47 protein-coding genes and 2 pseudogenes (1 of these 49 cut by a window edge) are annotated in these 46,854 nt (G+C 72.3%); 23 read left to right on the top strand and 26 right to left on the bottom strand.

All coding sequences use genetic code 11. The annotated features are described in order from the left end of the window. From ABD944_RS11545 to rimP, 4 genes are all read right to left on the bottom strand, one after another. The coding region (locus tag ABD944_RS11545; protein WP_345175203.1) for a translation initiation factor IF-2 N-terminal domain-containing protein at positions 1 to 472 on the bottom strand (472 nt) is incomplete at its 3' end. A gap of 108 nt (positions 473 to 580) precedes the next feature. After that, complete coding sequence (locus tag ABD944_RS11540; protein ID WP_345175201.1) at positions 581 to 883, bottom strand: YlxR family protein; 303 nt, start codon at positions 881 to 883, stop codon at positions 581 to 583. Positions 884 to 887: 4 nt separating this feature from the next. After that, positions 888 to 1,937 (bottom strand): transcription termination factor NusA, encoded by a 1,050-nt coding sequence (gene nusA / locus ABD944_RS11535; RefSeq protein WP_345175199.1) that lies wholly within the window; start codon positions 1,935 to 1,937, stop codon positions 888 to 890. Between the two features lie 25 nt (positions 1,938 to 1,962). Continuing rightward, entirely contained in the window at positions 1,963 to 2,640 is a 678-nt protein-coding gene (rimP, locus tag ABD944_RS11530; protein WP_345175197.1) for a ribosome maturation factor RimP, read from the bottom strand. A gap of 267 nt (positions 2,641 to 2,907) precedes the next feature. On the opposite strand from rimP, the gene ABD944_RS11525 reads away from it, so the two are divergent. The 3 genes from ABD944_RS11525 to ABD944_RS11515 all read left to right on the top strand — a co-directional run bounded on the left by ABD944_RS11525 (position 2,908) and on the right by ABD944_RS11515 (position 5,486). Next, positions 2,908 to 3,885, top strand: coding sequence for a ferritin-like domain-containing protein (locus ABD944_RS11525; protein WP_345175195.1), 978 nt, complete (start codon positions 2,908 to 2,910; stop codon positions 3,883 to 3,885). A gap of 79 nt (positions 3,886 to 3,964) precedes the next feature. After that, complete coding sequence (locus ABD944_RS11520) at positions 3,965 to 4,327, top strand: hypothetical protein (protein WP_345175193.1); 363 nt, start codon at positions 3,965 to 3,967, stop codon at positions 4,325 to 4,327. Between the two features lie 94 nt (positions 4,328 to 4,421). After that, positions 4,422 to 5,486: a TRM11 family SAM-dependent methyltransferase gene (locus ABD944_RS11515; RefSeq protein WP_345175191.1), complete on the top strand. Its 1,065-nt coding sequence runs from the start codon at positions 4,422 to 4,424 to the stop codon at positions 5,484 to 5,486. Here the strand turns inward: ABD944_RS11515 and ABD944_RS11510 are convergent. Further along, positions 5,478 to 6,179 (bottom strand): HAD family hydrolase, encoded by a 702-nt coding sequence (locus ABD944_RS11510; RefSeq protein WP_345175189.1) that lies wholly within the window; start codon positions 6,177 to 6,179, stop codon positions 5,478 to 5,480. The two genes, ABD944_RS11515 and ABD944_RS11510, sit on opposite strands and share 9 nt — an antisense overlap. Before the next feature lie 108 nt (positions 6,180 to 6,287). Here ABD944_RS11510 and ABD944_RS11505 point away from each other — a divergent pair, with 108 nt between their 5' ends. From ABD944_RS11505 to ABD944_RS11490, 4 genes are all read left to right on the top strand, one after another. Next, positions 6,288 to 7,832 carry a hypothetical protein gene (locus ABD944_RS11505; protein WP_345175186.1) on the top strand — a complete coding sequence of 515 codons (1,545 nt, stop codon included), beginning with the start codon at positions 6,288 to 6,290 and terminating at the stop codon, positions 7,830 to 7,832. Positions 7,833 to 7,892: 60 nt separating this feature from the next. Beyond that, the gene (locus ABD944_RS11500) at positions 7,893 to 8,162 is read left to right on the top strand and encodes a hypothetical protein (protein ID WP_185023171.1); all 270 of its coding nucleotides are present in this window, start codon (positions 7,893 to 7,895) and stop codon (positions 8,160 to 8,162) included. A 350-nt stretch (positions 8,163 to 8,512) separates the two neighbouring features. Beyond that, a complete protein-coding gene (locus ABD944_RS11495; RefSeq protein WP_345175183.1) occupies positions 8,513 to 9,718 on the top strand; it encodes a lysylphosphatidylglycerol synthase transmembrane domain-containing protein in 1,206 nt (401 codons plus the stop codon). Between the two features lie 142 nt (positions 9,719 to 9,860). After that, a complete protein-coding gene (locus ABD944_RS11490) occupies positions 9,861 to 10,406 on the top strand; it encodes a flavin reductase family protein (RefSeq protein ID WP_345175180.1) in 546 nt (181 codons plus the stop codon). Here the strand turns inward: ABD944_RS11490 and ABD944_RS11485 are convergent. The 6 genes from ABD944_RS11485 to ABD944_RS11460 form a co-directional block, all read right to left on the bottom strand. Further along, complete coding sequence (locus tag ABD944_RS11485) at positions 10,384 to 11,604, bottom strand: ROK family transcriptional regulator (protein ID WP_345175217.1); 1,221 nt, start codon at positions 11,602 to 11,604, stop codon at positions 10,384 to 10,386. The two genes, ABD944_RS11490 and ABD944_RS11485, sit on opposite strands and share 23 nt — an antisense overlap. Continuing rightward, positions 11,604 to 12,362 (bottom strand): ATP-binding cassette domain-containing protein, encoded by a 759-nt coding sequence (locus ABD944_RS11480; protein ID WP_345175178.1) that lies wholly within the window; start codon positions 12,360 to 12,362, stop codon positions 11,604 to 11,606. The genes ABD944_RS11485 and ABD944_RS11480 overlap by 1 nt, the downstream gene beginning before the upstream one ends. 201 nt (positions 12,363 to 12,563) lie before the next feature. After that, positions 12,564 to 13,811 carry a sugar ABC transporter permease gene (locus ABD944_RS11475; protein ID WP_345175176.1) on the bottom strand — a complete coding sequence of 416 codons (1,248 nt, stop codon included), beginning with the start codon at positions 13,809 to 13,811 and terminating at the stop codon, positions 12,564 to 12,566. Between the two features lie 47 nt (positions 13,812 to 13,858). Then, positions 13,859 to 14,644, bottom strand: a complete 786-nt coding sequence (locus tag ABD944_RS11470) for an ATP-binding cassette domain-containing protein (RefSeq protein ID WP_345175174.1) — start codon at positions 14,642 to 14,644, stop codon at positions 13,859 to 13,861. Positions 14,645 to 14,764: 120 nt separating this feature from the next. Continuing rightward, a complete protein-coding gene (locus ABD944_RS11465) occupies positions 14,765 to 15,841 on the bottom strand; it encodes a sugar ABC transporter substrate-binding protein (RefSeq protein ID WP_345175172.1) in 1,077 nt (358 codons plus the stop codon). A gap of 678 nt (positions 15,842 to 16,519) precedes the next feature. Further along, on the bottom strand, positions 16,520 to 16,813 hold the full coding sequence (locus ABD944_RS11460) for a hypothetical protein (protein WP_345175169.1): 294 nt from the start codon (positions 16,811 to 16,813) through the stop codon (positions 16,520 to 16,522). Positions 16,814 to 17,012: 199 nt separating this feature from the next. Here ABD944_RS11460 and ABD944_RS11455 point away from each other — a divergent pair, with 199 nt between their 5' ends. Then, positions 17,013 to 17,591 (top strand): hypothetical protein, encoded by a 579-nt coding sequence (locus tag ABD944_RS11455; RefSeq protein ID WP_345175167.1) that lies wholly within the window; start codon positions 17,013 to 17,015, stop codon positions 17,589 to 17,591. A gap of 54 nt (positions 17,592 to 17,645) precedes the next feature. Beyond that, positions 17,646 to 20,168, top strand: a complete 2,523-nt coding sequence (locus tag ABD944_RS11450; RefSeq protein ID WP_345175165.1) for a M14 family zinc carboxypeptidase — start codon at positions 17,646 to 17,648, stop codon at positions 20,166 to 20,168. Between the two features lie 58 nt (positions 20,169 to 20,226). On the opposite strand, the gene ABD944_RS11445 is transcribed toward ABD944_RS11450, so the two are convergent. Then, positions 20,227 to 20,901, bottom strand: coding sequence for a hypothetical protein (locus tag ABD944_RS11445; protein WP_345175163.1), 675 nt, complete (start codon positions 20,899 to 20,901; stop codon positions 20,227 to 20,229). 100 nt (positions 20,902 to 21,001) lie between these two features. On the opposite strand from ABD944_RS11445, the gene ABD944_RS11440 reads away from it, so the two are divergent. Continuing rightward, a complete protein-coding gene (locus tag ABD944_RS11440) occupies positions 21,002 to 22,072 on the top strand; it encodes an Rv1352/Rv1906c domain-containing protein (RefSeq protein WP_345175160.1) in 1,071 nt (356 codons plus the stop codon). On the opposite strand, the gene ABD944_RS11435 is transcribed toward ABD944_RS11440, so the two are convergent. Beyond that, positions 22,073 to 22,660, bottom strand: a complete 588-nt coding sequence (locus ABD944_RS11435; RefSeq protein WP_345175159.1) for an HAD family hydrolase — start codon at positions 22,658 to 22,660, stop codon at positions 22,073 to 22,075. It abuts the gene before it with no gap. Positions 22,661 to 22,785: 125 nt separating this feature from the next. Here ABD944_RS11435 and ABD944_RS11430 point away from each other — a divergent pair, with 125 nt between their 5' ends. Next, positions 22,786 to 23,454, top strand: coding sequence for a TetR/AcrR family transcriptional regulator (locus tag ABD944_RS11430; protein WP_345175157.1), 669 nt, complete (start codon positions 22,786 to 22,788; stop codon positions 23,452 to 23,454). On the opposite strand, the gene ABD944_RS11425 is transcribed toward ABD944_RS11430, so the two are convergent. Beyond that, the gene (locus ABD944_RS11425; protein ID WP_345175155.1) at positions 23,441 to 25,588 is read right to left on the bottom strand and encodes an MMPL family transporter; all 2,148 of its coding nucleotides are present in this window, start codon (positions 25,586 to 25,588) and stop codon (positions 23,441 to 23,443) included. The two genes, ABD944_RS11430 and ABD944_RS11425, sit on opposite strands and share 14 nt — an antisense overlap. A gap of 261 nt (positions 25,589 to 25,849) precedes the next feature. Between ABD944_RS11425 and ABD944_RS11420 the strand changes: the two genes are divergently transcribed. Beyond that, positions 25,850 to 26,074, top strand: a complete 225-nt coding sequence (locus ABD944_RS11420) for a hypothetical protein (RefSeq protein WP_345175152.1) — start codon at positions 25,850 to 25,852, stop codon at positions 26,072 to 26,074. A gap of 256 nt (positions 26,075 to 26,330) precedes the next feature. On the opposite strand, the gene ABD944_RS11415 is transcribed toward ABD944_RS11420, so the two are convergent. Together ABD944_RS11415 and ABD944_RS11410 are read right to left on the bottom strand one after the other, a co-directional pair. Beyond that, the gene (locus ABD944_RS11415; RefSeq protein ID WP_345175150.1) at positions 26,331 to 26,630 is read right to left on the bottom strand and encodes a Dabb family protein; all 300 of its coding nucleotides are present in this window, start codon (positions 26,628 to 26,630) and stop codon (positions 26,331 to 26,333) included. Between the two features lie 29 nt (positions 26,631 to 26,659). Further along, a pseudogene (locus ABD944_RS11410) lies at positions 26,660 to 27,114 on the bottom strand (flavodoxin family protein). Positions 27,115 to 27,278: 164 nt separating this feature from the next. Between ABD944_RS11410 and ABD944_RS11405 the strand changes: the two are divergent. The 5 genes from ABD944_RS11405 (at position 27,279) to ABD944_RS11385 (ending at position 32,457) form a co-directional block, all read left to right on the top strand. Further along, the gene (locus ABD944_RS11405) at positions 27,279 to 28,976 is read left to right on the top strand and encodes a bifunctional lysylphosphatidylglycerol flippase/synthetase MprF (protein WP_345175148.1); all 1,698 of its coding nucleotides are present in this window, start codon (positions 27,279 to 27,281) and stop codon (positions 28,974 to 28,976) included. 68 nt (positions 28,977 to 29,044) lie between these two features. Further along, positions 29,045 to 30,232 carry a serine hydrolase domain-containing protein gene (locus ABD944_RS11400; RefSeq protein ID WP_345175147.1) on the top strand — a complete coding sequence of 396 codons (1,188 nt, stop codon included), beginning with the start codon at positions 29,045 to 29,047 and terminating at the stop codon, positions 30,230 to 30,232. Between the two features lie 41 nt (positions 30,233 to 30,273). Continuing rightward, positions 30,274 to 30,969 (top strand): endonuclease V, encoded by a 696-nt coding sequence (locus ABD944_RS11395; RefSeq protein WP_345175145.1) that lies wholly within the window; start codon positions 30,274 to 30,276, stop codon positions 30,967 to 30,969. Positions 30,970 to 31,056: 87 nt separating this feature from the next. Further along, positions 31,057 to 31,626 carry a TetR/AcrR family transcriptional regulator gene (locus ABD944_RS11390; protein WP_345175143.1) on the top strand — a complete coding sequence of 190 codons (570 nt, stop codon included), beginning with the start codon at positions 31,057 to 31,059 and terminating at the stop codon, positions 31,624 to 31,626. A 69-nt stretch (positions 31,627 to 31,695) separates the two neighbouring features. Further along, the gene (locus ABD944_RS11385; RefSeq protein WP_345175142.1) at positions 31,696 to 32,457 is read left to right on the top strand and encodes a glucose 1-dehydrogenase; all 762 of its coding nucleotides are present in this window, start codon (positions 31,696 to 31,698) and stop codon (positions 32,455 to 32,457) included. Between the two features lie 56 nt (positions 32,458 to 32,513). Here ABD944_RS11385 and ABD944_RS11380 read toward each other — a convergent pair whose 3' ends face one another. Further along, positions 32,514 to 33,890 (bottom strand): amidase, encoded by a 1,377-nt coding sequence (locus ABD944_RS11380; RefSeq protein ID WP_345175141.1) that lies wholly within the window; start codon positions 33,888 to 33,890, stop codon positions 32,514 to 32,516. A 71-nt stretch (positions 33,891 to 33,961) separates the two neighbouring features. Here ABD944_RS11380 and ABD944_RS11375 point away from each other — a divergent pair, with 71 nt between their 5' ends. After that, positions 33,962 to 34,522, top strand: coding sequence for a TetR/AcrR family transcriptional regulator (locus tag ABD944_RS11375; protein WP_345175138.1), 561 nt, complete (start codon positions 33,962 to 33,964; stop codon positions 34,520 to 34,522). A 630-nt stretch (positions 34,523 to 35,152) separates the two neighbouring features. On the opposite strand, the pseudogene ABD944_RS11370 reads toward ABD944_RS11375, so the two are convergent. From ABD944_RS11370 to ABD944_RS11355, 4 genes and pseudogenes are all read right to left on the bottom strand, one after another. Continuing rightward, positions 35,153 to 35,311: pseudogene (locus tag ABD944_RS11370) on the bottom strand (ClpX C4-type zinc finger protein); the annotation flags it as partial. A gap of 31 nt (positions 35,312 to 35,342) precedes the next feature. After that, positions 35,343 to 36,641 carry a caspase, EACC1-associated type gene (locus ABD944_RS11365; RefSeq protein WP_345175137.1) on the bottom strand — a complete coding sequence of 433 codons (1,299 nt, stop codon included), beginning with the start codon at positions 36,639 to 36,641 and terminating at the stop codon, positions 35,343 to 35,345. 1 nt (position 36,642) lies between these two features. Beyond that, on the bottom strand, positions 36,643 to 37,011 hold the full coding sequence (locus tag ABD944_RS11360; RefSeq protein WP_345175135.1) for an effector-associated constant component EACC1: 369 nt from the start codon (positions 37,009 to 37,011) through the stop codon (positions 36,643 to 36,645). 845 nt (positions 37,012 to 37,856) lie between these two features. Next, entirely contained in the window at positions 37,857 to 38,057 is a 201-nt protein-coding gene (locus tag ABD944_RS11355; protein ID WP_345175133.1) for a DUF5708 family protein, read from the bottom strand. A gap of 1,063 nt (positions 38,058 to 39,120) precedes the next feature. On the opposite strand from ABD944_RS11355, the gene ABD944_RS11350 reads away from it, so the two are divergent. Beyond that, positions 39,121 to 39,612 carry an SH3 domain-containing protein gene (locus ABD944_RS11350; protein ID WP_345175131.1) on the top strand — a complete coding sequence of 164 codons (492 nt, stop codon included), beginning with the start codon at positions 39,121 to 39,123 and terminating at the stop codon, positions 39,610 to 39,612. Positions 39,613 to 39,679: 67 nt separating this feature from the next. Further along, positions 39,680 to 40,183, top strand: a complete 504-nt coding sequence (locus ABD944_RS11345) for a DinB family protein (RefSeq protein WP_345175129.1) — start codon at positions 39,680 to 39,682, stop codon at positions 40,181 to 40,183. A gap of 4 nt (positions 40,184 to 40,187) precedes the next feature. Here ABD944_RS11345 and ABD944_RS11340 read toward each other — a convergent pair whose 3' ends face one another. After that, a complete protein-coding gene (locus ABD944_RS11340) occupies positions 40,188 to 41,543 on the bottom strand; it encodes a sensor histidine kinase (RefSeq protein ID WP_345175128.1) in 1,356 nt (451 codons plus the stop codon). Continuing rightward, positions 41,540 to 42,220, bottom strand: coding sequence for a response regulator transcription factor (locus ABD944_RS11335; protein ID WP_345175127.1), 681 nt, complete (start codon positions 42,218 to 42,220; stop codon positions 41,540 to 41,542). Before ABD944_RS11335 ends, ABD944_RS11340 begins: the two co-directional genes overlap by 4 nt. A 27-nt stretch (positions 42,221 to 42,247) precedes the next feature. Between ABD944_RS11335 and ABD944_RS11330 the strand changes: the two genes are divergently transcribed. Together ABD944_RS11330 and ABD944_RS11325 are read left to right on the top strand one after the other, a co-directional pair. Further along, complete coding sequence (locus ABD944_RS11330) at positions 42,248 to 42,772, top strand: hypothetical protein (protein ID WP_345175125.1); 525 nt, start codon at positions 42,248 to 42,250, stop codon at positions 42,770 to 42,772. Positions 42,773 to 42,894: 122 nt separating this feature from the next. After that, entirely contained in the window at positions 42,895 to 44,226 is a 1,332-nt protein-coding gene (locus ABD944_RS11325; RefSeq protein WP_345175124.1) for an MFS transporter, read from the top strand. Here ABD944_RS11325 and ABD944_RS11320 read toward each other — a convergent pair. Beyond that, positions 44,210 to 44,842 (bottom strand): PaaI family thioesterase, encoded by a 633-nt coding sequence (locus ABD944_RS11320; RefSeq protein ID WP_345175122.1) that lies wholly within the window; start codon positions 44,840 to 44,842, stop codon positions 44,210 to 44,212. The genes ABD944_RS11325 and ABD944_RS11320 overlap by 17 nt on opposite strands. A 181-nt stretch (positions 44,843 to 45,023) precedes the next feature. On the opposite strand from ABD944_RS11320, the gene ABD944_RS11315 reads away from it, so the two are divergent. Next, positions 45,024 to 45,599: a DUF4870 domain-containing protein gene (locus ABD944_RS11315; protein WP_345175120.1), complete on the top strand. Its 576-nt coding sequence runs from the start codon at positions 45,024 to 45,026 to the stop codon at positions 45,597 to 45,599. 19 nt (positions 45,600 to 45,618) lie between these two features. Here ABD944_RS11315 and ABD944_RS11310 read toward each other — a convergent pair whose 3' ends face one another. Then, positions 45,619 to 46,443 (bottom strand): LLM class F420-dependent oxidoreductase, encoded by an 825-nt coding sequence (locus tag ABD944_RS11310; protein ID WP_345175119.1) that lies wholly within the window; start codon positions 46,441 to 46,443, stop codon positions 45,619 to 45,621. Positions 46,444 to 46,507: 64 nt separating this feature from the next. Next, positions 46,508 to 46,854: the end of a hypothetical protein gene (locus tag ABD944_RS11305; RefSeq protein ID WP_345175118.1), read on the bottom strand. Its footprint extends 418 nt past the window's final position; the window shows 347 of its 765 coding nt (coding positions 419-765); its start codon lies off the right edge, out of view — the gene reads right to left on this strand; the stop codon is at positions 46,508 to 46,510.

The raw sequence follows: 46,854 nt of genomic DNA, 5'->3' as shown, positions 1-46,854 counted from the left end.
GCGTCCGGCAGCACCGGCCTGTCGCCCACGGCGGTGGGCCGGGCCTGGGCGCACCGCCCTGGCTGCCCTGGCCGCCGGGCCCGCCCGGCACGCCGGGGCCACCCTGGCCACCGGTGCCACCCTGGCCACCGGGACCGCCCTGGCCACCGGGACCCGGACGGGGCCCAGCGGGCCGCGGACCCGGACGGGGCCCGGGGCGGGCACCCTGAGAATCGGAACCGCCGCCGGACGAACCCGGACGCGGCGGTGCGGACGGGCGCGGCCCCGGCTTCTTGGGTGCGCTCCGTCGGTCGCCCTGCTTGGGGGCGGATGAAGAATTTGAGAAGGCTTCTGTCAGCCTGCGAACGACCGGCGCCTCAATCGTGGAGGACGCCGACCGTACGAACTCGCCCATTTCCTGGAGCTTGGCCATGACGACCTTGCTCTCTACTCCGAACTCCTTGGCGAGTTCATAAACCCGGACCTTCGCCACTGCACTCCCTACTCGGTCCGGGGGTGCGGCCTCCGGACCGTCGCTAACTTGCCGTACTCATCGCGGCGTGCTCATCGAGCGCTCATAGCAATCTCGACCTGCTTCCGACTAGACGTCGCTTACCATTCGGCCATCCTGCTGCTGCGCGGCAAGGGCCGCAAGTCGCTCCCGCAGCGGACCGGCGTCGAGCGGGCCCTGCAGGCGGAACGCCCGCGGGAACGCCCGGCGCCGCTCTGCGAGTGCGAGACACTCCGGATCGGGATGCAGATGCGCACCCCGTCCCGGCAGCCGCCCGCGAGGATCGGGGACGATGACGCCCTCGACCACCACCAGGCGCAGCAAGTCGGACTTGACCGTGCGAACCCGGCAACCCACGCACGTGCGAACAGCGGCCGCCGGGCCACGTCCCATGAGTCTACCGCGCCGAGGCGTCGGCGGGGCCTGTCGCATGTTCTCCTGACGCGGAAGATCCGGATTCGCCGGTTCCGGCGCTGTTCGGGGGCGTCTGTACGGGCTCGGTGTCGGACCGGATGTCGATCCGCCAGCCGGTGAGCCGGGCGGCGAGCCGGGCGTTCTGCCCTTCCTTGCCGATCGCGAGGGACAGCTGGTAGTCGGGCACCACCACCCGGGCGACCCGGGCGTCGGCGTCGACCACCTCGACACTCGAAACACGTGCCGGGGACAGGGCATTCCCGACGAACTCCGCCGGGTCCTCCGACCAGTCCACGATGTCGATCTTCTCGCCGTGCAGCTCGCCCATCACGTTGCGCACGCGGCTGCCGAGCGGGCCGATGCACGCTCCCTTGGCGTTCACCCCGGACTTGCGCGAGCGAACCGCGATCTTGGTGCGGTGGCCGGCCTCCCGGGCGATCGCCGCGATCTCCACGGTGCCGTCGGCGATCTCCGGGACCTCCAGCGCGAACAGCTTGCGGACGAGGTTCGGGTGGGTGCGCGACAGCTGCACCGACGGGCCGCGGTGGCCCTTGCGGACCTGCACCACGTAGGCGCGCAGCCGCTCGCCGTGCTCGTAGCGCTCGCCGGGCACCTGCTCCTGCGGCGGCAGGACCGCCTCGATCTTGCCGAGGTCGACCAGCACGCTGCGCGGGTCCTTGCCCTGCTGGATGATGCCGCTGACGATGTCGCCCTCGCGGCCCGCGTACTCGCCGAAGGTCAGCTCGTCCTCGGCGTCGCGCAGGCGCTGGAGGATCACCTGCTTGGCGGTGGTCGCGGCGATGCGGCCGAACCCCGTCGGGGTGTCGTCGTACTCGCCGACGGCGTTGCCCTCGTCGTCGGTCTCGGTCGCCCACACGGTCACGTGGCCGCTCTGCCGGTCGAGCTCGACGCGCGCCTTCGGCGCCGCGCCCTCCGTCCGGTGGTAGGCGATCAATAGGGCGTCTTCGATGGCCTTGACGGCCACGTCGAGCGAGATGTCCTTCTCGCTCTCCAGGCCCCGAAGGGCGGTCATGTCGATGTCCACGAGGTTCCCCCCTCTAGTCCGGCTGCGCCGGAGAACGCGATTCCTCGGCCGGCGACGAAGGCGCGAACTCCACCTGCACGCGGCCGCGCCCCAGCTCGCCGAAGCCGAACCGGCGCCGCACGGTCTCCGGCCCGGCGGTCTTCCCCTTCGGGGAGGACGGCTTCCCGGCCCCACCGGCGGCCTTCCCGCCGCCGGCTCCCTTGCCCCGGCGCTTCTGGACGACGTCGATCTCCACGGCCTCGTCGTCGGCCGCCACCACGCGGCCCTCGATCTGGCCTCCCTCGGTCAGGGGGGCGACGACCAGCCGGCCGACGGCGCGGCGCCAGTGCCGCGGTTCGGTGAGGGGGCGGTCGACGCCCGGCGAGGTCACCTCCAGCACGTAGGGCGAGGAGCCCATGACGTCGGACCCGTCGAGCAGCTCGGACGTCGTCTCGCTCAGGCGGGCGATGGCGTCGAGGCCGATCCCGCCGTCGGCGTCGACGACGACCCGGACGAGCCGGCGGCGGCCCGCGGGCCGCACGTCGACCTCCTCCAGGTCGTAGCCCGCCTCGGCGATCGCGGGCGCGAGCAGCCTGCTGAGGGCGGCGGCGGCCGCGTCGCGGCTCGGCCGGGCGGCGTCGCGCGGCGGGGCCGCCTCCTCCTGCCGGCCGCGCCTCCCCTGAGCGCGGCCGCCACGGGACTCGACGCTCATGGGGTCCTCCTCCTGTTGTGCGCCTGCGATGTCTGTCGTGCGCCTGGCGGCGGCGGGGCCGCCGCTCGTCCGCCGACACCTCAAGACTATCGACAGCCGGGGACCGCAGCGGTCTTTCCGGCGCCTCTCCGGCGCGGCGGATATGGAATGCTTGAGCTGGCCTGATGGGCGCGTCCGGAGACCGCCGCCGCAGCGGGCCGCCGCCACCTCCGCAACCGGGTGAGGAGACTCCCTTTGCCAGAGGCCGCACCGCCGCCGGGGCAGGCGATGTCACGCTCGACGCAGGCGCTGTCACGCCGTGCGCTGCTGGGCCGGGCCGCGCTGCTGGGCGGCGGTGCGCTGCCCGTACTGCCGTGGATCGCGTCCTGCACGGCGGAGGCCGCCCCCGCGCCCGAGGACGTGCCGGTGCTGGTGGGCGCGATCGCCGCCGAGCAGAACCTGATCGCCTCGTACGAGGCGGCGCGGTCGTCGAATGCTTCCCAGGCCACGCGGCTCGATCCCGTCCTCGCCCATCACCGCAGGCATCTGGCCGTCCTGAGGCGGCACTACGTCGCGGGCTCGGGGAACCGGGCGGGCGAGGGCGGCGCCGTCCCCTCCCCCGTCGCGGCGTCGGTCCCCGCGGGCGCCGCGGGCCTCGCGGCCCTCCGCGACATGGAGGACCGCGCCGCGCGGGGGCGCATGGCCGACGCCGCCAAGGCCGGTCCGGCGCTCGCGCAGCTGCTGGCCAGCATCGGGGCCTGCGAGGCCGGCCACGCCATGACCGTCAAGGGCGGTGCGCCGCCCGTCCGGTCGAGGTCGGACGCCGAGGCCCTGCAGACCGCGCTGGCCGCCGAGCACGCGGCCGTCTACGGGTACGGGGTGCTCGGGGCCCGCCTGCGGGGCACGCTCCAGCAGACCGCGAAGGACCTGTGGAACGTGCACCGCGCCCGGCGAGACCAGCTGGTCTCGGTCCTGTCGGTCGCGCCGGTCGCCGCGGCGTCCGCCTACAGGCTGCCGGTCCAGGTCACCTCCGCCCGCGCGGCCGCGCAGCTCGCGGCGGCCCTGGAGAGCGCCCTCGTGCCGGCCTACGTCGGTCTCGCGGGCGCCTCCTCCCCCGACCTGCGCGCGTTCGCGGCCGACAGCGCGCAGCGGGCCTCGGCGTGGGCGGCGCGCTGGCGGTCCAGGTCGGGTTCCGCGGCGCCGCCGGAGGCGTTCCCCGGGCTGCCGTCCGCGGCGCTGTCCCCTCGCCCCGAACCGGGTGAGTGATCTTCGGCACGACGGGAACGAAGGGCCCGATCAGCGACGTTGATCCCATCGCGGGATGACTTCGGGGGAGGGAGCCCACGTGACCACGAATCCGCAGGCGGGCAGGACGAGCGCCCTCGACGAGCTGCGGGCCGCCTACCACGAGCAGCTGACGCGGCTGGCGGCCGAGCGCGACGCCGCGCGGCGCCAGGCGCGCAGGGCGCAGGCGCAGGCGGACGTCGCGCGGGCCGATCTCGCCAGCCTCAAGAGCCGCGTCGGGGAGCTGCTGAACGCCGCCGCGCGGCACCTTCCGGATCTTCCTCCGGTGGAGGGTCCGGACGCGCCGGAGCTGCCCGCCGCCCAGGAGGCGCGGGCCCTGCCCGCCGCTCCGGCCGATCCCGATCCGGAGCCTCCGGCCGAGAGCGGCGAGACGCCCGCGGACCGCGCGGCGCGAGCGGCCTGACCGGGCTGGAACGCCCGTCCGGGGACCGCGCGGAGGCCGCCTGACGCGTCCGTCACGGCGGTCTTCGCCCCCGGGGTCCAGTAGGGTCCACCAAATGACCGCGTACGGCCTTCTCGTCTCCCCCTCGCACAACCGGGTCTATGCCCAGGCCGCCGCCGACCTGGTCAAGGCGGAACTGGCGGTGTTCAGCGAACGGGCTCTCGGCGGGCGCGTCCGCGACATCGAGGAGACCGCGATCGGCGGCGTCCCCTATGTGACGTTCTCCGCCGACGTGCTGACGGAGCAGGACGTGCGCCTCCTGTCGAACCTGTCGTCGCTCTACGCGCTCTTCCAGATCGAGGGCGACCTGCTCCGCCCGGTCGCGCTGCAGCCGCTGGACCTGTTCGGCAGCGACCTGCTCACCATCCAGAAGTACTCGGGCAAGACCAACGAGTACTTCACCAAGCTGCTGCTGAACGTCACGGCGATGGCGACCGACTCGCCCCTGGACCTGGTGACCGGGCGTCCCCGCGTCTTCGACCCGATGTGCGGGCGGGGGACGACCCTCAACCAGGCGATGATGTACGGGCTGGACGCCGCCGGGATGGACATCGACGGCAAGGACTTCGACGCCTACGCGGCCTTCATCAAGACCTGGCTGAAGAACAACCGGGTCAAGCACCAGGCCGAGATCACCAACGTGCGCCGCGAGAAGGCCGTCCTCGGGCGCCGCCTGCACGTGACGCTCGGCGCGTCCAAGGAGCGCTACAAGAGCGGCGAGACGATGGAGATCACCGTCGTGAACGCCGACTCGCTGGGCGCGGGCAGGTTCTTCCGCCCGGCGTCGTTCGACCTGATCGTGACCGACGCCCCCTACGGCGTCCAGCACGGCAGCCGGCCGAAGGGGGCGCAGCCCGGCCGCAGGGGCGGGCCCCAGCTGTCGCGCAGCCCCGTGGAGCTGCTGACGTCCGCCGTGCCCGAGTGGACGCGGCTGCTGCGTCCGGGCGGCGCCGTCGGCATCTCCTGGAACACCTTCGTCGGCCGCCGCGAGCAGCTCGCCGAGATCCTCGCGGCCAGCGGCCTGGACGTCCGGGACTCCGACGCCTACCGCGGCTTCCGCCATCGCGTCGACCAGGCCATCTCCCGCGACCTCATCGTGGCCGCCAAGCCGTCAGGCTGAGTGCCACCGCTCCACGTGCGGGAGCAGTTCCTCCAGCTCGTGGATGACGGCGTCGGCCGGCGTGAGGCCCGGGCGCTCGAAGGCGTGGGTGGTCTGGTGCCGGATCAGGACGGCCCGCAGGCCGGCCGCCTTGGCTCCGTGGATGTCGTCGAACGGGCGGTCGCCGACAAAGACGCAGGAGCCCGGGTCGGTGGCGCCGACGGCGTCCATGGCGGCGCGGAACGCCTCGGCGTGCGGCTTCGTCCAGGGGATCTCGCTGGAGTAGACGGCGCCGTCGAGCATGCCGAGGACGTCGTCGCGGGCGAAGACGCGCTCGTGCCACTCGCGGGTCCAGATGGTGTTGGACAGCACGCCGATCCTGATGCCGCGCTCGCGGAGGGCGGTGAACAGGCCGGGGACGGCGGGGTCGGTGTGGGTGTGCGGGGTCCACGTCTCGAAGTGGGTGTCCAGGAGGGCCTCGGTCGGCTCCACCCCGGCCATCGCGAACGCCTCGGCGAGCGTGGCGCTGCGGTGCTCCTCTGTGCCGCGGCGCCACAGCTCGTCCTCGGCGGCGACGAGGGCCGCGACGGTCTTCTCGACGGCGTCCGGCGGGAGGTGGGCGGCGCAGACGGTGCGCCAGATGTCGGCGAGTTCGAGGTCGTGCCAGGGGGTCAGCGTGCCGCCCCAGTCGAAGATCACAGCTTGTACGCCCATGCCCCGGATCGTAACCATCGGGGCGCGACCGACGATCACCTTTTCGACGCGGTGGTCGTCCGGAGGGCGCGACCGGGGCCACCCGATGTCCGGTCAAGGGAGCCCTCCATGCGCAGACCCCTGCTCGCCGCCCTGTTGTCCGCCGTGCTCGTGGGCACGGCGGTCCCGGCGGCGGCCGATCCGATCCCCGACGGCCCCGGCAGAGGGCTCGTCCCGGCCTACGTCGGAGCGCCCGCCACTCCGGCCCCTCTGGCGGGGCGGCCCGTCCCGGCCAACCCGCACCAGGGTCCGGTGGGGACGTCGTCCATGCACGCCGACAGTTACGCCTCCGACACCTATCCGTTCCTGGGGCCGCTCGGCCGCGATCCGCAGGTGCTCGCCGAGGCCAAGGGCGGCGGGCTGCCGGGGCTGTGCTCGACGGTGACGTTCGCCCGCCGGACGGGCCTGATCGTCGCGCAGTGCACCCGCGGGCAGAACCTCACGCTGCGGCTGATCGACCCGAGGACGCTGAAGGACCTCGCGACCTACGAGCTGCCGCCCAGGCCGTCCACCGTCCAGGCGGTGTTCTCGCTGAACCTCGACACGGTGTTCACCGACACCTCGGGCGGGGCGTACTACTACCTGGACCCGCAGGACCGCGCGGTGCTGGCGGACTCGTCCTTCCATCTGCGCCGGTTCGCGCACGAGAAGGGCCCGGACGGCGCCTGGCGCTTCACGGTCACCGACGACTGGGACCTGCGCGGCCACCTCCCCCACGACTGCGCCACCTGGACGAACCCGTGGCCGAAGGGGGAATGCGACCCCGTCACCGCGGTCGGGCCCGACTGGAACGGCCTGATCTGGTGGATCACGAGGGGCGGCCGCGTCGGCACGGTGGACCCCGGGTCCGGGGCCGTCCGGATGGCGCGGCTGGCGGGCGAGGGCGTCCAGAACTCGTTCGCGGCCGCGGAGAACGGCGTCTCGGTCGTGTCCGACCACGCGCTCTACCGGATGCGGGCCGGCGCGGACGGGACCCCGGAGATCGTCTGGCGGCAGCCGTACGACCGGGGCAGCGGGCGCAAGCCCGGGCAGATCGACCAGGGGTCCGGGACGACCCCCACGTTCTTCGGCGACGGCTACGTGGCCGTCACCGACAACGCCGACGACCGCATGCACGTGATCGTCCGCCGAGCGGAGGACGGCGGGCTCGTCTGCCAGGTCCCGGTGTTCGGAAGCGGGGCCAGCGCGACGGACAACTCGCTCATCGGCTACGGCCGCAGCCTGTTCGTCGAGAACAACTACGGCTACCGCAACTTCTTCGACCTGCCGCCGGGCGGGTCGTCGGTGGGCGGGGTCAGCCGCGTGGACGTGAAACCGGACGGGACGGGCTGCGAGACGGTCTGGACGAGCGCGGAGCGCTCCCCGTCCACCGTCTCCAAGGTCTCCGTGCCCGCGGGGCTGCTCTACCTCTACACGAAGGAGCCGCGCCGGGACCTCATCGACGCCTGGTACCTGACCGCGGTGGACGTCCACACGGGCCGGACGGCCTACAAGGTGCTCACCGGCACGGGCAAGTGGTTCGACAACAGCTGGGCGCCGGTGACCATCGGCCCGGACGGGACCGCGTACGTGGGCGTCGTCGGCGGCCTCGTCGCCGTCCGCGACCGGGAGTAGGGCGCCGGTCATCGGGGATACCGGTCCGATCAGCGAACCCGAACCGGACCGGGAGGAGTCATGAGGGCACGCGAGCCCGGTGAGTCCCGCGACTTCCGCGAGGACATCGATGACATGGGAGACAACACCCAGGACGAGCAGATCGCCCTGACCGAGGAGTACGTGAACGACCCGCCCGAGGAGCTGCGGATCGAGGAGCCCGAGGAGAGCCGCGACGGCCTCGGCGTCACCGAGTACGAGCGGCAGGCCGCGAGGGAGGGCGACGAGGAGCGCCCGACGCCGATCACGCCGGCCGAGGAGGACGCGGTCAATCCCACCCGCAGGCCGTGACCACGACGGCGGCGCCCGCACCGGTCACCCGGCGCGGGCGCCGCCGTCGTCCCGGCGCGGGCGCCGCAGTCGTCCCGGCGCGGGGTGCGCCCCGGAGCGTGCCGGGCCTTTGCCGCTCGTGATGGCGCCCTTTCCGTAAGAGCGGGCATCAATCAGGGCAGAACAGAAATGCCGGGACATCAAACGATCATCCGGCAGAGCACTGCGACAGGTCTTCGAACCGCCCGCTGACCACGACCTCGCGACGGACGTGGCGCAAGTCACTTTGCGATTTGTTTCGGCTCCCCGGGGAATGTCCTACCCGGACCGTAGGTTGCGCATGGCGGGCGAGCTTGCGAGGTGACCGGGACATGTACGACACAGTCACGGCACCGGTCCATCCCCCGGCCGTAGCCGACCCGCCGTCCCCCCTCCCGAACCGCCCTGACGAGGAGGCTCCGGCGCGCCCGTGGTGGCGGCGCAGGGCCGGCCTGATCGTCCAGTGGGCGCTGCTTCTCGGCGCCCTCGCCGCCCTCCCCCTCTACCGCGACGAACTCCCCGATCTCGGCGCCGTCTGGCGGGCGGCCTCGCACGCCGACCCGGGATGGCTGACCATGGTCGTCCTCGCCGTGGCGGGCTCGATGGGCGCGTTCGCCCGGCTCCAGCGCCGGCTGCTGCGCGTCGGCGGGCTGCGGATGCGGCTGCGCCGCGCGTTCGCGATCACCTACGCGGGCAACGCCCTGTCCACGACGCTGCCGGCGGGCCCGGCCGTGAGCGTGGTCTACACGTTCCGGCAGTTCCGCCGCGCGGGCGCCTCGGCGCAGCTCGCCACCGCGGTGATCCTGGCCGGCGGAGTGATCACCACCACGGCCTACTCCCTGATCGCCCTCCTGGCGCTGGTGGCCGACCCCGACGCGCGCGGCTTCGCGCTGCTCGCCCTCTCCGTCCCGCTGGCCCTGGCCGCGCTGCTCGTCCCCGCGCTGCGGTGGCGCCCGCTGCGCGCCCTGCTGACGGCGCCGCTGCGGCGCGCCTACCGGGCCGCGCTCGCCCATCCGACGATCGCTCCGTACGCGGAGCGGCTGCCCGCCGCCCGCGACCTCCTGCGCCCTACCCTGCGCGACTGGGCCGCGCTCGCCGCGCTGGCCCTGCTGAACTGGGTGTTCGACATCCTGGCGCTGCTGTCGGCCTCGCACGCGGTCGGCATCGACGTCGCCCCGAACGGCGTCGCCCTCACCTACTTCGCGGCCCAGGCGGCGGGCAGCCTGCTCCCGCTGCTGCCCGGCGGCCTCGGCGCCATCGAGGGCAGCATGGCCGCGTCCCTGGTCGCGTTCGGCGCGACGCTGTCACCCGCCGCCGCGGCCGTCGGCCTGTACCGGCTCGTGTCGTACTGGGCGGTCGTCGCGGTCGGCTGGATGGCCTGGTTCGGGCTGCACGAGGGTCCGCGCGTCCCGGCCCGCGCCAGGGCGCACCTGGCCGGCGCCGGCCGCCTGATCATGGACGGCATGTCCGCGGCGGCGCTCCTCACCCCCTACGCCGCCGTCCCGGCGAAGGCCCCGGCCGAGGCTCCGCGACCGTAGATCCCCCTCCGTCCGAGGACCTAGGCCGTACGGGACCTTCGACCGAGATCGCCGCCCAGGGGAATCAGCGCACCGCGGCGAGGGCTTTAGTGGACATCGATCAGTGGACATCGACGCACCCCCGCCCACGGAACGGACCCCAATGCACGGATCGCCCGACCGCCCGTCCGGCCCCTCGGCGACCGGCCTCGACCCGGCCGCGTTCCGGTCGGTGCTCGGCAGGTTCCCGACCGGCGTGGTCGCCGTCACCGCCCTCGATCCCGCGTCGGGCCGCCCGGCGGGCCTGGCCGTGAACTCGTTCACGTCCGTCTCCCTCGACCCGCCCCTCGTGGCGTTCTGCGTGGCGCACACCAGCACGACATGGCCGGTCATGCGGACCGCCGCGCGCCTGTGCGTCAACATCCTGGCCGAGTCGCAGCAGGACGTCTCCGAACGGCTCGCCTTCGGGAGCGGTCCGGAGAAGTTCGCCGGCGTCGCCTGGACGCACGGGCCCGGCGGCGCCCCGTTGATCGACGGCGCGGTGGCGTGGATCGAGTGCTCGGTCGAGCAGGAGCACCTCGCCGGCGACCATCTGATCGTCGTCGCCCGCGCCCACGACCTGGCGGAGCACCGGGACGAAGGCCCCCTGGTCTTCTACGGGGGCCGCTACGGCGCCTTCACGCGCTTCACACCGTCTCGGGGGCTCTGAGCCGGGTCAGGACCTGGACGGGGTCGGCCAGGACCTCGGCGAACGCGAACTCGGCGGCGCCGACCAGGGTCGTGTCGTCGCCCAGGGTGGCGGTGCGGAGCTTGACCTTCTCGCGGGGGGCGGCGAGGGCGCTGGTCGCCAGGACGCTGCGGATCTGCGCGGCGGCGCCCAGGAAGATGTCGCGGAGCGTGCCGCCGAAGATGACCAGGCCGGGGTTGAAGAGGTTCACGAGGTTGGCGACCCCGAGGCCGAGCCAATTGCCGACGCGGTGCAGCGCCTCCCGGGCCTTGATGTCGCCGGCGTCGGCGGCGGCGACGATGGCGCGGACCGCGTCGCGTCCCGGCTGGCCGGGGACCTCCTCGCGGCCCGCGAGGTCGAGCAGCGTGCGCTCCCCCACCTCGGCCTCCAGGCAGCCCTTCGAGCCGCAGGCGCAGGGCCGGCCGCCGGGGTTGATCACCATGTGCCCGATCTCGCCGCCGAACCCCTCGTCGCCGCCGAGCAGCCGGCCGTGCGCGATGATGCCGCCGCCGACGCCCACGTCGCCGTGCAGGTAGATGAGGTTGTCGCAGTTCACCCCCGCGCCGCGCTCGTGCTCGGCGACCGCGCCGAGGTTGGCGTCGTTGCACACCGAGACGGGGATGCCGAGGCCGAGGCGGCGGGACAGGGCGTCGCCGAGGCGCAGCCCGCCCACGTCCAGGTTCGGCCCGAACATGATCGAGTCGTCGGAGCGGCGGACGGTGCCGGGGAACCCGAGGGCGGCGCCGACGCAGACGGCGTCGCGCTCGGCCTTGCGGACCAGGGAGCGTGCGCCCGCCACGAGCACGCCGAGCAGGTCGGCGGGATCGGAGCCGCGGGCCCGGACGCCCTCGCGCCGGTCCAGCACGACGCCGCCGAGGCCGACGCGCGCGACGACGAGCCGGTCGACGCCGACCTCGAACGCCAGCACGTAGACGCGGGTGGACTCGGGCCGCACCACGAGCGAGGGCCGACCGGCGCGGCGCCCCGGACCGCGCGGCAGCTCCTCGCGGACCAGCCCGGCGGAGGTGAGGTCGGACGTCAGTGCCATGATCGTGCTGCGGTTGAGGCCGAGGGACTCGGCGAGGACGGCCCGGGAGGCGGGGCCGCGCAGGTGCACGAAGCGCAGCAGCGTCCCGAGATTGTGGCGCCGGATGTCCTCCTGTGACGGGCCCGCCTTCATCATGGGCGCAGCCCCAGCTCTCCGCTGGCGCCCGAGGTGATCAGCTCCACGACCTGCCGGTGGGTGACGTCGGCGGTGCGGACCTGCGCGACCATCCGGCCGAGGTAGAGCGCGGCGATCCGGTCGGAGACCGCGAACACGTCGTTCATGTTGTGCGAGATCAGCACGACGGCGAGGCCCTTGTCGGCGAGCCGCCGGACCATCTCCAGGACCTGCTGGGTCTGCGCGACGCCGAGCGCGGCGGCGGGCTCGTCCAGCACCACGAGCTTGCTGTCCCACAGCACGGCGCGGGCGATCGCGACGGTCTGGCGCTGCCCGCCCGACAGGTTCGAGACCCGCTGCCGGACCGAGCCCATCGTGCGCACGGCGAGGCCGGACAGCGTGGTGCGCGCCAGCTCCTCCATGAAGGTCTCGTCCAGGGCGAGGCCGCGGCGCTCCTCGCGGCCGAGGAACAGGTTCTGGACGATGTCGAGATTCTCGCAGAGGGCGAGGTCCTGGTGGACGATCTCGATGCCGAGGCGGCTGGCGTCGCGGGGGGAGCCGACCTTGACCGGCCTGCCCTCGAAGCGGTACTCGCCCTTGTCGAAGGAGTGGATTCCGCCGATGCACCTGACCAGGGTGGTCTTGCCGGCGCCGTTGTCGCCGACGAGGGCGGTGACCTCGCCCGGATAGGCGGAGAAGGCGACGTCCTGCAGCACCTTCACCGAGCCGAAGCTCTTGTCGATGCCGCGCAGGTCCAGAACAGGCGTCACTGACATGCCGAGGGGCTCCCACCGTGCCGCACCGCCGCCGCGCGCCTGGCGGTCGTGGTGAGTGAGCGTAGCAGTCGGATCCTTCGGCCGGGCACCGTCGGAAGGCCTGTCCCAACGGCCCCGCGGCCAGGCCCGGGAGCCGGTGGGGCGGGCCACCGACTCCCGGGCGTTTCCGGCCGCGCTCACGGGGTCACCGTGCTCACGGGGTCATCTGCCCGCTGCGGACCGGCGGCGCCTCGCCAGGGCGTCGATGCTCGCGGCGAACAGCAGCACGACCCCGGTGATGAGGTAGCTGAGGTAGGCCTTGGTGCCGAGCAGCCCCAGCCCGTTCTCGATCAGGGCGATGACCAGACCGCCGAGCACGGCGTCGCGGGCCTTGCCGCGCCCGCCGAACAGGCTCGTCCCGCCGATGACCGCGGCGCCCACCGCGTACAGCAGCGTGTTGCCGCCGCCGGAGTTGGTGGCCACGGAGCTGAGGCGGGACGCGGCGACGATGCCGCTGACCGCCGCCAGACCGGAGGCGATCATGAACACGGAGATCTTGATCCGGGTGACGTTGATGCCGGCCCTGCGGGCGGCCTCGGCGTTGCCGCCGACCGCGTAGATGTGCCGCCCGTAGCCGGTGCGGCCGAGCACGAACGTGCAGATCACGAGCAGCGCGCCGACGAGCAGCACACCCCACGGGATCCCGCCGAGGGTGATCAGCGGGCTGGGGGCGCGGTCCAGGCTCAGCACGTAGGTGCTGATCAGCAGCGCGGCCGCGACGACGGCGCACTGGGCGACCACGAAGCCGAGCGGCTTGGAGTGGAGGTTGCGGACGTTCTGGCGGCGCCAGCGCAGCAGCAGCGTCGCGGAGTAGCCGACCACGCAGGTGACGGCGAGCACCCAGCCGAGCCAGATCGGCATGTTCTTGTTGGCGAGCGCCACGACGAAGTCGTCGCGGACGGGCACCGTGCCGCCGTCGCCGATGAGCCACAGGGTGATGCCCTGCAGGCCCAGGAAGAACGCCAGCGTGACCACGAACGATGGGATTCGCAGGAACGCGACCAGCCAGCCGATCACCGTGCCGATGACGATGCCGATCGCCACGGCGGCGAGCACCGCGACGTACCAGGACTGTCCCGAGTCGACCATCAGCTTGGCCATCACGGCCGCGCAGACGCCGCTGGCCACACCGGCCGACAGGTCGATCTCGCCCAGCAGCAGGACGAAGACCAGTCCCATGGCGAGGATCGTGATGGGCAGCGCCTGGGTGGCCAGGTTCGCGATGTTGCCCTTGCTGAGGAAGGTGTCGGGCTTCAGCGCCGTGAACAGCACCACCAGCGCGATCAGGCCGAGGATGGCGGGGAGGGCGCCCAGCTCACCGGCCTTGATCTTGTGCCAGTAGTCCAGCAGCGCGGAGTTCATGTCATGCTTGCGCCGGTCGTTCGAGAAGTCCGAGTCCGCCAGCTTCACGGCGGCCTCCTTGCTTTGGGGGGCGTCAGTGGACATCTGTTCCCCTTTCAGATGCTCTCGGCGGCGGTCTGCGGCGCGAGGCCGAGATCACCGGAACGGCCGGCGGTGATGAGCTCCACGACCTGTCCGTGGGTCACCTCGGAGGTGGCGACGTCCGCGGCGACCCGGCCGAGGTAGAGTGCCGAGATGCGGTCGGCCACCTCGAACACGTCGTTCATGTTGTGCGAGATGAGCACGACGGCGTGACCGGTGTCCGCGAGACGCCGGACGAGGTCGAGGACCTGCCGGGTCTGGGCGACGCCGAGCGCGGCCGTGGGCTCGTCCAGGATCACGACCTTGGACTCCCACAGCGCCGCCTTGGCGATGGCGACGGTCTGCCGCTGCCCGCCGGACAGGCTCGCCACCTGCTGGCGGACGGACTTGACGGTGCGGACCGAGAGCCGCGCGAGGGTCTCTCGGGCCGCCTCCTCCATGGACGGCTCGTCCAGCACGATGCCCTTGCGCCGCTCGCGGCCGAGGAACATGTTCTGCACGATGTCGAGGTTGTCGGCGAGGGCGAGGTCCTGGTAGACGACCTCGATGCCGAGCGCGGAGGCGGTGCGCGGTCCGTCGATCGAGACGGGCTTGCCCTCGAACTCGATCTGTCCCGAGTCGATGGGGTGGATCCCGGCGATGCACTTGATCAGGGTCGACTTGCCGGCTCCGTTGTCGCCGACGAGGGCCATCACCTCGCCCAGGCGCACGGAGAAGTCCACGTCGTGCAGCACATGGACGGGGCCGAAGCTCTTGTTGAGCCCGGTCAGGCGGAGGACGGGGTCTCCTTTTTCAGCCACGAGTTTCCTTCCAGAGGTTCGGGCGTCTAGCCCGTGGCGGGCCCCTTGGCGTCCCGATTTTCCGGGAGGCCGGGACGCCCTCAGCGGGGTGGGGCCCGCCACGGAGTCAGCGTCGGGCTCCTACTGGATGCCCGCGTCCTTGCACTTGGCCGCGTACGCGCCCTTGCACAGGTCTTCCTTCTTGACGAACCCGTCGTCCGTGACCTGCTTGATGTTCTCCTTGAAGACGCCGATCGGGGTCAGCAGCACCGACGGCACGTCGCGCTTGCCCTCCGGGTCGTTCGTGGTGCCGTTCGTCTCGCCCTTCTCACCCTTGATGAGGGAGACGGCGAGCTTGGCGGCCGCGTCGGCCTCCTGCTTGACCGGCTTGTAGACCGTCATGCACTGGTTGCCGTCGAGGATGTTCTGCAGCCCCTCGAGCGTGGCGTCCTGGCCGGTGACGGCGACCTTGCCGGCCTCCTTGTTCTTCTTGAGGATCGAGATGACCGCGCCGCCGATGCCGTCGTTGGCGGCGAGCACACCGTCGATCTTGCCGCCCTTCTCGGTCAGCATCTGCTCGAAGATCGTGGCGGCCTGCTCGGCCTTCCAGTCCGGGACGGCCTGCTCGGCGACCTTCTTGTAGTTGGTCGCCTTGTCGAGCACGTTGTGCGCGCCCTTGGCGAACAGCGTCGCGTTGTTGTCGGTCGGAGCGCCGTTGAGGTAGGCGATGTTGGCCGCCTTGTCACCGAGGCACTTCTGCAGGCCCTTGCCAAGCTCCTCGCCGACCTTCACGTTGTCGAAGGAGACGTAGTAGTCGGAGACGCCGCCGAGGGAGAGCCGGTCGTAGTCGATCGTCTTGACGCCCTGGGCCTGCGCCTTGCGCTGCACGGCGGCCGCGGAGTTCGAGTCGATGCCGTCCAGGACCAGGACCGTGACGCCGCTGGTGAGCATCTGGTCGGCGATCGTCTGGAAGCGCTGGGTCGAACCCTCGGCGTTCTGGATGTCGTAGGCCACTCCGGCGGCCTTGAAGGCCTGCTCCAGGTACGGCCGGTCGAAGCTCTCGTACCGGACGGAGGAGGTCGTGTCGGGCAGGATCACGCCGACCTTGCCCTTCGAGCCGGAGCCGCCCGAGTCGTTGGAGTCGCCGTCCCCGCAAGCGGTGAGGCTGAGCGCCGCCGCCGTCGTGACGGCCAAGAAGCTGAGGATCCCCTTGCGCATTGCCCGGGTCCTTTCTGGGGGTGGCCGCCGTGCGGCCGGGGGGTGGTAGCCGATGCCGGTGAGCGAGATCACCCGCTACCGACGGGAATGTTGTGTCCCGCAACTTACGTCGCGCATGTCCGTCACGCCAGACTTCGAGCGAAGTTCATTTGTTGTTGGCGGTAACAATCATGTAACACGAGATCAACACGGGTGGAACACAAGGGGTACCGCGGCAACGGCAGGAGGAAGCCGGTCACCGCGCGGGCATGCTCCGGCGGAGCCGCGCCGGGCTAAATGTTTCGTGGGTCAACATTCACCGCGACCCGCCGTCAAGCCAGGGCTCACCCCTGGCGGCTCGACCGCACGCGGAACGACGCCTCCGCGCACCTTCCTCGACAGCGCATCCCCAGGTCAGCGGCAGGGAAGCGGACATCACCGCATGTCAAGCCCTCACGCAACAAGCGGCTCCACACCGCACTCGACCCACGTCGAACACCGCGTCTCAGAACCAGCCCGCACCTCACGCGGGTCGTACTCCGGTCGGGGTTCACGAGCCGAGCGGCAGGCAGGCCAAGGCGCGCCTCGGGCCGGGGCGGCCTCCGAAGACGGTGGTTCGAGGCCGCGACCGTTCGAGGCGATGGCGGAAGTGGGCGCGTGCCGCGGTCAGGTGGCGCGCCGGGTTTCGGCCGGGCCGGATCAGGCGGACAGGACGCGGGCCACGCGGTCGGCCGCGGCGGGCGCGTCGGCGGCGGGCGCGATGCGCTCGGCCCACGACCACCAGTACCACCAGCCGTCCGCGCCCTGCTCCGCCAGGATGTTCTCCGTCAGCGCGGCGGCGTCGGGATTCATCACGTGCAGGCTGGGCGACTGGCCGCGGGGCAGGGTGAGGCGCACCCGGAGACCGCGCTTGACCAGCTCCTCGCCGAGTTCTTCCAGATATTCGATCCGCGTCTTCGACGGCGCGGCTGTTCCCGTATCGTCAGGCGTCATCCTTGTTCCCTCACGGACTCCGTGCGGCCCGACGTGCGTTTCAGCCTCCCTCTTCACCCGCCCCCGCGCAAGCACCCCGGCCTGCCGGCCGCGAGGTGGGCGGGACGGGCGGCGAAGGCGCACCACGTTTCGGAGGTCCACGGGACCCTATCCGGGATATCTTGCGCTTGGTAGATGAACCGGCGGTTGGGGGCTGACGATGACCGTGGACGCAGGTGCCCGACCAGGGGCCGGGCCGGCCGGTGGCGCGCGGACGTGGCACCGGTTCCACTACGCGGTCGGCGTGTTCGTCATCGCCTACGGGGTGACGGCCCTCGCGAGCGCCGCGGCGCTGTGGGGCGACCGGGTGGACGAGGTGGAGGGCTACTTCGGGTCCGGGCCTGCCACGGGGATCCTGGTGTTCGCCAAGGCGGTAGAGGTCCTGCTCGTGCTCGCCGCCGCGGCGGGCCTGGTCCTGCGCCGCGACCTGCTGCTGGTCCCGCCGATGGCGGGGTGGATGGCGGGGTTCGCGATGTTCGCCGTCCTGGACGTCTTCACCGGCAGGTGGGGCGGCCTCGTCGAGCACCTGGCCTACCTGGCGGCGTTCGTCGTGCTGCTCTTCCTCTCCTACGGGCTGAGCGCGAAGGCCCAGCTCGCGGGGGCGCCGAAGGGCCCCGCGCCGGACGGGTCCCCGCGCGGTCCGGGCGGCCTGACCTGGACGCAGGAGTTCGCGCTCCAGGCCATCAACCGGGCCGCCGCCCTCACCGGCCCGCGCACGCGCCCGGCCAAGCGCGACTGATCTTGGCAGAAGTTGCCGTTGGTGGCGGTCCCGGCGGGTGCCACGTTGTGCCTCATGAGAGCCCGAAAACTGGCGCTGCCTGTGGTGATGGCCGCGTCCCTGGCGGTCCCGGCGTCGCTCGCCGCGCCCGCCGCCGCGCTGCCCGCCGCGCCCGCGGCCGGCTGCGACCCGACCCGGACCGCACCGGTCTACCGGGGCAAGGTCCCCTCCCCCGAACAGGTCCTCGGCTTCGACCTCGGTGAGCGCCCGGTCAGCGCCGCCGAATCCGACACCTACCTGGAGACGGTCGCCGCCAGGAGCGAGCGCGTCGTGTCCGGAACGCTGGCCACCACCGCGCAGGGCCGTCCGCTGAAGTACGCGATCGCCGGACGGCCCGAACTGATCTCCAAGGCCGGGCTGGCCAGGGTGCGGCGGGAGGCGGGCCTGCTGCGCGATCCCCGCACGCCGGCCGCGCTCGCCAAGCGGATCACCGATCGCGGCGTCCCGATCCTGTGGGTCAGCGGCAACGTCCACGGCGACGAGCCGAGCGGCACGGACGCGGCGCTGCGGGTGCTGCGCGACCTCGGCGACCGCGCCGACTGCGCCGCGACCGGGATCCTCGCGAACACGCTCGTGATCGTCCTGCCGACGCAGAACCCGGACGGGCGCACGCTGCAGACGCGGCAGAACGCCTACGGGTTCGACATGAACCGCGACTGGTTCGCGCGCACGCAGCCGGAGACCGACGGCAAGCTCGCGATGCTGAACCAGTACCCGCCCGCGCTCTACATCGACGCCCACGAGATGGGCGGGGACTCGTTCTTCTTCCCGCCGAACGCCGACCCGATCTACCACGAGACGCCCGAGCAGGCCATCGGCTGGATCAACGACCTCTACGGCGCGTCGATGGCGGCCGAGTTCACCCGGCAGGGCATCGACTTCTTCAACAGGGACGTCTACGACCTCTTCTACCAGGGCTACGGCGACACGGTGCCGACCAGCGCCTTCCACGCCGCCGGGATGACGTACGAGAAGGGCGACGAGAGCCCCTACCCGGACCGGGTGAAGGAGCAGTACCTCACCCAGTGGGTGTCGCTGTCGGCGGCGGCGCGCAACCGGCACCGGATCCTCACCGAGTGGCGCCAGATGACGGTCGACGCCTACGCGCAGGGCAAGGCCGGCGAACTGGAGCCCAACCAGATCTACAACCCGCCGAACAAGGTCGACCGCCAGGTGCCGGACCGGAAGGTGCGGAGCTACTTCCTGCGCGACGACGACCCGGCCAAGCGCGCCGAGGCCGCGCTCATCGTGCGGCGGCTGCAGCGCATGGGCGTGCGCGTCGAGAGGCTCGCCCGGCCGCTGACCGTCCCGGACTTCAAGGCGTACGGGCGCCCGGAGGCCGCGACGACGCTGCCCGCGGGCACGTACTGGATCTCGATGGCGCAGGGCCAGAAGCACTGGATCCAGTCCATGCTGAACGAGGACTCCTACACGCCGTTCCCGTACTTCTACGACGTGACGGCGTGGAGCCTGCCCCTGCTGGGCAACGTGTCCGGCGGGTCGTCCGGCGCCGTCCTGCACCCGCGGTCCGTGCCGCTGCGGACGCTCCCGGAGGCGCGTCCGGGGCACGAGGGCAAGGCGCCCAGGCTGGGCGTCCTCCAGTTGTCGGGGACGTCCTCGTCCGCGCGGCAGTCGGCCGGGTGGCTGAGGCACCGCCTCGACCGCGACTGGAAGCTGCCGTTCACGCTGCTCTCCCCGGCGGACGTAGCGGCCGGCAGGCTCCAGGGCGTCGAGGTCCTGGTCACGCCGAACGGCCCCGCCTCGTCCGCCTACACGGCGCTCGGCGACGCCGGACGCGCCGCGCTCCAGCAGTGGACGCGCGACGGCGGCCGCTACATCGGCTGGCAGGGCGGCGCCCAGCTCGCGGCCCGTCTCGGCCTGACGACCGCGACGCTCGCGGAGCCGACGTCCGACATCCCCGGCACGCTGCTCCGCGTGAAGGTGGACGGGGCGAGCCCGCTGGCGAAGGGGGTCGGCGCGGCGGCGTGGAACTTCACGTCCTACGACCCGGTCATGAAGGCGTCCAGCGGCGTCGTCGCCTCGTACCCGCAGGCGGATTCGCCGGACTGGTTCGTGTCCGGGTTCGAGCGGGGCGCGTCCGAGCTGGGCGGCACCGCGGCGGTCGTCGACCAGCCCCTCGGGAAGGGACGGTCCGTGCTGTTCGCCGCCGAGCCCAACTTCCGCGCGTTCAGCGACGGGACGGCCAAGCTGCTCTACAACGCGATCCTCGGCCCCGACCCGGCCAGGGCGGCGGCGCCGCAGGCGTCCGCGACGGCGAAGGCGGCCCAGGAGGCGGCGCTGCTGCCGTCCTACGAGTCGCCGATCCGCGTCTCGGTCAAGGCCGCGGACGCCGCGAGGACCGAGGCCCTGCTGCGGTCCGCCGGCGCGACGTGGACGCGGCGCGGGGCGGACGGCGTCGCCCACTTCGTGATCGACAACCCGAGGGGCCTGCCGGCGGACCACCATCCGTTCGCCGGGCGCCTGCCGTCCCTGATCCGCAAGGCCGGGATCACCCCGGTCGCGGTCGTCCTCCCCTGACCGTCCCGCGCGGCGCGCCGGCCCGTTCCGGCGCGCCGCGCCCCGGGTCGCCCGCGCGCTATTTCCGGACCAGCCAGGCGATCGCGGTCATCGTGCCGGGCGGGACCTCGGTGAAACCGCCGTCCCGGACCGCGACGGCCGCCTCCTTCACGCACCGGGCCCACGGCACGTCCCGCGCCAGGTGGACAGGGGCGCCGGCCTCCACCCACTCCGCCACGTGCCGGCGGCGTCCCTGGCGGAGCAGCAACTGGGCGGCGTGCCCGCACTGGGCGGCGGCCTTCCCCGTCGTGATCGTCACCTCGGGGTTGAGGGCGATCACCGCGTACGGGGGCTCGGGCGGCGCGGAAGGCTCCGGCGCCTCCGCCAGGTCGAGGCCCGCGACCTGGAGCTTGGCCAGCTGAGGCGGGACTTCCGACACCGGCCCCGGCGGGAAGGCCCGCACCTGCGCGCCCGCGTGCCGGACCGTGACGCCGGGCAGCGCCTCCGCCTCCGGCCAGCGCACGCCGCGGGCCCGCCGCGTCACCTTCCGGATCCGGCGCGACTCCCACTCCCGGACGGCCTCCCGCCACTCCCCCTCGGGCTCGGCGGCGCGCGGGTCGGTCAGCAGGCGGACGACCGCCGTCGCCGCCGCCTCGCAGACGGCGTCGTGACCCGGCGGATCGGCCTTCTCGGCGCGTACCACCAGTTGCATCGCCCACGGCGGGTCGTCAAGGGGGTCATAGTCGGGTCGCACCCGTGGAGTATTCCAAACTCCGTTCCGCTTCCCGGGAGCGGTAGTGGGTACTGCAACTCTTGCCGTCCCCCGGACGTCGTTCAGGTACGGGAGGTCGCCGGTGACCAGTGGCGCATGGAGTGATTCCATACCGGGAATCGGGACGTTCTTCGTCGGTATCGACGTCGCCCCCGGCCGCTACCGCTGCGAGGACGGCAAGGGCGGGTGGTGGGTGCGCTTCACCGGCCCCGGCGGGGGCGACCCCGTGGGCTCCTGGCCGCTGCCCGCCGGCCCCACCGAGATCGAGATCGCGCAGACCGACTTCGCCTTCGAGACCCACGTCTCCACGGCCTGGCGGCGCATCGCGCCGCCCCGCTCCCCCGAGGACGGCGCCCCGGCCGAGCCGCGGCCAGTCGCCGACCCGGCGCTGCGCGCCGAGCTGGACACGATCGTCGCGCGCCGCAAGCCGCTGGTGTGGCTGGCGCCGCTGTCGGTCCTCGCCCTCGGCCTGGTCGGCTCCCCGCTCCTCGGCTCGCTGTGGCTGATCGGCCTCGGCATGCTCGCGGTGCTGGTCGCGCTCGGCACCCCGTCGGTCTCGCTGGACCTGCGGCGCGCCCGGGAACTGGAGCGCCGCCGCGACCGCTACCTCCTCCCCGAGGACTTCGACGACGACGGCCGCGCGCTGCTGGCCCGCGTCCAGGCGGCCGTCGACGCCGTCCGCGACTCGCAGGTCAACCGCGAGGGCCTGCTGGACGCGGTGGACAACGCCGTCACGCTGCCGCGCCAGGAATGGGAGATCGCGCAGGTCCTGGCGAAGCAGTCGCGGCTGCGCGCTGACCACGCCGACATGGTCGGCGCCGAGACGCTCCCGGAGGTGGAGGCGGCGCTGCGGCCGCTGCGCGACAAGCTCGACACCTCGGTCGAGGCGGTGACGCGCCGCGTCGAGGCCCTGGAGCGCTACGCCGAGCGCGCCCGGTCGGCCGACGAGGTGCTGCGCGCCCAGCGCCGCCTGGAGTCGATCGCGGAGAAGGCGCACGAGTACGACGAACTGCTGGCCGACACCGTCCGGGACGATCTGGCGCTCCCGGCCATCGAACGCCTGACCGAGCAGGGCGACGAGCTCCTGCGCACCCTCCGCGAGCGCCTCGCCGAGGCGGCCGAGGCGGGCGGGGAGCTCCCGCCCCCTTCCTAGTCAGGCGGTGAGGGCGCGCACCTGGGCCGGGGAGGTGAAGAGTTCGGCGCGCATGCCGGTCTCGCGGGCGGCGAGAACGTTGCGCTCGTTGTCGTCGAAGAACAGGACGTCGGCGGGCTCGACGCCGAGGCGGCCGGCGCAGATCTCGTAGGCGCGGGGGTCGGGCTTGGCGACGCCGATGCGGCAGGAGTAGACGCGCTCGTCGAAGCGGGAGAGCCAGGCGCCGTGCCGCGCCTCGAAGCGGGGCACCAGGTCGCCGATGATGTTGGAGAGCAGCCCGAGCGTGCGTCCCCGGTCGGCCAGCTCGCCGACCAGGGCGACCATCTCCTCGTCGACGGCGGTCCAGCTGTCGAGGTCGGCCTCGGTCAGGGCGGGGACGTCGGGGAACGTGGCGCCGAGCAGGCCCGCGACGTCCGCCCAGTAGGCCGCGCTCTCCTGGCCGGCGTCGTAGGCGGGGCGGCAGGCCCAGTAGGCGTCCCAGAACGCGGGGCCGGGCGTCCCGGCGATCTCCTCGATGCGCCGCACCGCCTCGGGCGTCTGGGTGCGGGCGATCACTCCGTACAGGTCGAACACGATCACTTCGGGCATGGCCCGAGCCTAATCGGCGCGGGCGGCGGTCCGGGAAACCTCTGTAGCAAGCGCTTGTTGCACGTCGTACGCTGGTCCGGCCGCCGAATCGAGCAAGCGGTTGGGCGACACGGCATAATGAGAGGGTGACGACCACGAGCGCCAAGTCCGGACGATCGAGAACCCGCGGTGCCGGCGAGGACGCGCCCCGCCGCCGCGGCCGCGGAACCCCCGCGCTGGCGTCCGAACGGCGCGCCCACCTGGTCAGGCTCGCGGCCGAACTGTTCGCCGAGAAGGGGTTCCAGGCCACCACCGTCCGCAACATCGCCGACGAGGCGGGCATCCTGTCCGGCAGCCTCTACCACCACTTCGACTCCAAGGAGTCGATCGTCGACGAGATCCTGTCCGGGTTCTTCACCGAGGTCATGGCCGCCTACCAGGCGGTGATCGACGAGAACGAGAACCCGCGGGACACGATCGCCGGGCTCGTCCGCGTCGCGTTCGGCACCCTGGAGCCGCACCGCGCCGCGATCACGGTCATGCAGAACGACTGGAACTACCTGCGGGGCATGGACCGGTTCGCCTACCTGACCAAGTCCGAGGACGAGGTCGAGAAGATGTGGGTGACCACGCTCCAGGCGGGCCAGGCGGAAGGGCTGTTCCGCCCCGACCTCGACCCGAAGCTGACCTACCGGATGATCCGCGACACCGTCTGGGTGGCCGTCCGCTGGTTCCGGCCCGGAGGCCGGCTGAACGCCCAGGGGCTCGCCGAGCACTACCTCAAGGTGATGTTCGACGGCATCAACCTGCACTAGCCCGCAGGCTCGCCCGATCGGCCCCGTCCCCGGCCTCGGGCGCGGGACGCGAGGGCAGGATCCGCCGCAGCGGTCCGGGCAGCCACCAGTTCGCCTCGCCGAACAGCTCCATCAGCGCCGGGACGAGCACCAGCCGCACGACGGTCGCGTCGATCAGGATCGCGACGCCGAGGCCGAGACCCATCTGCTTGACGGCGACGTCCGCGCCGAGCAGAACCGACAGGAACACCATCACCATGATGGCGGCCGCCGCGCTGATCACGCGGGCGGTGCGCGACAGGCCGAGCGCGACGGCCTCGCGGGTGGCCACGCCCTCCTCGTAGGTCTCGCGGATCCGGGACACGAGGAACACCTCGTAGTCCATGGACAGCCCGAACAGGATCGGGAACATCATCAGCGGCACCCACGTGGTGACGGGCATGTCCGCCGGGAAGCCGAGCGCGCGCCCCGCCCACCCCCACTGGACGACGGCCGTCAGCACCCCGTACGCGGCCGCGATCGACAGCAGGTTCATCAGGGCGGCCTGCACCGCCACCGTGACCGACCGGACGAGCCCGACGAGCAGCAGCAGCGACAGGCCGACGACCACGGCGATCAGCAGCGGCAGCCGGGTGGAGACGCTGTCGGCGAAGTCGATCGAGGCGGCGTTCGGGCCGCCGACGTAGGCGCGGGCGCCCGTGCCGGCGACGGCCCCGGGGATGACGTCGTCGCGCAGCGTGTGCACCAGCCCCGGCGTCCGCTCGTCGTGCGGGCCGGTCTTCGGGAACGCCATGACGATGGCGGCCTTCCCGTCCCGGCTGGGGCGCGGGGGCTGGACGGCCGCGACGCCCGGCGTCGCGCGGACGGCGTCCGCGATCCGTCCCGCCTCCGCGAGTCCGCCGCCCTCGGTGACGATGACCAGCGGCGCGGCGGTGCCGGGGCCGAAGCCCTCCGCCATGATCCGGCTGGCCCGGTAGCCGCTGTGGTCGTGCGGCTGGGTGCTGGAGTCCGGCAGGCTCAGCCGCATCGACAGCGCGGGCACGGCGAGGACCAGCAGGACGGCGGCCGCGCACAGCCCGGCGACGACCGGGTGCGCCTGGACGACCCGCGCCCAGCGCTCGGCGAGCGGGCGGCGGGCCCGGCCGAGTCCCGGGACGCGCAGCCGGTCGATGGCGTGCCCGGCGAAGCCGAGCAGCGCGGGCAGCAGCGTCACGGCGGCGAGCATCGTCATCAGCACGGCGACGCCGGCCGCGACCGCCACGCCGTTCAGCAGCTTCTGCTGCATGATGAACAGGCCCATGAGCGCGATCACGACGGTGGTGCCGGCGAACAGCACGGCCCGTCCGGCGGTGGTGACGGCGGTGACCGCCGCCTCCTCCGGGCCGGCGCCCGCGTGCATCTCCTCCCGGTGGCGGGTGACGATGAACAGGGCGTAGTCGATGCCGACGCCGAGCCCGATGAGCGCCGCGATGATGGGGCTGAAGGAGGGCGCGGGCAGCAGGTGCCCGAGCAGCATGATCAGCGCGAGGCCGGTGCCGATGCCGAACAGCGCGGTCACGATGGGCAGCCCCATCGCCAGCACCGACCCGAACGCGACCAGCAGGATGACGACGGCGGCGAGCAGGCCGATGCCCTCGGACGGGCCGCCGCCCGGCGTCTCGGCGGCGTCCACCGCCGACCCCCCGAGGTGAATCTGGACCGGTCCCGAGTCGGTGCGCACGTCGTCCAGGAGCGCGGTCACGTCCGTCTTCGGCATGTCGTCCGACGAGACGTCGAGGCCGCCCGTGGCGAACGCGGTCTTGCCGTCCGCGGAGATCTGCCCGGGCGTCTCGTACGGGGACGACACCGACGCGACGTGCGGGGTCTTGGCGAGCCGGTCGATCGCCCGCTCGACCTTCGCCTTCACCTTCGGGTCTTGGACGCCGCCGTCGGCGTGCACCGCGAGCGTGATGGAGTCGCCGCTGCGCTGGGGGAAGTGCTCCTCCAGCAGTTCCGACGCCTTCGCCGAGCCGGAGTCGCCGCCGGAGAAGTCGTTCAGGGGCTCGGCGGCGAAGCCGAAGCCGATCGTCATGACGGCGATCGTGCCGACGATCCAGCTCGCCAGCGTCAGGCGCCGTCTCCGGTAGCAGAACCGGGCCAGCCTTGCGAGTCTCATGGGTACCGCCTCCGCGGACGCGCCGCGCCTAGGGGATGTCCTTTGCGCGCTCAGCGTCCTCTCCGGTTGTGGCCGAGGGCATCCGGCGGACGGTGTCACCCAGGGAAGCCGGATACATCCACCGGAGTACATCCGGCGCGGTATCCCACGGTCCGGGGGCCGGAAGGCCCATAGTGTGCTTAGTCACGATTTGCGGAGTAGGAGTGACGCTTTGGTCCGTGGGGACGCTGTCAAGGGAGAGATCTACCGGGGGAGGGCGGCATGACGTCTCGGCACGGGGCCGCCGGCGAGCCCATGCCCGCGGGCCTGCGCGCCGCCACCGCGCGCGCCCTCCAGGAGCAGTTCCCGGGCGTGCGGGTCTGGTACGGCCAGGCGACGGGGTCGTGGTGGGCCATGGTGCCGCTGCGCGAGGGCCCGCGGCTGCTGGAGGCGCCGTCCTCGCAGCAGCTCCGCGAGGAGATCATGAGCTTGCGGTCGCGGGGGTGAGCCCCTCCGCCCGTCGTACGCGCTCCGTCGCATGCGCTCGGTGAGCCCTGCGATTCGTGAGGGTGCGCGTCCGATTGACGCCTTCGCAGGCGCCCGGCACCTCGCGTCCTGTTTCGCCGCCCGCCGGGAACGGGGCGCGATCCGTTCCCAGCGGGCGTCTCTGAGGAAACTAACCCGAAAAGTCTTCGGGCACAAGCGCTTGCTCGGTTTTCACCCTCGGGGCGGCGCCGCCGCGCCGCCCCTTTCGACCGTTCCCCTACAGCTCGTACTGGATGGACGCGCGCTCCGCCGTGATGGGCGTGACGTACTCCTCGACCGCCGCGCGGTGGACCGGATGGTCGCGGTAGACGAGGTAGGCGTCCAGATCCGCGAAGTCAGCGACCACCGCGAAGTCGTAAGCGCCGGGGTTCACGCCGGCGTTCACCCCCACGCCGTACTCCCGGATCTCCGGGATCGCGCCGGGCAGCTCGCGCAGCTTCGCCGCGACCTCGTCCTGCTGGCCGGTCGTCGTGCCTTCGGTCCATCTGAACAGCGCTATGTGCCGGAAACCACTCATGACGGCACGCTACAGGCGGCGCACCCGCCTCAGACGTCTCCGAGCTCCGCCGCAGTGATCGCGCCGAGTTCCCAGCACGCCTCGAGATCCGCTTTGCCGGGCTCGCCCATCACCACCACGGGCGGCTGGACGGCCTTCCACCTCAGCCCTGTGGTGATGGCGTCCAGGGCCCGCACGGCGCCGGTGGCGTCGTTGTGCCATGCAGGAAGGCGCCGAACGGGCGGCGCACCGTCTCCTCCAGGCAGGGGTAGTAGATCTGGTCGAAGAAGTGCTTCAGCGCACCGGACAGGTAGCCGAGGTTCACCGGGGAGCCCAGAAGGTAGCCGTCGGCCTCCAGGACGTCCACGGCGGTGGCGGACAGCGCCGCGCGGGACACGACCTCCACCCCCTGGACCTCGTCGGTCGACGCGCCGGCGCGCACCGCCTCGACCATCGCCTGGACGGACGGCGAGGGCGTGTGGTGGACGAGCAGGAGCCTCTTCATCACCACGAGGCTAGCGGTGTCCCGGCCACCCGGCCGGGTATGCCCCGGTGACGGCGCCCGGCCGGCGGTCCGGCCGTACGCTGGGTCAAGGCCCCATAACAACGACCGAACCCGGGAATGAGTTCCGGAAGATCTTGGTTGGGGGCTCAGCGGAGGTGTGCTTCGTGCTATCGGACGAGTCTTTGCGGAGGGCCGGCGTTTCCCGCCCTCCGGCCGCGGGCGGACCGGACGCGGCGCCCCATGCGCGGCCCGTCTGGCCGCTCGCGCTGACGGCGGCCCTGGTCGCCGCCCTGATCGCGGTGCCCGCGTTCGCGGACGCCCCGCACTGGCTCGGCCGGCTGTCCGAGCTCGCCACCGGCAGCCCGCTGAGGCCGGAGCACGCCGTCGCGCTGGCCCTCGCGCTCGCCCTGGTCGCCCGCGGCGTGCTGCTGCGCCGCCGCGCCGCCTGGTACGGGCTCGTCACGCTGGCGCTCCTCGGCCTGCTCGCCGCGCTGTCCGGCGACGACCCGCTGTGGCGGCTGCCGCTCCTCGCCGCCGCCCTCGGCGGGCTGTGGCTGGAGCGCGGCCGGTTCCCCGTGCGCCCGCACCCCGAACGCGTCCGCGCGGCCGTGAAGACCGGCGCCCTGCTGCTCGCCGCCGCGACCCTCTTCTCGCTGGTCCTCGGCGGGGTGTCGGTCCGGTCGGTCGGCGACGTCGCCATCGGGCTCGGCGCCACCGGCGCGCCCATGGACGGGGCGTCCTGGCTCCCGGGCGTGCTCGGCCTCGCCGGCGCCGCCGGCCTGCTCGTCCTGGTGATCACACTCCTCGCGCCCGACCCGGCGCCCCCGCCCGGCGACGAGGCGGAGCGCGCCCGCGTCGCGGGCCTCGTCCTGCACCCCGGCTCCGACACCCTCGCCCCGTTCGCGCTGCGCCGCGACAAGGCGTACGTGTTCAGCGCGGACGGCCGCGCCGCGATCGGCTACCGGGTCCTGTTCGGCATGGCGGTGGCGGGCGGCGACCCGGTCGGCGACCCGGCCTCGCACACCGACGCCGTGCGGGCGTTCCTGTCGATGTGCCGGACCACCGGCTGGCGCCCGGCCGTCCTCGGCGCGAGCGACGCCCTGCTCCCGGCCTGGGGGCGGTGCCGCTCGATCGGCTTCGGCGACGAGGTCGTCATCCGCCCCGCCGAGTTCAGCCTGTCCGGGCGGAAGATGCGCAACGTCCGGCAGGCCGTCAAGCGCACCGAGAACTTCGGCGTCTCATCCGAGATCCTCCCGGAACGGGAGCTCACGCCCGCGCTGCGCGGGAAGCTGCTGGACGTCGCGTCCCGCTCCCTCGGCGGCGCGGCCGAACGCGGCTTCTCCATGAACCTGGACGAGCTGCTCACCGGGTACCACCCGGGCGCGATCGTCGCCGTCGCCTACGACGAGGACAAGGAGCCCATCGCGTTCCAGCGCTACGTCACCGCGGGCGAGGGCGTCAGCCTGGACGCGATGCGCCGCGACCCCGGCGGCCCGAACGGCGTCAACGAGCGCCTCATCGTCGAGATGGTCGAGTACGCGGCGGAGCACGGGCACGGGCTCGTCTCGCTGAACTTCGCCGCCTTCCGCGAGCTGCTGGACGCCGACGAGCGCGGCCTGCTGGAGAAGGCCGGCTACCGGGCGCTGCACCTCCTCGACCCGTGGATCGCCGTGGAGTCGCTGTACCTGTTCGACAAGAAGTTCAGGCCGTCCTACAAGCCGCGCAGCGTGGTCTTCCGGTCCTGGTTCGACATCGCGTGGCTGGCCGCGGCGCTGCTCACGCTGGAGTTCGGCCGGACGCGCCCCGCCCAGCGCGCCGCCGGCCCGATCACCGAACCCGTCCACCACCTGGGCCGATCCTGAGGCGATCCCGGCGCGGCGGAACGTCCTAGAACGTGATTCTATGGAGTCCCCGCCTGAGAGGATCGCGCATGAGCAGCACGGTGCAGGGCCACTGCGATCCGGCGTTCGCCCGCGTCCGCGACGTGTTCGAGGAGCACTTCGCCGAGGGACGCGAGCTGGGCGCCGCCGTCGCCGTCTACGCGGGCGACCGCAAGGTCGTCGACCTGTGGGGCGGTGTCGCCGACCGCCGCACCGGACGCGCGTGGCAGGCCGACACCCCCTGCTTCGGGTTCTCCTGCACCAAGGCGGTGACGGCCGCGGCGGCGCTGCTGCTCGCCGAGCGCGGCGCCTACGACGTCGACGGCCCGGTCACGGACTGGTGGCCGGAGTTCGGCGCCGCGGGCAAGGACGGCGCGACGGCCGCGCACCTGCTGTCGCACCAGGTGGGCCTGCCCGCGTTCGCGCGTCCCGTCTCCGCGGAGGAGGCCGCGGACGCCCCGGCCCGCGCGGCGGAACTGGCCGCCCAGGAGCCCGAGTGGACGCCCGGCGAGGCCCACGGCTACCACGCGCTGACCTACGGCTGGCTGGCCGGTGAGATCGTCCGCCGCCACTCCGGCGGGCGGACGGTCGGCGCCTTCGTGAAGGACGAGTTCGCCCGCGACCTGGACCTGTGGATCGGTGCCCCGGACGAGGTGATCGAGCGGGCCGCGAAACTGTCGGCGGGCCGGCGCACCGGCGGCGGGACCGACGCGCCCGGAACCGACGCGCTCGGCGCCACCGGGCAGGACGTCCTGACCCGGCTCGCCGAGGCCTACACCGACCCGCGGTCCATGATGAACCGGTCGCTGAACAACCCGCATCCGGGCAAGGGCGGCTACAACAACCCGGTCGTGCTGCGCGCCGGGTGGCCTGCCGCGGGGATGACGACGACCGCGCCCGCGCTCGCCGGGTTCTACCGCGACCTCACGGCGGGCCGCGTCCTGCGCCCGGACACGCTGCGCGAGGCCGTCCGCCCGCGCGTCAGCGGCCCCGACCGCACGCTGCTCGTCCGGAGCACCTTCGGCCTCGGATTCATGCGCCCCTCGCAGACCTTCTTCACCCCGAGGGCGGGGCGCGCGTCGGCGTTCGGCCACACCGGCGCGGGCGGCTCGGTCGGGCTCGGCGACCCCGAGGCCGGGCTCGCGCTCGCCTACCTGCCGAACCTGATGGGCGACCAGGCGTCCGGCGACCTGCGCGCCTACCGGCTGACGCAGGCGGCGTACGCGTCGCTGTCGTGACGGCCGCGGTCGCCGCCGCGCAAGAGCGGTAGCGTCCTGCCATGGACGTACGCGATCTGCATCCCTGGCCGTCCACGCCGCGGGAGGCCGAGGCGATCCAGGACCGGCTGCGTCCGATGCTCGAACTCGACGTCCCGGGCCCGGCCGCGCCGCGCACCGTCGCCGGCCTGGACGTCTCCTACGCGGGCGACGGCGGCGGCGCGGGCGACCGGCTGGCCGCCGCCGTGGTCGTCCTGGACGCCGCGACGCTGGAGGTCGTCGAGGAGTCGGTCGCCGTCGGAACGGCGGCGTTCCCCTACGTCCCGGGCCTGTTCGCGTTCCGGGAGCTGCCCACGCTGCTCGACGCGCTCCGCGCCCTGGAGACCACGCCCGACCTGCTCGTCTGCGACGGCTTCGGGATCGCGCACCCGCGCCGCTTCGGCCTCGCGTGCCACCTCGGCGTGCTGACCGGCCTGCCGTCCGTCGGCGTCGGCAAGACCGCGTTCGTCGGGACGTACGAGCAGCCGGGCCCGCGGCGCGGCGACGCGAGCCCGCTGCTGGACGGCGGCGAGACCGTCGGGCGGGTGCTGCGGACCCGCGACGGCGTGAAGCCGGTGTTCGTGTCCGTCGGCCACCGCACCGGCCTCGACGCCGCGTGCCGCACCGTCCTCGCCCTGACGCCCGAGTACCGGCTGCCGGAGACGACGCGCAGGGCCGACCGGCTGTCCCGCGGCGCACTCGCCGCGCGCTCCGGGTAGCGCATCCGCCCTGGACAATGGCAGGCTCGTCGAAAGAAGCAGGCCGGGGGGCCGCGTCAGGCCGCCCGCGACCGCTGGACGGTGCCCATGGAGACCCGGCCGATGCGGGCCGACGCCCGCCGCAACTACGAGCGACTCGTCACGACGGCTCGCACCGCCTTCACCGAGCACGGCACGGGCGCGTCCCTCGACGAGATCGCCAGGCGGGCGGGCGTCGGGTCGGGGACGCTCTACCGGCACTTCCCCACCCGGGACGCGCTGCTGCACGCCGTCCTGCGCGAGCGGATCGACGGCCTGCTCGGGCACGCCGACGCGCTGCTGGCCGAACCGGACCCGGAGGCGGCGCTCGCCCGCTGGCTGCGCACCTACCTCGCGGGCGCCTCGACCCCGCGCGGCACCTGCACCGTGATCATCGAGGCGATGGGGCCCGAGTGGGCGGCCACCGGGCTCGGCGCCGCGGCCGACGCCATCCGCACCGCGCTCGGCCGGCTGCTGGAGCGGGCGCAGCGGGCCGGCTCCGTCCGCGCCGAGATCGATCCCGGCGACCTGCTGCGGCTCGCGAACGCGATCGGCGTCGCGTCCGAGCGCGCCCCCGACCCCGGCGCGTACGCCGACCGGATGCTCACGCTGATGTTCGGCGGGCTGCGCGCCGGCTAGGGCCGCCTTGTTCATTTGACCAAGCGTTCGCTAGGTTGACCGGGAGGCAACGGGCGACGAGGAGCGTTGATGGGGCAGCTTGACGGCAAGGTGGCGCTGATCACGGGCGGCGCGCGCGGCATGGGCAAGGCGCACGTCCGGCGGTTCCTGGACGAGGGCGCCAGGGTGGTCTTCGGCGACGTCCTGGAGGAGGAGGGCGCCAAGCTGGCCGCCGACCTCGGGGACGGCGCCCGCTTCGTCCGGATGGACGTGTCCCGCGAGGAGGACTGGCAGCGGGCCGTCCAGACCGCCACCGAGACCTTCGGGGCGCTGAACGTCCTGGTCAACAATGCCGGGATCCTCCGGCACAAGACCATCGAGAACATGGCCGTCGAGGAGTTCCGCCAGATCCTGGACGTGAACCTGGTCGGCCAGTGGCTCGGGGTGAAGACGGTGACCGCCCCGATGCGCGCGGCGGGCGGCGGCTCGATCGTCAACGTGTCCTCGACCGAGGGCTTCATCGGCGCCGCCGGCCTCGCCGCCTACAGCGCCAGCAAGTTCGGCGTCCGGGGGCTGACCAAGTCCGCCGCCCGCGAGCTCGGCCAGTACGGCATCCGCGTGAACTCCATCCACCCCGGCGGGGTGCTGACGCCCCTGACCATGCAGGACGACATCGTCTCCGCCACGGCCGCCAGCGCCGACGCGTTCATGAAGGCGCTCCCCCTCGGCCGCATGGGCAAGGCGCAGGAGATCACCGGGCTGGTCGTCTTCCTCGCCTCGGACGACTCGACCTACTGCACCGGCAGCGAGGTCCTCGTCGACGGCGGCATGCTCACCGGCGCCGGCTACTGAACGCGACGGGCCGCCGGTACCGGCTTGGACCCCCGCACCGGCGGCCCGTCACGCGTCTAGGGGCGCAGCCCGACCCACCCTTCGACCGACTCCAGCTGCGCCGCGAGCGAGATGAGCGTCGCCTCGTCGGAGTCGTGCCCGAGCAACTGGGCGCCGATGGGCAGCCCGTTCCTGGTGAACCCCGCGGGGACGTTCACTCCGGGCCATCCCAGCACGTTCCACGTCCACGCGTAAGGGCACGCGGCCGCGACCCCCGACTGCGTCCGGTGGTAGCCGGCCCCGTCGAAGGCCCCGACCCGCAGCGGCGGCTGCGCCGTCGTGGGCGTCATCACCACGTCCGCGATCTGGAAGATGCGCCCGGCCCGCCTCCGCAGATACGGGTCCAGCCGCTTGGCCAGGGGCAGCAGCCGCCTCCCGAGGACCCTCCCCAGCCGCGCCTCGGCCTCCGTCCTCGGGTCGGGCCGCGGGTTCGGCAGGGAGTCCAGCCAGTCGGCGACCCCGGCCGTCCCGCGCGGCACCAGCCCGAGCGCCGTCGGCCCGTAGTCGGGGTCGGCCGGGAACACCTTGTGCCCGAGGTCGGTCAGCCTCCGCGCGAGCCGCTCGACGGCCGCCCGGATCTGCGGGTCGAGCCTCCCGCTGACCCCGAGGGCCGTCCGGTAGGAGACGGCGATCCGCAGCCTGCCCGGCTCCCGCCTCGCCGCCTCGGCGAACGGCGTGATCGGCGGGTCGAGCCGGTACACGTCCTCGGCGTGGCTGCCGGTCAGCACGTCGAGCAGCAGGGCCGCGTCCCCCACGGTGCGCGCGAGCGGCCCCCACACGGTGATCCCGTTGAACGGATCGGTGTGCGGGTGCCCGGAGACCCGGCCGCGCTGGGGCTTGATGCCCACCAGGCCCGTCCACGCCGCCGGGATGCGGATCGACCCCGCCCCGTCGGACCCGACCGCCGCCGCGACCATGCCCGCCGCCACGGCCGCCGCTGACCCGCCCGACGACCCGCCGGGCGAGTAGTCGGGATTCCACGGGTTCCTCGCGATCCCGTACTCCCGCGACTCGCTGAACGGCCACAACCCGAGCTCGCACGTCGTGGTCTTCCCCACGATGACGGCCCCGGCCGCCCGCAGCTTGCGCACGACCTCCCCGTCCCGCGCCACCGGTCGGTGGTCCCCCGCCACCGCGAAGGGCGTGGTCTCCCCCGCAATGTCCGTGTCGTCCTTGATGGCGACGGGCACCCCGAGCAGCGGCAGCCGCTCCCCCTCCGCCAGCCGCTTGTCCGCCTCCAGCGCCTCCTGCGCGGCCGCCTCGGCCCGCACCACCCGGAAGGCGCCGAGCGCCTCGCCCCGGCCGATGGCCTCCAGGCTCTCCTCCACCAGCTCACTCGAGGAGATCTCTCCCCTCGCCAGCGCCTCCGCCTGCCCGGCCAGCCCCAGCTCCACGCCGCCTCCCGCTATCGTTCGTTCGAACGAACGATACTGAACGCATCCGTTGTGGGGAAGACTGAGCACCGATGAACGCCCGTGACCGGATCCTCCACGCCACCCTCCGCCTGATCGGCGAAGAGGGCATCGGCGCCGTGACCAACCGCGCCGTCGCCCGCGCGGCCGGCGTCTCCCTCGGCTCCCTGACCTACCACTTCCCCAGCCAGGAGGACCTGCTGCGCGAGGCGCTGCACGCCTTCGTCGAGCAGGAGATCGCCCGCATCACGGCCTACGTCACAGCCCTCGCCGAGTCCGGCATCGCGCCCGTCCAGGCCGCCGACCAGGTCGAGAAGGCCGTCGTCGAGTTCGCCCACGGCCCCGAGCAGATCGCGAACCTCGAACTCCACCTGCACGCCGCCCGCGACCCGGCCCTCCGCGAGACCTCCACGCGCTCCATCGAGGCCTACGACCGCCTGGCCACCGCCATCCTGAAGGCCCTGGACATCCCGGACGCCGAACACCACGCCCCCGCGATCGTCGCGATGCTCTACGGCCTGGCCATCCGCCGCCTCGCCACCGGCGACACCACCGCCACCGGCACCGCCGACGCCTTCCGCCTGCTCCTGCTCGGCGCCCTCCCCCGCCCCTGAAAAGGCTTCTGGCCCGCACGGCCCCAGAGCGGGGTTAGGGGGCCGTGCAGGCCAGAAGTCTGTCTCAATCAGGAACCTCAGTCGGAACCTCAGCCGACGATCGCTCTGCTCTCCGCCTGTGCACCTCCGCCGTGTCTCCGATCTGACACCCCAAACGCTAAGCCGCCCACCCCCCCACCAGAACACCTTTAAGCCTCACTTAGGGAACCCCTGAGCCAGCCTTATTCGCGCCCCGTCCGGGGTCGTCCGGGGAAGTCGGCCAGAGAGCCGCTCACCTGCGAAAACAAGAGAAGGAGCCCACGGGACCAGTCCGCCCCCGTCCAGCACCGTCGAACCGCACCGACTGACGCTGGCTCCTGTGTCTCCCCTCTCAGAAGGGAGGAGGCCGCCCCATGGCCCTAGAAATCAGCGCCACCAAGCTCGCCCGGACGCTACGTCGGGCGAGACGTCCCCACATGGACCCCGCACGCCCGCGGACGTGGGTTCGCCTATAAGGGCACCGCGGCATGGGCTCGCGAGCGCGGCGTAGGGGAGCCGCACTCAGCTCATGGTCCAGACGTACACATCCTCTTCTCCCATCGCGCATGGCTCATAAGGAGGAGGAAGGTAATTTTCAGGATCGAATTCATGCTCTTCGGTTATTATCTCGTTGCAGAGCTCGATGCACTCATCGCAAATATACACACCGGGGCCCGCGATGAGTTTGCGGACCTGCGTTTGACTTTTTCCGCAGAATGAGCAGTTCAAAACTGCAACATCCCGGCCCTGGAGTTCCTGCTCGGTGCTCATGGCAGTTTCGCGCGATCCGACATCTCCAGTTCTAGAGTCGACTCAGATCACGCTTCGCCCTCTCAGTATGTGGATGGTGGGCACCTAGTGTCTGTTCTCGCCGTTCGACGACCTCTCGCAACAGCGCCTCGGCTTCCTCTACTTCTCCGATGGCCGCCAGGTTCCGCGCCAGAAGGTGACACGTACGCAATGTCGCGCTGTCATGAGCTCCCAAGATACGTCGGCGTATCGGCAGCAGGACGCGCAACATCTTGACTGCGTCACCGCGATAACCGGCTTCGCCGATGTTGAGCGCAAGATACTGACGCGACTGCAGTACATCTGCGTGTTCGTCACCAAGAATCGATATCTGCCTGGCGAGCAGATAGTGGAGTTCTACGGCCGCCTGTCGGGGGTCGCCCAGGGCCCCTATGCTGTGTGCGAGAAGTTGACAACTCCTCAAGAAGTCCGGATGGTTCTCCCCGAGAAGATCCTCCTGTGCGGCGCACACATCTTCCAGGAGATCCCTTACGCGAGGCCAATCCCCGCGTTCACCATGATCAACCGCCATGAGATAGCGAGACCGCAAGGAGGACGCGGTGCGGCTCACGACGGCACGGTTGCGGGCGAGGGCTATCAGATCAGCGGTACGCGTGCCCCGCTTCTGCGGCTGCGGCAGCCCCTGAGCCTGCATGACCACCAGAAGATGGCGGTAGATGTCCTCTATGGAGAGAAGTTGCGGGCCTTCAGGAACACCCTCCCGCAGTAGCTTCATCAGCCTCCCGGTGAAAGCGGTGTGCTCTTCACCGGGAAGGACCAGTGCGACCTGATCGCGCTGAGCGGACGTGAGCACGTACGTGCCGTCGACATCGAGTTGACCGACGACGGACGCGATCGGATCAGCCATCGTCTCCGAGATGACTCGTCCCGAGAAACAGCAGTCGAGTATGATTACTTTGGTCGTCGCATGACTGTTGAGTACCGCACTGCGCAGTTTTTCGAACTCCAGCGAGGTGAATTCGGGCTCGTTCCATTCACTGTCGGGCAGGCCAAGATAGAGCTCGTGACGCTTACCGCCGATCAGTCCATGGCCGGCGAAATACACCAAGAGCAGATCCTCTGCCTCTGATATCGCCGACCGCAGCCTCCTGCCCAGCAGGCGGATATCCCCTTCATTGAGAAGGGTGATGCAGTTCTCCTCGGGGACTATCCCGAATGTGGGGTCTGACAGCAGGATACTGAGATCCCGCAAGGAGGTCTCAGCCGCGAGCAGGTCCGGAATCGCTTCGTCATTGTATTCGCTTGTGCCCATCAGAATCACGCGCGAGCGCTGTGGGTCCGGCAGGCGCATACTATTCGGACTCTCGATTGAGCACTTCGTCGACCAGCGCCTCAACTCGCTTTTCCCGAATGTTCTTGGCGTCCACCTCGATCTCAGCCCCATCTTTGCCCAGCACCTTGATCCTGACACTTGAGCGCCGCGGCAGCGAGAGCCAGCTTCTCAGAGTGGCCACCAGAACCGAGACGGCCCCTCCGGAGCCCAGTGCCACGACCAGAGCCTGGGGCACCGTCCCCAGTTGGCCGTCCTCTGGGGCTCCTGAATGGACCGTTACCCTTCCATGAAACTCTGATTCACCTCGGAGCCAATCCGCAAGTGACTCCAAGTCCGGGATCGGGTCGGCGGATTCCAAGGAAAGTCGAGCCTCCACCGGAACCTCCATAAGAGTTGCAGTAGTCGATCTTGGGGCTCATGGCCCGGTCCCCCGGCATAGGTGTGGCGCGCTGCTGGACACGTATGTTCTGTCCACGCGAGCGGGAGGTCGCTGCGCTGCGATGCCGCCAGGAGGGGGTGCGGTCCTTGATGATCCACCGTTCTACCGATTTCGGGTCCACGTCGAGGGACCCGGCGAGCGTGGCGATTGTCAGGCCCTGCTCCAGTAGAGCGGCGCGCAGGTTCGTTCGGCATGCGTCCGTCCGGATTCCGGAACGTCCTAGGTCGCGGTCAAGCCTATGAGGCTGTCATGAACACGTCCAGTGATGTAGCGATCTCGGCCCGTAGGTCGGCCGCACGCTCCTCCGTAGACACTGGCCTTTGGAATCGCCCCCGCCGGATACGGGCTTCAGGAGAGGAGTGGCCGCAGATGATCTTTTCTCCGGCAGTGATCCTCGCCGCCGGAAAGATCAACCCCGCGGACGGCCCAGCCCTACGGGCCTGTCCGGTGGATCGTGTGTTGGTCCAGAGCAAAGCGGCGACCACTACGACCGCTACCCGGTAGTTGCGGGCGAGTTCGTCGAACCGGGGCCCTAGAAGTTCGGTGGTGCCCCTGGGGGCTCGCCCCCGCCGGACGGTGGACGCAGTCGCCAACGCGAGCACCGCGATCCGCACCGCACACCCCGACGGGCAGCAGCCGCCGACCGCCACGGGCCTGGATACGGCCCTGATGTTGTGACCGCGCCGCTGGACATGGACCGGCTGCAGCCCGACCCACTCGCCGCCGTAGGTGAGCCAGCCCTGCGCCGGCACCAGCCGCCGCGCGACCTCCGCATTGGCTTTTGGAGCAGGCTCTTAGCCGCGCGCTGCGCGGTCGGTGCGCACGCTCATGTAGACCCCGTACAAGGTCTCCAGTCCACCCAAGATCATCAGAACTACCCCGACCTTGGACGGCGTGATGATGACGATCTTCTCATCAAGGCCCGACAGCCAAAGCGCCAGCCCTGCCACGAATGTGATCGAACCAGTGAGGAGCGTCTTGTGAGCAGGGGCCATGAGCAATCCTTCCGACCGCGGGCGAACAGGCGTTCCGAATCTCAAGAAACGCTAATCAGGCCCGGGGCGCCGAACCTCCTGCCGATTAAGGAGATCGGGCTACATCCTTCGACCGACACCCCCCGTCACCCCAGCTTGTTAAACGCACAGCCGGCCCTCTGCACTGCTGGATCACGGCCATGCCGGCCCGGCCCTAGCTTTCCGGCCACAGGGGGCAGCTCATCGTGCTGGCCATGTGGGGCCTGCTCTCTACCGCCAACCTCGAAGGCCAGAAACAAAGATCGGTTGGGCCTGATGCGGTTCACCGCATCAGGCCCAACCGACCTAACTAGTGGCCTTTTCCGTTGGACCCACCTTGGGTGGTTCCTCCGGCCTCGGCCCCTTCCCGGTTGCCCTTGCCTTCGCGACCCTGCTGCTCAGCGTCGTCTCCGGCCATATCGTCCTTGGTCTTACTCATCTCTTTTGTCCTTTGCTATTTTTTTGTTTTTCTGATCGGGGAGTCAAACTCCCCGTGGACACTACTGTGTCGGACGCATGAGGAAGCGCAAGTCTCCGGCTGGGCGGCTCGGTGACGGATCGGTGGGCGCCCCTGCTACCGACCAATGTTGAGATCCACCGGACGTGGGAGGTCTCGGCTCGGATCAGCCGCAGGGTTCTGGCGCTGCTCGTTGGTCGCCTCGGCCGTGGGGGCGCGTCCCTATCGGCCGCGGCCGGTGGCGCACCCCCGCCCGACTCCTGTCTCAGGCGCGCGACCATGCTGCGAGTCTTCGGCGGCGTCACGCGGGTGGCGAGCGCCCGGCGACGCCGAGCCCGCGCGGCCGAGCCGGCGGGGTCGAGCCGGCGGGGTCGAGCCGGCGGGGTCGAGCCGGCGGGGTCGTGACCGGCCGCATCTGCCGCCCTCGGCCACCGATTCGTCGGGAGTGCCCTTCGGGGCGGCAGTAAAGGGATGCGGATCTCGACCCTTTACGCGTCACAAAGAAGTGTCTGCACAACTCTCTGCACTCGTACGATGACTATGAGTAACATGAGGTTGTAAGTCCGTCACCTCACTCGGGAGGTAGAGATGCACGTAGGTACCAAGCTCGGTGTGGTCCTGGTCGCCACGACGCTCGTCGGCGGTGCACTGGGCACCGGGGCGGTCGCCGGGGCCGCTCCGCCGCCGGCACCGGGCCTGGACGGGTCGGCCGCGGTCCAGTCCGATCCTCCGCAGGAGGAGGAAGGGCACGGTCCGGGCGCCATCGAGGTCGGGCCGGAGGGCGCCGCCGCGGCGATGCACCGGCTCCTCGTCCGGGACGAGCAGCGCGTTCGCCTCTGCGACGGGGTCGTCCTCCCGGCGGACGGGCTCAACGTCCGGACCGGGCCGGGCCTCGGCTACGCGAAGGTCGGAGTCCTGGCGAAGGGGTCCAAGGTGCGGACCGACTGGGACTCCATCCAGCGCAGGGACGGGTACCTGTGGGTCCGGCTCAACTCCACCCAGTGGATCGCCGACTACATGCTCGGCGCCGACGACGGGGCCGTCCGCGGCAAGTGGTACGTCAAGTACTCCAACTGCTGAGCGCGCCCCTTCCGGGCCGGCGTCCACGGACGCCGGCCCGGTCCCGTCGCGCTGGTAGCGTCCCCGCATGGAAGAAGTGCCGTACACCGGTGGTGAGAAGGAAAGCCTGAAGGCCGCTCTCGACAGGCATCGAGACGTGGTCCTGTGGAAGTTGAACGGCCTGGACGAGGAGCAGGCGCGGCGTCCGATGACGCCGTCCGGGACGAGCCTGCTCGGCCTTACCAAGCACCTGGGCGCCGTCGAGTACAACTGGTTCTGCGAGACGTTCGGACGGGAGACCGAGCCGCTCCCGTTCCGGGACGACGACCCGGAGGCCGACCTCAGGATCGAGCCCGGCGAGACCATCGAGAGCGTCGTCGCCTTCTACGGGCGGGCGCGCGCCGCGTCCGACAAGGTCATCGAGGAGGTGGCCCTCGAAGACCGGGGCACCGCGTGGCACGGCGCGACCGTGACCCTGCGATGGGTGCTGATCCACATGGTCGAGGAGACGGCGCGGCACGCCGGGCACATGGACATCGTCCGCGAAATGCTCGACGGCGCGACCGGCGACCACGTCCGCGAGGACGACTAGCCCGCTAGGCCGGGCGTTTGGTGCGGGAGTGGCGGCGGCGGACGAGGCGGCGGGAGCGGCGGGCCGGGGGCAGCCACTTCGTGCGGAACCACATCTGCACCTGGGCCCCGCCGAGGACGCTGCGGTGGATGCGCAGGTAGCCGCCGGTCGCCTCGGCGGCGCGGCGGGCGATGTCCAGGCCGAGGCCGGTGGAGCCGCCGCCGCTGCTGCCCCGCTTCAGCGCCGCGTCCGGGTCGGCGATGCCGGGACCGCCGTCGGCGACGAGGATGCCGGTGACGCCCTGCCCCTGGTGGAGGGTGACGACGAAGCCGGTGCCCTCGGCCGTGTGCCGGAAGATGTTGCCGAGCAGCGCGTCCACGGCGGCGGCCAGCTCGGTGCCGGGGACCGGCAGCGGTGCTGGGCCCTCGGCGCCGATCAGCTCGCAGGAGCGCCCCTCGTCCTCGGCGAGGACGGACCAGAACGCGACCCGGTCGCGCAGGACCTTGGAGGCGTCGCAGCTGCCCCGGCCGGTGGGCCGCCGGACGGTCCGGATGATCTGGTCGACCTCCCGTTCGAGCCGGTCGACGGCCTCGCGGGTCTGCTCGGCGACGTGCCCGTTCCCGAGCGACTCCACGTTGAGCCGGAGCGCGGCGAGGGGGGTGCGGAGCCGGTGCGACAGGTCGGCCGCCATCTCCCGCTCGGCCGACAGCAGCTGGACGACGTGGTCGGCCATCGCGTTGAACGCCAGCCCCGCCTCGACCAGCTCGGGCGGCCCGTCCGGCTCGATCCGCACAGACAGCTCGCCGTCGCCGAACGCGCCCGCGGCCTCGGCCAGGCGGCGGGTGGAGCGGATCATGCGGGCGCCCAGCCGGTCGGCGACGGCGACGGACCCGGCGACGAGCGCGGCGGCGACCGTGGTCATGACGAGCCACGCCTTCCACACGCCGCGCGACAGGTCCTCGTCGGGCAGGAACACCTCGACGACGGCGGTGCGGCCCGCGTCCAGCGACACCGGCTGGAGGAGCGCGTACCCGCCGTCCACGCGGGCGGTGTAGGAGCGGCCGCGCCGCCCGGCCTCGGTGAGCTGCTCGGGACGGGCGCCCTCGTCCTCGCGGGGGTTCTTCGGGACGAGGCCGCCGTCCGGCATGTGGACGGTCATCCGCCCGGCGGCGCCCGCCTGGGTGCTCGCGACGGCGCGTTCGAGGGCGGCCGGGTCCTCGGTGACGACGAGGACCGGGCCGAGCGCGCTGGCCTGCCGCTCCGCGGTGGTCAGCGCGCGGTCGCGGGCGATCTCCCGGACGGTGAGGGCGAGCGGGATCAGGAACGCCAGCGCGACCATCGAGGTGACGGCGAGCGACACCAGGACGAGCGTCCGCCTCATGCGCGCGGGTCGGCCAGGCGGACCCCCACGCCCCGGACCGTGTGCAGGTAGCGGGGGGCGGCGGCGGTCTCGCCGAGCTTGCGGCGCAGCCAGGACAGGTGGACGTCGATGGTCTGGTCGTCGCCGTAGGCCTGCCGCCACACCTCGGCGAGCAGCTCGCGCCGCGCGACGACCCGGCCGGGGCGCGCGGCGAGGTAGGCCAGCAGGTCGAACTCGCGGCGGGTCAGCTCCAGCGGCTTGCCGTCCAGCCGCGCCTCCCGGCGGTCGAGGTCGATGTGCAGGCCGCCCACGCTGAGCTCCGCCGTGGGCCCGGACCGCGCCGACCTGCGCAGCACCGCGGCGAGCCGGGCGCTGAGGTGCTCGATGGAGAACGGCTTGATGAGGTAGTCGTCGGCGCCCGCGTTCAGCAGCCGGACGATCTCGGGCTCGTCGTCGCGCGCGGTCGCGATGATGACGGGCACGTCGGAGATGCCGCGCAGCATCTTCAGCACCTCCGCACCGTCGAGGTCGGGCAGCCCGAGGTCGAGCACCACGACGTCGGGCGGGGACTGCGTGACCTCGCGCAGCGCGTCCATCGCGGTCCCGACGCTGCGCACGACGTGCGACCGGGCGCTCAGCTCCCTGATCAAGGCGGTCCGGACGTTCGCGTCGTCCTCGACCACCAACACACTCGCCATGGCGGAACCGTATGCCACCATGTGCCCATGCGTCGCGCGATGTCGTATGTTGCCCCGTGGGCCGGGGTGACCGCGCTCGCGGTGGCGCTCTCCTGGCTCGGCGTGCGCGGCGTCGTGCGCAGCGCGGTGTCGGACCGGTCGGCGCCGCCGCCGATCGCCGGGCCGGTGATCCATTCCAGCCCGTCCCCGCCGCCGGGGCCGACCGCCGCCGGGTCGCCCACCGCCCGGTCGAGCCCGCCGACCGGCCAGGACGAGGGGCCCGCGCCGTCCAGGACCCCGAAGGCGCCGCCCGTCAAGCCCAGCGGCGGCGGCTCGTCCGCCAAGCCGACCGACCACGTGCGCAGCTACGCGACGCGCGGCGGGAGCGCCGCGATGTCGATCGAGAAGGACCGGGTGCGGCTGGTGTCGGCCACGCCGAACCCCGGCTACGAGACGCGCGTGACGCAGACCGAGGGCTGGCTGCGGGTCGACTTCCTCTCCGACAAGCGCACCTCGTCGGTCATCGCGTCCTGGTACGAGCACGCCCCGACGGTCAAGGTCTACGAGTACTGAGCGGGCAACCACCCGATTGTCGACCGTTTCGCGCCGCCACGGTTTCGGCGGCGAACCCAGCGGGAAACAGTGGGTCAAATCGCTGGGACCGGCGGGGGCGGTCGGAAAGGTCAACGGCTCCCATGGTTCTGGATCCCGGAGAGGCCGGGCGCGCCGGCGCGGCGGACGCCGAGGAGCGCCGCGCGCAGGTCCGCAAGGCCGCCGCCGCGAGCGTGATCGGCACCTCCATCGAGTGGTACGACTTCTTCCTCTACAACACCGCCGCGGCGATCGTCTTCAAGGACGTCTTCTTCCCCGAGTCGAGCGACTACGCGGGCACGCTGTCGGCGTTCGCGACGTACGCGGTGGGCTTCGCGGCCCGCCCGGTGGGCGCGGCGATCTTCGGGCACTGGGGCGACCGGCTCGGCCGGAAGGCGACGCTGATCGTCACGCTGGTGCTGATGGGCGTGTCGAGCGCGCTGATCGGCGTGCTGCCGGGCACCGAGACGATCGGCTGGGCCGCGCCCGTGCTGCTCGTGGCGCTGCGGATCCTGCAGGGCGTCGCGGTCGGCGGCGAGTGGAGCGGCTCGGTGCTGCTGTCGATGGAATGGGGCGACCAGAAGCGGCGGGGGCTGATGGCGAGCCTGCCGCAGCTCGGCGTCCCGATCGGGCTCATCCTCGGCACCGGCATGATGACCGCCATCGCGCTGTCGGCGGACGAGGCGTTCCGGAACTGGGCGTGGCGCGTCCCGTTCCTGTTCAGCCTGGTCCTCGTCGGGATCGGGCTGTGGGTGCGGATCCGGGTGATGGAGACGCCGCTGTTCGCCGAGGTCGTCAAGCGCGACGAGGTCGCCCGGGTCCCGGTCGTCGAGGTCGTCAGGCGGCACCCCCGGGAGATCCTCCTGAGCGCGCTGCTGCGCTGCTCGGAGCAGATGCCGTTCTACCTGTTCACCTCGTTCGCGCTCACCTACGTGCACAAGCACCTCGGCATGGCGCAAGGGCTCGCGCTGAGCGCGGTGACGGCGGCGGCCGCGCTGGAGCTCGTCACGATCCCGGCCGCCGGGCACCTCGGCGACCGCATCGGACCGCGACGGGTGTACGCGGCCGGCTCGATCTGCGTGGCGCTGTTCGCGTTCCCGTACTTCGCGCTGCTCAACACCGAGGTCGCGGCGCTGGTCGTCGTCGCGGTGGTGGTGGCGCAGATCCCGCACGCCGTGCAGTACGGGCCGCAGGCGTCGCTGATCGCCTCGACGTTCCCGACGCGGCTGCGCTACGGCGGGGCGGGCATCGGGTACCAGCTCGCCTCGGTGTTCGCGGGCGGCCCCGCGCCGCTGCTCGCGACGTGGCTGCTGCACGACTACGGCTGGCAGGCGATCTCGATCAGCATGATCGTGGCCTCGGTGCTGACGCTGGGCGCGCTCGCGCTGCTGCCCGCCCCTGTGGAGGAGCGCGCGGCGGTCAGTACTCCGACGTGACGAACCGCTGCGGCATGATGAACATCCCGGTCGCCTCGACCGTGACCAGCCCGTCCGGTGCGCTGATCGTCCCGGACGCGTGGACCTTGCGCCCCTCCACGCGGCTCGCCTTCGCCTCCACCTGGAGCGGGACGCCGAGCGGGGTGGGGCGCCGGTAGCGCGTCTCCAGGGTGGCGGTCATGCCGGGCGTGCCGGTGGCGGCCGCCGCCATGCCGAGCGCCTGGTCGAGGACCATCGCGGAGACGCCGCCGTGCACGTACGAGGGCGGGCCCTCGTAGACGGCGCCGAGCGTGAACTCGCCCCGGACGACGCCGTCCGAGGTCACCTCCAGGCTGATGGGCGGCGCGAAGGGGTTGAGCGGCCCGGTGACGGGATTGGCGATCTGGCGGTCCATGCGGCGCTCGCCGGGCGTGACGAACGGCGGGGCGCCGCGGCGCTCGGCGGTGAGCCGGGCGGTCAGCGCCGCGATCTCGTCCGCCACCGCGGCGGCCTCGGCCGCGTCGGCGCCGGTGAGGACGGTGGCCTCGGCCAGCTCGCGCACGCGGGCGGCCAGGCCCGTCAGCGCCGCGGCCTCGTCGTCCCCCAGCATCGGCCGCTCCATCGGGATCGCGCTCACTCCAGCCTCCTCGCGGGGCATGCCCCCCATCGCCCCATTGGCCGAACGAAATTCTAAAATATGTCGGAGAGCGGTCCGGACGCAGGTCCCGCTCAGCGGTCGACCCGCCGGGGAGCCCGGGTCCTATAGATTCCTGCGGTACCCCCCCGAGGGACGCCCGAAGAGGACAAGAGGACGACACGTGACGGACCAGCCCCCGCCACCTTCCGACCAGCCACCGCACGACCAGCCACCCCACGACCAGCCACCGCCCAGCCAGCCACCGCCGTACCACGGCGCCTACGGCCAGCCGCCGGGGCAGCCGCCGGGCCCGCCTCACGGCCCGCCGTCGGCCGGTCCGTACGACCCGCGCTACGGCTACGGCCCTCCCGGCGTCCCGTACGGCCCGGGCATGCAGAACCCCGGCGAGGAGACGACCTGGGCGATCTTCGCCTACGTCGGGAACATCCTGATCGGCTTCCTGCCGCCGCTGGTCATCTACCTGGTGAAGAAGAACACCTCGCCGTTCACCCGCTTCCACGCGGCGCAGTCGATGAACTACCAGCTCACCATGCTGATCCACCTCGTGGCCGTGGCGGCGGTCTGCGTCCCGCCGGCCATCCTGCTGGACGCGCCCGCGTTCCTCGCCCTGTTCCTCCTCCCCTACCTGGAGCTGCTGATCGGCGGGTGGGTGTTCCTCATCCTCGGCGCGGTGAAGGCCGGCAAGGGCCAGTACTACCGGTTCCCGACCTTCTTCTGCTATCGCATGATCCGCTGATGGACGACGGTCCGCCAGCTCACAGGTGGGAGCGGGCGTAGCCGTCCAGCACCGGCAGGACGGCGTCGCGGTCGCCCGCGGGCACGCGCAGCACGACCTCCTCGATCCCGAGCGAGGCGTAGTGGTCGAGCTTGCCGGGGGTGGGCAGCGTCCCGAAGGGGATCACGGGCACCGGATCGCGCCCCGCGTCCTCGCAGGCGCGGCGCAGGGCGGGCAGGGCCTCGCGGACGCCCGCGCCGCCGATCGGCATCCACCCGTCCCCGTACTCGGCGATGTGCGCGAACAGCGTCGGGCCGGGGGCGCCGCCGAGCAGCACGGGGACGCGGCGGGACGGCTTCGGCCACGCCCGGCTCGGCGCGAATCCGACGAACTCCCCCTCGAAGGACGCCTCCTCGTCCGTCCAGAGGGCGCGCATGGCGAGGACGTGCTCGCGCGCCACCGCGCGCCGCCGCTTCCACGGGACGCCGTGGTCGGCGCCCTCCTCGGCGTTCCACCCGTAGCCGACGCCGAGCGCGATCCGGCCGGGCGCCAGCCGGTCGAGGGTGGCGACGGCCTTGGCGGTGACGATCGGCTCGCGCTGGGCGGGCAGCAGGACGCCGGTGCCGAGGACGATCCGCTCGGTCGTCACGGCCGCCGCGGCTAGCGACACCAGCGGGTCGAGCGTGCGGGAGTACTCCTCGGGCAGGGTCGCGGCGCCCGTCGGCGCCGGGGTGGCGCGGGACACGGGGATGTGGGTGTGCTCGGGGAGGTAGAGCGAGGCGAACCCGCGCGCCTCCGCCTCCCGGGCCAGCTCGTGCGGCGCCATGGTCAGGTCGGTCGCGAACATCGTGATGCCGAGGCGCATGGCACGTCCTTTCCTACGGCTCCCCGCACCCTACGACACGACCAAGCGATTGCTTCCGGCCGGGTCAGCCGAGCTCGCAGACGGCCGCGGTCGCGTCGTCGTGGACCTTGTGGCGCGGCCACCGGACGGCTCCCGGGTCGGTGCGCTCGACCTCCCGCGTCCGCTCGATCAGCCCCGCGGGCCCCGGGTCCACGGCCAGCGCCGCCAGCCCGGCCCAGTCGGTGACGCCGAACAGGTCGGCGAGCCGCGTCGCGCCGTCGGTCAGCAGGAACGCGCGCCGCAGGTCGGCGGCCGGCACCGTGCCGGTGATCGCGGCGTCGGCCACGGCCGGGTCCGCGGCGGCGTAGTACCGCCCGCCGGTGATCTCCCGCAGGCCGTCGCGGCCGTCGAGCAGGACGGTCGAGTCGGCCA

Origin of the sequence: Actinomadura verrucosospora (genome assembly GCF_039540335.1) — a bacterium.
Classification (GTDB): domain Bacteria; phylum Actinomycetota; class Actinomycetes; order Streptosporangiales; family Streptosporangiaceae; genus Spirillospora; species Spirillospora verrucosospora.
This window is presented reverse-complemented; position numbering and strand designations above follow the sequence as displayed.

Excerpts from the sequence above, each read along its gene's own strand:
- ABD944_RS11425 (WP_345175155.1), bottom strand. The coding sequence starts at position 25,588 with ATGAGACTCGCAAGGCTGGCCCGGTTCTGCTACCGGAGACGGCGCCTG.
- ABD944_RS11350 (WP_345175131.1), top strand. The coding sequence starts at position 39,121 with ATGCACGTAGGTACCAAGCTCGGTGTGGTCCTGGTCGCCACGACGCTC.
- ABD944_RS11390 (WP_345175143.1), top strand. The coding sequence starts at position 31,057 with ATGGAGACCCGGCCGATGCGGGCCGACGCCCGCCGCAACTACGAGCGA.
- nusA (WP_345175199.1), bottom strand. The coding sequence starts at position 1,937 with ATGACCGCCCTTCGGGGCCTGGAGAGCGAGAAGGACATCTCGCTCGAC.
- ABD944_RS11460 (WP_345175169.1), bottom strand. The coding sequence starts at position 16,813 with ATGACGCCTGACGATACGGGAACAGCCGCGCCGTCGAAGACGCGGATC.
- ABD944_RS11415 (WP_345175150.1), bottom strand. The coding sequence starts at position 26,630 with ATGAGTGGTTTCCGGCACATAGCGCTGTTCAGATGGACCGAAGGCACG.
- ABD944_RS11340 (WP_345175128.1), bottom strand. The coding sequence starts at position 41,543 with ATGAGGCGGACGCTCGTCCTGGTGTCGCTCGCCGTCACCTCGATGGTC.
- ABD944_RS11310 (WP_345175119.1), bottom strand. The coding sequence starts at position 46,443 with ATGCGCCTCGGCATCACGATGTTCGCGACCGACCTGACCATGGCGCCG.
- ABD944_RS11495 (WP_345175183.1), top strand. The coding sequence starts at position 8,513 with ATGTACGACACAGTCACGGCACCGGTCCATCCCCCGGCCGTAGCCGAC.
- ABD944_RS11395 (WP_345175145.1), top strand. The coding sequence starts at position 30,274 with ATGGACGTACGCGATCTGCATCCCTGGCCGTCCACGCCGCGGGAGGCC.
- rimP (WP_345175197.1), bottom strand. The coding sequence starts at position 2,640 with ATGAGCGTCGAGTCCCGTGGCGGCCGCGCTCAGGGGAGGCGCGGCCGG.
- ABD944_RS11505 (WP_345175186.1), top strand. The coding sequence starts at position 6,288 with ATGCGCAGACCCCTGCTCGCCGCCCTGTTGTCCGCCGTGCTCGTGGGC.
- ABD944_RS11540 (WP_345175201.1), bottom strand. The coding sequence starts at position 883 with ATGGGACGTGGCCCGGCGGCCGCTGTTCGCACGTGCGTGGGTTGCCGG.
- ABD944_RS11490 (WP_345175180.1), top strand. The coding sequence starts at position 9,861 with ATGCACGGATCGCCCGACCGCCCGTCCGGCCCCTCGGCGACCGGCCTC.
- ABD944_RS11400 (WP_345175147.1), top strand. The coding sequence starts at position 29,045 with ATGAGCAGCACGGTGCAGGGCCACTGCGATCCGGCGTTCGCCCGCGTC.
- ABD944_RS11465 (WP_345175172.1), bottom strand. The coding sequence starts at position 15,841 with ATGCGCAAGGGGATCCTCAGCTTCTTGGCCGTCACGACGGCGGCGGCG.
- ABD944_RS11375 (WP_345175138.1), top strand. The coding sequence starts at position 33,962 with ATGAACGCCCGTGACCGGATCCTCCACGCCACCCTCCGCCTGATCGGC.
- ABD944_RS11335 (WP_345175127.1), bottom strand. The coding sequence starts at position 42,220 with ATGGCGAGTGTGTTGGTGGTCGAGGACGACGCGAACGTCCGGACCGCC.
- ABD944_RS11515 (WP_345175191.1), top strand. The coding sequence starts at position 4,422 with ATGACCGCGTACGGCCTTCTCGTCTCCCCCTCGCACAACCGGGTCTAT.
- ABD944_RS11360 (WP_345175135.1), bottom strand. The coding sequence starts at position 37,011 with ATGGAGGTTCCGGTGGAGGCTCGACTTTCCTTGGAATCCGCCGACCCG.
- ABD944_RS11500 (WP_185023171.1), top strand. The coding sequence starts at position 7,893 with ATGAGGGCACGCGAGCCCGGTGAGTCCCGCGACTTCCGCGAGGACATC.
- ABD944_RS11455 (WP_345175167.1), top strand. The coding sequence starts at position 17,013 with ATGACCGTGGACGCAGGTGCCCGACCAGGGGCCGGGCCGGCCGGTGGC.
- ABD944_RS11325 (WP_345175124.1), top strand. The coding sequence starts at position 42,895 with ATGGTTCTGGATCCCGGAGAGGCCGGGCGCGCCGGCGCGGCGGACGCC.
- ABD944_RS11355 (WP_345175133.1), bottom strand. The coding sequence starts at position 38,057 with ATGGCCCCTGCTCACAAGACGCTCCTCACTGGTTCGATCACATTCGTG.
- ABD944_RS11420 (WP_345175152.1), top strand. The coding sequence starts at position 25,850 with ATGACGTCTCGGCACGGGGCCGCCGGCGAGCCCATGCCCGCGGGCCTG.
- ABD944_RS11480 (WP_345175178.1), bottom strand. The coding sequence starts at position 12,362 with ATGTCAGTGACGCCTGTTCTGGACCTGCGCGGCATCGACAAGAGCTTC.
- ABD944_RS11385 (WP_345175142.1), top strand. The coding sequence starts at position 31,696 with ATGGGGCAGCTTGACGGCAAGGTGGCGCTGATCACGGGCGGCGCGCGC.
- ABD944_RS11510 (WP_345175189.1), bottom strand. The coding sequence starts at position 6,179 with ATGGGCGTACAAGCTGTGATCTTCGACTGGGGCGGCACGCTGACCCCC.
- ABD944_RS11450 (WP_345175165.1), top strand. The coding sequence starts at position 17,646 with ATGAGAGCCCGAAAACTGGCGCTGCCTGTGGTGATGGCCGCGTCCCTG.
- ABD944_RS11345 (WP_345175129.1), top strand. The coding sequence starts at position 39,680 with ATGGAAGAAGTGCCGTACACCGGTGGTGAGAAGGAAAGCCTGAAGGCC.
- ABD944_RS11365 (WP_345175137.1), bottom strand. The coding sequence starts at position 36,641 with ATGCGCCTGCCGGACCCACAGCGCTCGCGCGTGATTCTGATGGGCACA.
- ABD944_RS11525 (WP_345175195.1), top strand. The coding sequence starts at position 2,908 with ATGTCACGCTCGACGCAGGCGCTGTCACGCCGTGCGCTGCTGGGCCGG.
- ABD944_RS11435 (WP_345175159.1), bottom strand. The coding sequence starts at position 22,660 with ATGCCCGAAGTGATCGTGTTCGACCTGTACGGAGTGATCGCCCGCACC.
- ABD944_RS11485 (WP_345175217.1), bottom strand. The coding sequence starts at position 11,604 with ATGAAGGCGGGCCCGTCACAGGAGGACATCCGGCGCCACAATCTCGGG.
- ABD944_RS11330 (WP_345175125.1), top strand. The coding sequence starts at position 42,248 with ATGCGTCGCGCGATGTCGTATGTTGCCCCGTGGGCCGGGGTGACCGCG.